59 protein-coding genes, 4 tRNA genes and 3 pseudogenes (1 of these 66 only partly in view) are annotated in these 57,671 nt (G+C 41.6%); 18 read left to right on the top strand and 48 right to left on the bottom strand.

Going from position 1 to position 57,671, the window contains the following annotated elements:
- Positions 1–19, bottom strand: the 5' end (the start) of a protein-coding gene (locus DS737_RS02220) for an NRDE family protein (protein ID WP_113996662.1). Its footprint begins 764 nt before the window's first position; only the first 19 of its 783 coding nucleotides appear in the window; it begins with the start codon at positions 17–19; its stop codon lies off the left edge, out of view.
- Positions 20–125: 106 nt separating this feature from the next.
- Between DS737_RS02220 and lgt the strand changes: the two genes are divergently transcribed.
- Positions 126–938, top strand: a complete 813-nt coding sequence (gene lgt, locus DS737_RS02215; protein WP_004640964.1) for a prolipoprotein diacylglyceryl transferase — start codon at positions 126–128, stop codon at positions 936–938.
- 35 nt (positions 939–973) lie between these two features.
- Here lgt and wrbA read toward each other — a convergent pair whose 3' ends face one another.
- Positions 974–1,564, bottom strand: coding sequence for an NAD(P)H:quinone oxidoreductase (wrbA, locus tag DS737_RS02210; RefSeq protein ID WP_113996661.1), 591 nt, complete (start codon positions 1,562–1,564; stop codon positions 974–976).
- Between the two features lie 115 nt (positions 1,565–1,679).
- On the opposite strand from wrbA, the gene DS737_RS02205 reads away from it, so the two are divergent.
- Positions 1,680–2,930 (top strand): YihY family inner membrane protein, encoded by a 1,251-nt coding sequence (locus DS737_RS02205; protein WP_004640968.1) that lies wholly within the window; start codon positions 1,680–1,682, stop codon positions 2,928–2,930.
- Between the two features lie 27 nt (positions 2,931–2,957).
- Here the strand turns inward: DS737_RS02205 and DS737_RS02200 are convergent, their stop codons facing one another.
- Positions 2,958–3,866 (bottom strand): DMT family transporter, encoded by a 909-nt coding sequence (locus DS737_RS02200; protein WP_113996660.1) that lies wholly within the window; start codon positions 3,864–3,866, stop codon positions 2,958–2,960.
- Positions 3,867–3,973: 107 nt separating this feature from the next.
- On the opposite strand from DS737_RS02200, the gene DS737_RS02195 reads away from it, so the two are divergent.
- Entirely contained in the window at positions 3,974–4,780 is an 807-nt protein-coding gene (locus DS737_RS02195) for an AraC family transcriptional regulator (protein WP_113996659.1), read from the top strand.
- Here DS737_RS02195 and DS737_RS02190 read toward each other — a convergent pair.
- The 5 genes and pseudogenes from DS737_RS02190 to DS737_RS02170 all read right to left on the bottom strand — a co-directional run bounded on the left by DS737_RS02190 (position 4,775) and on the right by DS737_RS02170 (position 7,954).
- Positions 4,775–5,671 (bottom strand): polysaccharide deacetylase family protein, encoded by an 897-nt coding sequence (locus DS737_RS02190; RefSeq protein WP_113996658.1) that lies wholly within the window; start codon positions 5,669–5,671, stop codon positions 4,775–4,777. The genes DS737_RS02195 and DS737_RS02190 overlap by 6 nt on opposite strands.
- A 70-nt stretch (positions 5,672–5,741) precedes the next feature.
- Positions 5,742–5,990: pseudogene (locus DS737_RS02185) on the bottom strand (fumarylacetoacetate hydrolase family protein); the annotation flags it as partial.
- 54 nt (positions 5,991–6,044) lie between these two features.
- Positions 6,045–6,974: an IS5-like element ISAba10 family transposase gene (locus DS737_RS02180; protein WP_005274609.1), complete on the bottom strand. Its 930-nt coding sequence runs from the start codon at positions 6,972–6,974 to the stop codon at positions 6,045–6,047.
- A gap of 36 nt (positions 6,975–7,010) precedes the next feature.
- A pseudogene (locus DS737_RS02175) lies at positions 7,011–7,415 on the bottom strand (fumarylacetoacetate hydrolase family protein); the annotation flags it as partial.
- Positions 7,416–7,456: 41 nt separating this feature from the next.
- Positions 7,457–7,954, bottom strand: coding sequence for a YcxB family protein (locus tag DS737_RS02170; protein ID WP_113996657.1), 498 nt, complete (start codon positions 7,952–7,954; stop codon positions 7,457–7,459).
- 155 nt (positions 7,955–8,109) lie between these two features.
- Between DS737_RS02170 and DS737_RS02165 the strand changes: the two genes are divergently transcribed.
- Positions 8,110–9,405, top strand: coding sequence for an SRPBCC family protein (locus DS737_RS02165; protein ID WP_113996656.1), 1,296 nt, complete (start codon positions 8,110–8,112; stop codon positions 9,403–9,405).
- Positions 9,406–9,454: 49 nt separating this feature from the next.
- Here DS737_RS02165 and DS737_RS02160 read toward each other — a convergent pair.
- Positions 9,455–9,531, bottom strand: a tRNA-Arg gene (locus DS737_RS02160).
- Positions 9,532–10,045: 514 nt separating this feature from the next.
- On the opposite strand from DS737_RS02160, the gene DS737_RS02155 reads away from it, so the two are divergent.
- From DS737_RS02155 to DS737_RS02115, 7 genes are all read left to right on the top strand, one after another.
- The gene (locus DS737_RS02155; RefSeq protein ID WP_113996655.1) at positions 10,046–15,529 is read left to right on the top strand and encodes a beta strand repeat-containing protein; all 5,484 of its coding nucleotides are present in this window, start codon (positions 10,046–10,048) and stop codon (positions 15,527–15,529) included.
- Positions 15,530–16,144: 615 nt separating this feature from the next.
- Positions 16,145–20,443 carry a hypothetical protein gene (locus DS737_RS02145; protein WP_162784518.1) on the top strand — a complete coding sequence of 1,433 codons (4,299 nt, stop codon included), beginning with the start codon at positions 16,145–16,147 and terminating at the stop codon, positions 20,441–20,443.
- Positions 20,444–20,973: 530 nt separating this feature from the next.
- Entirely contained in the window at positions 20,974–22,083 is a 1,110-nt protein-coding gene (locus DS737_RS02140; protein ID WP_004640990.1) for a porin, read from the top strand.
- Positions 22,084–22,600: 517 nt separating this feature from the next.
- Positions 22,601–23,596 (top strand): tripartite tricarboxylate transporter substrate binding protein, encoded by a 996-nt coding sequence (locus DS737_RS02130; RefSeq protein WP_005086808.1) that lies wholly within the window; start codon positions 22,601–22,603, stop codon positions 23,594–23,596.
- Between the two features lie 96 nt (positions 23,597–23,692).
- On the top strand, positions 23,693–24,136 hold the full coding sequence (locus DS737_RS02125) for a tripartite tricarboxylate transporter TctB family protein (protein ID WP_017395342.1): 444 nt from the start codon (positions 23,693–23,695) through the stop codon (positions 24,134–24,136).
- A 14-nt stretch (positions 24,137–24,150) separates the two neighbouring features.
- Entirely contained in the window at positions 24,151–25,647 is a 1,497-nt protein-coding gene (locus DS737_RS02120) for a tripartite tricarboxylate transporter permease (RefSeq protein WP_005086812.1), read from the top strand.
- A 65-nt stretch (positions 25,648–25,712) separates the two neighbouring features.
- Positions 25,713–26,777 carry an AbrB family transcriptional regulator gene (locus DS737_RS02115; RefSeq protein ID WP_017395341.1) on the top strand — a complete coding sequence of 355 codons (1,065 nt, stop codon included), beginning with the start codon at positions 25,713–25,715 and terminating at the stop codon, positions 26,775–26,777.
- Between the two features lie 19 nt (positions 26,778–26,796).
- On the opposite strand, the gene DS737_RS02110 is transcribed toward DS737_RS02115, so the two are convergent.
- From DS737_RS02110 to DS737_RS02100, 3 genes are all read right to left on the bottom strand, one after another.
- Positions 26,797–26,873, bottom strand: a tRNA-Arg gene (locus DS737_RS02110).
- Between the two features lie 47 nt (positions 26,874–26,920).
- A tRNA-Arg gene (locus DS737_RS02105) sits at positions 26,921–26,997 on the bottom strand.
- An 11-nt stretch (positions 26,998–27,008) separates the two neighbouring features.
- Positions 27,009–27,098: transfer RNA gene (locus DS737_RS02100), tRNA-Ser, on the bottom strand.
- 258 nt (positions 27,099–27,356) lie between these two features.
- On the opposite strand from DS737_RS02100, the gene rnr reads away from it, so the two are divergent.
- The 6 genes from rnr to DS737_RS02070 all read left to right on the top strand — a co-directional run bounded on the left by rnr (position 27,357) and on the right by DS737_RS02070 (position 34,222).
- A complete protein-coding gene (gene rnr, locus DS737_RS02095; RefSeq protein WP_113996652.1) occupies positions 27,357–29,795 on the top strand; it encodes a ribonuclease R in 2,439 nt (812 codons plus the stop codon).
- A gap of 87 nt (positions 29,796–29,882) precedes the next feature.
- Positions 29,883–30,548: a hypothetical protein gene (locus tag DS737_RS02090; RefSeq protein WP_228206837.1), complete on the top strand. Its 666-nt coding sequence runs from the start codon at positions 29,883–29,885 to the stop codon at positions 30,546–30,548.
- Positions 30,545–32,584, top strand: a complete 2,040-nt coding sequence (locus DS737_RS02085; RefSeq protein ID WP_113996651.1) for a M3 family metallopeptidase — start codon at positions 30,545–30,547, stop codon at positions 32,582–32,584. Before DS737_RS02090 ends, DS737_RS02085 begins: the two co-directional genes overlap by 4 nt.
- A 38-nt stretch (positions 32,585–32,622) precedes the next feature.
- Positions 32,623–32,829: a YheV family putative metal-binding protein gene (locus DS737_RS02080; RefSeq protein WP_005086820.1), complete on the top strand. Its 207-nt coding sequence runs from the start codon at positions 32,623–32,625 to the stop codon at positions 32,827–32,829.
- Positions 32,830–32,841: 12 nt separating this feature from the next.
- A complete protein-coding gene (locus tag DS737_RS02075) occupies positions 32,842–33,291 on the top strand; it encodes a hypothetical protein (protein ID WP_004641011.1) in 450 nt (149 codons plus the stop codon).
- A gap of 61 nt (positions 33,292–33,352) precedes the next feature.
- The gene (locus DS737_RS02070; protein WP_113996650.1) at positions 33,353–34,222 is read left to right on the top strand and encodes a DMT family transporter; all 870 of its coding nucleotides are present in this window, start codon (positions 33,353–33,355) and stop codon (positions 34,220–34,222) included.
- Positions 34,223–34,329: 107 nt separating this feature from the next.
- On the opposite strand, the gene DS737_RS02065 is transcribed toward DS737_RS02070, so the two are convergent.
- From DS737_RS02065 to DS737_RS02040, 6 genes are all read right to left on the bottom strand, one after another.
- Positions 34,330–36,540, bottom strand: coding sequence for a TRAP transporter large permease subunit (locus DS737_RS02065; protein ID WP_004641016.1), 2,211 nt, complete (start codon positions 36,538–36,540; stop codon positions 34,330–34,332).
- 177 nt (positions 36,541–36,717) lie between these two features.
- Entirely contained in the window at positions 36,718–37,299 is a 582-nt protein-coding gene (rrtA, locus tag DS737_RS02060; RefSeq protein ID WP_004641018.1) for a rhombosortase, read from the bottom strand.
- Between the two features lie 127 nt (positions 37,300–37,426).
- Positions 37,427–38,470, bottom strand: coding sequence for a hypothetical protein (locus DS737_RS02055; protein WP_113996649.1), 1,044 nt, complete (start codon positions 38,468–38,470; stop codon positions 37,427–37,429).
- Between the two features lie 359 nt (positions 38,471–38,829).
- Complete coding sequence (locus DS737_RS02050) at positions 38,830–39,036, bottom strand: hypothetical protein (protein ID WP_026056364.1); 207 nt, start codon at positions 39,034–39,036, stop codon at positions 38,830–38,832.
- 210 nt (positions 39,037–39,246) lie between these two features.
- The gene (locus DS737_RS02045; protein WP_113996648.1) at positions 39,247–39,642 is read right to left on the bottom strand and encodes a hypothetical protein; all 396 of its coding nucleotides are present in this window, start codon (positions 39,640–39,642) and stop codon (positions 39,247–39,249) included.
- Positions 39,629–39,886, bottom strand: a complete 258-nt coding sequence (locus tag DS737_RS02040) for an FAD assembly factor SdhE (RefSeq protein WP_004641025.1) — start codon at positions 39,884–39,886, stop codon at positions 39,629–39,631. The genes DS737_RS02045 and DS737_RS02040 overlap by 14 nt, the downstream gene beginning before the upstream one ends.
- A gap of 186 nt (positions 39,887–40,072) precedes the next feature.
- On the opposite strand from DS737_RS02040, the gene DS737_RS02035 reads away from it, so the two are divergent.
- A complete protein-coding gene (locus DS737_RS02035) occupies positions 40,073–41,245 on the top strand; it encodes an acyl-CoA dehydrogenase family protein (RefSeq protein ID WP_005086825.1) in 1,173 nt (390 codons plus the stop codon).
- Between the two features lie 50 nt (positions 41,246–41,295).
- On the opposite strand, the gene DS737_RS02030 is transcribed toward DS737_RS02035, so the two are convergent.
- The 30 genes and pseudogenes from DS737_RS02030 to rplC form a co-directional block, all read right to left on the bottom strand.
- Positions 41,296–41,793: a DUF2059 domain-containing protein gene (locus DS737_RS02030; protein ID WP_113996647.1), complete on the bottom strand. Its 498-nt coding sequence runs from the start codon at positions 41,791–41,793 to the stop codon at positions 41,296–41,298.
- Positions 41,794–41,915: 122 nt separating this feature from the next.
- Positions 41,916–43,406, bottom strand: a complete 1,491-nt coding sequence (locus DS737_RS02025; protein WP_017395332.1) for a flavin-containing monooxygenase — start codon at positions 43,404–43,406, stop codon at positions 41,916–41,918.
- Between the two features lie 377 nt (positions 43,407–43,783).
- Complete coding sequence (locus tag DS737_RS02020) at positions 43,784–44,281, bottom strand: GNAT family N-acetyltransferase (protein ID WP_017395331.1); 498 nt, start codon at positions 44,279–44,281, stop codon at positions 43,784–43,786.
- Between the two features lie 164 nt (positions 44,282–44,445).
- Positions 44,446–44,811, bottom strand: coding sequence for a 50S ribosomal protein L17 (rplQ, locus tag DS737_RS02015; RefSeq protein ID WP_004641032.1), 366 nt, complete (start codon positions 44,809–44,811; stop codon positions 44,446–44,448).
- A gap of 18 nt (positions 44,812–44,829) precedes the next feature.
- The gene (locus DS737_RS02010; RefSeq protein ID WP_004641033.1) at positions 44,830–45,837 is read right to left on the bottom strand and encodes a DNA-directed RNA polymerase subunit alpha; all 1,008 of its coding nucleotides are present in this window, start codon (positions 45,835–45,837) and stop codon (positions 44,830–44,832) included.
- Positions 45,838–45,855: 18 nt separating this feature from the next.
- On the bottom strand, positions 45,856–46,482 hold the full coding sequence (rpsD, locus tag DS737_RS02005; RefSeq protein ID WP_004641035.1) for a 30S ribosomal protein S4: 627 nt from the start codon (positions 46,480–46,482) through the stop codon (positions 45,856–45,858).
- Between the two features lie 12 nt (positions 46,483–46,494).
- A complete protein-coding gene (gene rpsK / locus DS737_RS02000) occupies positions 46,495–46,881 on the bottom strand; it encodes a 30S ribosomal protein S11 (protein ID WP_004641037.1) in 387 nt (128 codons plus the stop codon).
- A 19-nt stretch (positions 46,882–46,900) separates the two neighbouring features.
- The gene (rpsM, locus tag DS737_RS01995) at positions 46,901–47,257 is read right to left on the bottom strand and encodes a 30S ribosomal protein S13 (RefSeq protein ID WP_004641038.1); all 357 of its coding nucleotides are present in this window, start codon (positions 47,255–47,257) and stop codon (positions 46,901–46,903) included.
- A 107-nt stretch (positions 47,258–47,364) separates the two neighbouring features.
- On the bottom strand, positions 47,365–47,481 hold the full coding sequence (rpmJ, locus tag DS737_RS01990; protein WP_000867907.1) for a 50S ribosomal protein L36: 117 nt from the start codon (positions 47,479–47,481) through the stop codon (positions 47,365–47,367).
- A gap of 21 nt (positions 47,482–47,502) precedes the next feature.
- Complete coding sequence (secY, locus tag DS737_RS01985; RefSeq protein WP_171055818.1) at positions 47,503–48,822, bottom strand: preprotein translocase subunit SecY; 1,320 nt, start codon at positions 48,820–48,822, stop codon at positions 47,503–47,505.
- A gap of 45 nt (positions 48,823–48,867) precedes the next feature.
- Positions 48,868–49,308, bottom strand: coding sequence for a 50S ribosomal protein L15 (rplO, locus tag DS737_RS01980; protein ID WP_004641042.1), 441 nt, complete (start codon positions 49,306–49,308; stop codon positions 48,868–48,870).
- 4 nt (positions 49,309–49,312) lie between these two features.
- Positions 49,313–49,489, bottom strand: a complete 177-nt coding sequence (rpmD, locus tag DS737_RS01975) for a 50S ribosomal protein L30 (protein WP_000849088.1) — start codon at positions 49,487–49,489, stop codon at positions 49,313–49,315.
- A gap of 6 nt (positions 49,490–49,495) precedes the next feature.
- On the bottom strand, positions 49,496–49,993 hold the full coding sequence (gene rpsE / locus DS737_RS01970) for a 30S ribosomal protein S5 (protein ID WP_001141025.1): 498 nt from the start codon (positions 49,991–49,993) through the stop codon (positions 49,496–49,498).
- A gap of 2 nt (positions 49,994–49,995) precedes the next feature.
- The gene (gene rplR, locus DS737_RS01965) at positions 49,996–50,346 is read right to left on the bottom strand and encodes a 50S ribosomal protein L18 (RefSeq protein WP_004641044.1); all 351 of its coding nucleotides are present in this window, start codon (positions 50,344–50,346) and stop codon (positions 49,996–49,998) included.
- Between the two features lie 14 nt (positions 50,347–50,360).
- The gene (gene rplF, locus DS737_RS01960) at positions 50,361–50,894 is read right to left on the bottom strand and encodes a 50S ribosomal protein L6 (RefSeq protein WP_004641046.1); all 534 of its coding nucleotides are present in this window, start codon (positions 50,892–50,894) and stop codon (positions 50,361–50,363) included.
- A 13-nt stretch (positions 50,895–50,907) separates the two neighbouring features.
- Positions 50,908–51,303 carry a 30S ribosomal protein S8 gene (gene rpsH / locus DS737_RS01955; protein WP_004641048.1) on the bottom strand — a complete coding sequence of 132 codons (396 nt, stop codon included), beginning with the start codon at positions 51,301–51,303 and terminating at the stop codon, positions 50,908–50,910.
- A gap of 11 nt (positions 51,304–51,314) precedes the next feature.
- Positions 51,315–51,620, bottom strand: coding sequence for a 30S ribosomal protein S14 (gene rpsN, locus DS737_RS01950; protein WP_004641050.1), 306 nt, complete (start codon positions 51,618–51,620; stop codon positions 51,315–51,317).
- A gap of 9 nt (positions 51,621–51,629) precedes the next feature.
- Positions 51,630–52,166 carry a 50S ribosomal protein L5 gene (gene rplE / locus DS737_RS01945; protein ID WP_004641052.1) on the bottom strand — a complete coding sequence of 179 codons (537 nt, stop codon included), beginning with the start codon at positions 52,164–52,166 and terminating at the stop codon, positions 51,630–51,632.
- Positions 52,167–52,181: 15 nt separating this feature from the next.
- Positions 52,182–52,499: a 50S ribosomal protein L24 gene (gene rplX / locus DS737_RS01940; protein WP_004641054.1), complete on the bottom strand. Its 318-nt coding sequence runs from the start codon at positions 52,497–52,499 to the stop codon at positions 52,182–52,184.
- A gap of 9 nt (positions 52,500–52,508) precedes the next feature.
- The gene (gene rplN, locus DS737_RS01935; protein ID WP_004657680.1) at positions 52,509–52,877 is read right to left on the bottom strand and encodes a 50S ribosomal protein L14; all 369 of its coding nucleotides are present in this window, start codon (positions 52,875–52,877) and stop codon (positions 52,509–52,511) included.
- Between the two features lie 92 nt (positions 52,878–52,969).
- Positions 52,970–53,227: a 30S ribosomal protein S17 gene (rpsQ, locus tag DS737_RS01930; protein WP_004641057.1), complete on the bottom strand. Its 258-nt coding sequence runs from the start codon at positions 53,225–53,227 to the stop codon at positions 52,970–52,972.
- On the bottom strand, positions 53,224–53,421 hold the full coding sequence (gene rpmC / locus DS737_RS01925) for a 50S ribosomal protein L29 (RefSeq protein ID WP_000849927.1): 198 nt from the start codon (positions 53,419–53,421) through the stop codon (positions 53,224–53,226). The genes rpsQ and rpmC overlap by 4 nt, the downstream gene beginning before the upstream one ends.
- Complete coding sequence (gene rplP, locus DS737_RS01920; protein WP_004641059.1) at positions 53,421–53,834, bottom strand: 50S ribosomal protein L16; 414 nt, start codon at positions 53,832–53,834, stop codon at positions 53,421–53,423. The genes rpmC and rplP overlap by 1 nt, the downstream gene beginning before the upstream one ends.
- Positions 53,774–54,590: pseudogene (gene rpsC, locus DS737_RS01915) on the bottom strand (30S ribosomal protein S3). Before rpsC ends, rplP begins: the two are co-directional and overlap by 61 nt.
- Position 54,591: 1 nt before the next feature.
- The gene (gene rplV, locus DS737_RS01910) at positions 54,592–54,921 is read right to left on the bottom strand and encodes a 50S ribosomal protein L22 (RefSeq protein ID WP_005086837.1); all 330 of its coding nucleotides are present in this window, start codon (positions 54,919–54,921) and stop codon (positions 54,592–54,594) included.
- Positions 54,922–54,932: 11 nt separating this feature from the next.
- Positions 54,933–55,208 (bottom strand): 30S ribosomal protein S19, encoded by a 276-nt coding sequence (gene rpsS / locus DS737_RS01905; protein WP_004641066.1) that lies wholly within the window; start codon positions 55,206–55,208, stop codon positions 54,933–54,935.
- Between the two features lie 13 nt (positions 55,209–55,221).
- A complete protein-coding gene (rplB, locus tag DS737_RS01900; protein ID WP_004641068.1) occupies positions 55,222–56,046 on the bottom strand; it encodes a 50S ribosomal protein L2 in 825 nt (274 codons plus the stop codon).
- Positions 56,047–56,057: 11 nt separating this feature from the next.
- Positions 56,058–56,378 carry a 50S ribosomal protein L23 gene (gene rplW, locus DS737_RS01895; RefSeq protein WP_004641070.1) on the bottom strand — a complete coding sequence of 107 codons (321 nt, stop codon included), beginning with the start codon at positions 56,376–56,378 and terminating at the stop codon, positions 56,058–56,060.
- The gene (gene rplD / locus DS737_RS01890) at positions 56,375–56,977 is read right to left on the bottom strand and encodes a 50S ribosomal protein L4 (protein ID WP_004641072.1); all 603 of its coding nucleotides are present in this window, start codon (positions 56,975–56,977) and stop codon (positions 56,375–56,377) included. Before rplD ends, rplW begins: the two co-directional genes overlap by 4 nt.
- A gap of 11 nt (positions 56,978–56,988) precedes the next feature.
- Positions 56,989–57,627 (bottom strand): 50S ribosomal protein L3, encoded by a 639-nt coding sequence (gene rplC / locus DS737_RS01885; protein ID WP_005086841.1) that lies wholly within the window; start codon positions 57,625–57,627, stop codon positions 56,989–56,991.
- Positions 57,628–57,671: the final 44 nt, after the last annotated feature.

Genomic DNA, 57,671 nt, shown 5'->3' with positions numbered 1-57,671 from the left:
CAAAAGCGACAATACACATTGATTTTGTTCTCACATCTTTACACATTGAATGTACAACATTTTTCACATCATTCCGCTACAATCTGTTCAAAACTTAATTTCAAATTCTAAATTGAGGAACAGCAATGCTGACCTATCCAAATATAGACCCAGTTGCACTGAGCTTGGGACCAGTACAAGTGCATTGGTATGGACTCATGTATTTATTGGCGTTTTTATGTGCATGGGGACTTGCCTCTTATCGCGCTAAGCAGCGTGATGGCTGGACAGGAGACATGGTTTCAGATCTCGTTTTTTACGGTGCGCTAGGTGTTGTACTTGGTGGTCGTGTGGGGTACGTCCTGTTTTACGAATTTGGAAAATTCTTAGAAAACCCACTATGGCTATTCCAAGTTTGGACAGGCGGCATGAGTTTTCATGGTGGTTTTCTTGGTGTAATGATTGCCATGTTATTTTGGTGCAAGAAATACCAAAAAACATGGTTTCAAACACTGGATTTTATCGCACCTTGTGTACCGACAGGTTTAATGTTTGGTCGTATTGGTAATTTCATTGGTGGTGAACTGTATGGTCGTCAAGTTCAAGACCCAAGTTATCCATTTGGTATGATTTTCCCAACAGACCCTTTGGGGCTGGTACGCCATCCATCACAAATCTATCAAGCATTGTGTGAAGGTTTATTACTCTTCATCATTTTATGGTGGTTTAGCTCTAAACCTCGACCACGTATGGCCGTTTCAGCAGTATTCTTAGTTGGATATGGCGTAGCACGTTTCTTTATGGAATTCTTCCGTCAACCCGATGCAGATCAAGGATTCATCTTATTTGGTTGGATGACCAAAGGACAAATTCTAAGCTTCCCAATGATTATTATTGGTCTTTGGATGATTTGGTATGCTTATCGTAAAAATATCTATGATTGGCAATTGAAAAAATAAACAAAACAATGGGAGCTTTGGCTCCCATTATTCATTCAAATGAGCTTTTTAACCAGTTCACCTAAGCGTTTACCTTGAGCTTCACACAAGGTTTTTTCATCCTGACTCAGACTTTGATCATGACGTGGCCCACTGACATGGCTGGCACCATACGGCGTACCCCCCGTTTTGGTATTCGATAATGCAGGAATAGAGTTAGGAAGACCTAAAATCATCATACCATGGTGAAATAGCGGTGGTAACATCGTCAATAATGTACTTTCTTGTCCACCGTGCATTGAACCCGAAGAGGTAAAAACACAAGCAGGTTTATTATGCAAAGCACCATTGAGCCATAAACTGGTAGTCTGGTCCCAGAAATATTTCATCTCACTGGCCATATTGCCAAATCGAGTGGGTGAACCCAAAGCTAAACCAGAACAATGAGCCAGATCATCTAAGCTACAATATATATCGCCATCTGCCGGTATACTCGATTGTGCCTCTGTTACAACAGTTGCAAGATTCGGTACTGTTCGAATCCGAGCATTCACCCCTGCTGACTCGATTCCATCCGCAATTAAATGAGCCATTTGTCGAGTAGAACCATATTTGCTGTAATAAAGTACAAGAACGTAAGGTTGCATCACTTTTCATAATTTTGCTAAGTTAAGAACACTATACGACATTTTTACCTTTTTTAGCTGTTGTTGATCTTGTGCACTCACCAAGATCTTGATGAAAAATAACTAGGATATCTCCATGATCTTAAACCGTTATCTAAAAAAACTGAATTTTTTAGAAAAAACATGGTTTCAATTTATTGTCTTTGTATTGCGCCGTTTTGAGGCTGATCGCTGTCGAGAACAAGCAGGATCCTTGACCTATACCACATTATTTGCGGTCGTCCCAATGCTGACTGTGTTTTTGGTGATTATTTCTTCCATCAAAGCATTAGAACCAGCACGACAACAACTACAGCAATTGATTTATAGCAATTTTTTACCTAAAAGCACCATTGCCTTCGATAAAGCCTTAAGTGCCTTTACTGATAAATCGAGCAACCTAACTATTATTGGTATCTTGTTTCTATTTGTCACAACGGTATTAATGCTGTCATCGATTGAGAATGTTTTTAATCGTATTTGGCGTGTCAAAGAAACGCGTACGGGCTTGGTCGGTTTTATGCGCTATTGGACCATTATTTCTTTAGGTCCGATTTTATTAGGGAGCGCATTCGTACTCTCCTCTACAGTTGCCTCAATGAATATCTTAAGCAATAACTTCGCAGGTTATCAGCTAAACGGTGCTTTTCTTTTATGGTTAATTTCATTTTTATTAACCATTATTGGTTTTTTCATTTTGTATTGGACCATACCGAATCGCAATGTCCCGATTTACTCAGCTATGATCGCAGCATGTTTTAGTGCGACAGTGTTTGAAGTCTTAAAACGTCTCTTTGGCTGGATTATGAGTAACTTCACCAGCTATGAAATTGTGTATGGTGCTTTTGCTGCTGTCCCTATTTTTCTGCTTTGGATTTTCTTGTCGTGGAATATTATTTTACTCGGTGTGGAAATCAGCTATGCACTAACCGCATTTCATTCAGGTAAGGAACAAAAGCGTCATCCAATCATGATGTTATTAGATATCTTAGAGCTGTTTTATAAGAAGCAACAAGTTGGAAATAGTGTAAGTGAGCATGAGCTACTTGATATCGTAGGTCGTGGTGAGCTGGGGCGTTTACCTTCATATATTCTGCAATTAGAAGCACAAAATCTGATTAAACGTACAGACAATGATGAGTATGTCTTGGTTCGTAATTTAGCACAGGTTGATTTTTGGAGTTTCTTCACCGCACTCCCATATCCACTACCACTACGAGATGATGTTGCCAATGTTCATGCAGATGATGAATGGATGGAAAAAATCGGACCCGCCTTGATTGAAAGCAATGATTATTTAGCAGCTAAACTTTCTATTCCGTTATCCACTATTTTTGAACAGAAGTAGCAAGAAGACCTCGTATTGAGGTCTTTTTTATTTCCTTAACCAACCTTGTAAACTCACCACCACAATCCCTGCTAACACCAGAATTGAACCGAGAATGAAGTTTGGTTCAATTCTCTCATCGAGCAACCATACTCCGAAAATGATCCCAAACAATGGGGTTAAAAAAGAGAATACGCCTAAGCGCGAAGCTAAATAATTTCTAAGCAACCAAAACCAAGCTAGAAAACTCGCAAAAGACACCACGAGGGTATGGAATGCCAAACTACCAATTACCAATGGGGTAAAGTGAATACTTGCCTGCCCCAAAAATACAGCCAAGCCAAACAATAAAATAAAGCTACCTGCCAATTGATAGAATAAAGTCTGTGTCACCGCAGCTTGTGCCAATGAGGATAAGCGTACGGTAATTGTGGTTGCTGCCCAAGCAATACCAGCAGCCAATGCCAACAAATCTCCCCAAAGCATTTGTTGCTCAATCGCAGAAGCTGTCCCTGATTGCCCTCGGATAAATGTCACCACTATGCCAATAAAAGCCAGAGCAATACCACTCCATTGCAACCAACTTAAACGCTCAGAAGGTAACTTCCAATGCAAACCCAACGCCACGAAAATTGGTGCGGTATATAGCAATACCACTGCATGTGAAGCAGAAGTCCATTGCAATGCTTGCGCCAACAAAAAGAATTCTAAAGAGAATAAAAAGGCAACCAAAGCACCCGCTTGAAGATTTTGGCGATTGAATAATTCAGCGGCTTTATCTAAATACAATAAAGGCAATAACAAAATTGCTGCTAAGCCCGAACGCAGTGCAATCTGCATAAGAGGAGAAATATCAGGAGCTGCCATTTTTAGAATGACTTGTTGTAATCCCCAAATCATGCAGAGTCCGATCATAAGACCAGATGCTCGTGCATCTAATGTTTTACGCTCATCCATTGCCAGCTCCCAATTTTATAATTAGAAAGCCAATATAAAGCTGTCTTATTTTGATGATATAGTGAGATTTAGACAATGCATGCATATTTTCAGGCAATTCTCATATTATGAAAAAGTCAGCACATCGCATCCAAGATTTTCAGGAGCTACCCGCCTGTGATGATATTCCAGCATCATTGTGGCTACGTATTCGCGATGCACCCGCTGAAACCTTTTATCCTAAACATGCGCATGCATGGGGAGAGTTTATTTATACTTTTGATGGGGTGCTGGAGGTCAGTATTGACCAGATTCATTATCTTACACCCCCACCTTATGGGATTTGGCTACCTCCTCATTTACAACATAGTGGGATCAACCGTCATGAGGTCACGCATTGCATTTTGTATGTACACGAAAACTTGTGCCAAAATATGCCTCAACAAGCGGGTATCTTACTGACTGCACCATTGGTTCCAGCGTTGCTTGAGCACATTCGTAAACACCCATTTTCAGAACAGGACCCAGAATATTTACGCTTACTACAAGTATTATTAGATTCACTCACACATGCTGAACTGGTCGGAAGTTATTTACCCACCACACAACATCCTGCCTTATCAAAAATATTAAGCCACTTACATGCATATCCAGCGGATAATAGTACCCTGCAGCAGCTTGCGGAAATGATAAATATGACCGAACGAACCTTAGCGCGTTATAGCCAAAAGGAGCTTGGCATGTCGCTGCACGAATGGCGGCAACGTCTCAAAGTGATGAAAGCAATGTCGATGCTCAATCAAGGTAAAACCATTGAAAATATTGCATTGGATTTGGGTTATGCGAGTTCTTCCGCCTTTATTTATATGTTTAAACGTTGGATGCACTTTACCCCAGATCAATTTCGAAAATTATATCAAGGCAGTTCCTTATAATAAGCCAAACCGTTTTAAATTTTCCTGCTCATAAGGTGCATCTTCAGCTGGATAACGTAAGTCCGCATGTCCTTGCTGTTTGGCCAAGGACCAAATAATGCTTTCTCCAGCAGGTAAAACCGTTGGCGATAGCTGGTACATTGGATCAGTATAGGCCTTGTCACTATCAATCAACTGCCACCCCTGTTGTTGAAATGCCAGAACCACGTCATCCAAAAAAGCCGCATTAATTGCATTTACATGTAATAACAGTACATGTTTTGGTGAATAACCAATTGTATCTATTGCAAGCTGATCATAATAATTGGCTCGATCTAGCAAATGATAAATGTATGCTTGCTTTAATTTCTCAAGCTGATCACTCTGATGATGCTTTTGATAAGACAAGTATTTTTGGTTATAAAACCAATCACTGGCATCAATACTCACTGCACCCGACTGATAGTCATGCTGTTTAAGATACCCAACAACCGCATCTCTTTTTTCTTGGGTATTGCCTTCTTTCAAAAAAGGATAACGATATCTTGCAACCCAGCCCTGTAACGGTTGAAATACTTGTTCTGCTCGTCGAATTCCATCAATGTATTGTTGGCTACTGATGCTGTCTTTATTTAAGTTAAGATGAAGCTCACTATGGTTACCAATTTGATGACCTTGTTTCCCCCATTCAGCAACCAACTGTACACCTGCATAATCACCAATCTTGATTACACTCGGGTAAATAATACTTTTGATTCGATGTTGATGAAGTTGCTCTAAAATATGCTGATTAATTGTTAAGGCTTGAACATTTAAATCAGGATTTACCCCATCATCGAAACTCAAGGCCAACTGCTTCGCATGAACGAAACTGGTGATCAAAAACAGTGTCAGGTATAGCCCTATTTTCATTCTATTTTTCTCATTTCTTTTCCCATAAAAAAACGCTGATACCTAGATATCAGCGCCATATCACTCATTCTTATGCTTTAACAAAGGTATCCCAATCATATTCCCCAGACTGAGTAATTAATTTCATCGTAAGTTGATCATTTGGATTTAAAGCACCTACTCCAGCTGGCGTACCAGTCATAATCACATCACCTGCTTGTAAACTAAATGACTGATTAATTTCGACCAATAGCGCTCCGATATCAAACAACATATCCCGACTAAAACCATGCTGACGCTGTTCGCCATTGATCATTAAAACCAATTCTAATTCTTGTAAATGGCTTTGTTGCACAAATAGACGAAAGATAGAGTTGTTCTAATCTTCAGATATTTATGCAACAGCCACCGTTTTAGCTGTACCAAGTTGAGTAAATTTATTCAAAATATCGACTCTTATTTGCAAGTCAACCACCTGACGATTAAAGCATCGACTAGATACACCTTGTCCAAGTCGTTTCAAGGCAAACATTTTAGCCTCTATTCGGGATCGTCGATGATAACCAATATCTCGTTTCCACTGCTTTTGACCCTTGTCCCAACAGCCTTGTACTGCATGATTCCTTGCTTTACCAATTTCATTTTCTGCCCATAAAGCAGCATTGGAACGAGGAGGGATAATTACATTTGCTTGCCGTTTTAAAATCGCATCATAACAATTCACTGTGTCATAAGCACCATCAGCCGTGACAGATGCAATGGGTTCATCAATTTGATCTAAAAGAGGTTGGAGGATTTCAGCATCACCATATTGGCAGGTCGTGACTTCAACCGCTTGTATTTCTCCACTGTTTGCATCTGTCGCAAGATGTAATTTCAGCCATTGACGATGTTGGTTTACGCCATGTTTTTTACGCACCCATTCCCCATCACCTGTAACTTTGATCCCTGTGCTATCAACTAAAATATGCAAGTCTTCCTGTGGATTTTTTGCTGATTTATGTAGAAGTGGCTGGAGCTTATCTGCTCGCCGACTCAATGTTGAGAAGTCTGGAACATTCCAGTCGAGGTGAGCCATTTGAAAAAGGCTTTGAATGAAACCTTGTGTTTGGCGTAAAGCCAGTTGGAACAGGTTTCGTATCGTGAGGGCAAATTGAATTGCTATATCAGTGTAGGTAGGTTGACGTCCTTTTTTTCCAGTAGGTGTTGCAGACCATTGCATTTGGGGATCAAACCAAATGGTGAAAGCACCCCGTTGACGTAAAGCCTGATTGTACTCAGACCAGTTCGTTGTTTTGTATCGGCTTTTTGATTCTGTATTCATCTAACATGTATGGGGATGAAATTTATTTATGCAACAAAGCCCTTGTAAATCACCGATTTCATCTGCTTCAACCCAATCTGCCAATATACAAGCACCATCGAACGCTTTTGCTCGCTCCCAAGGCTGTCCTTTGTTTTTCAATTCACTTTGCAAATCACGCAAAGTTAAATCCAAACCTAACGTAATCGCACCAATTGCTTCTAATGCTTTGTTCTTATCGGTTTCTTGCGATAAAGGATGTGCAATTTGCAAACAAATTTCACATTCATAGTGACACTCGCCTAAGGCCTGATTCCAAGCGACACCTTGTGCTAACGTAGCAAGGCTACTTGGTGGTTTCATAAATAAAATCGGACGATCTGGGACAGCATTCCCCAACTCTTTCGCGTGCTCTGCATAATTTCTACCCACACAAACAATTTTTGAAGGCTGTGTATTCATGAAAACTCCTTGTTGTTTTGAACCGTTATTTATTTTTACAACTATTTTTTAAAGCTATTTTCAAATTTATTTTGATCTGCTAGATTAGTAAAAACACGTTTGGGTACGATCACGACTGTTTGGTTTTTAAGTTCCAGCATATAAGTCAATTTGCCAATTACGAAAGATTGAACTTCACTATATTGTGCTTTTTGTTTCTTCCCTGCAGCATATAACTCAAAGTAGTCTTGATATAGGTCAATACCTTGTTCACTTTTCCCAAATTGATAGCGCACAAATTGACGTTTAAACAACAGCGGCAATAACCAAAAGCGCATGATCGCTTGCATGATCAAGAAGAAAACACCGAGTGCCACATAGTAACGACCAACTCCGGTGAACCCCAAATAAATTCCCCAAAGGATAATTGCGATGCTAATTGCGGGGGTTAGAAAACGAGTAATCGGTTTTTTGCCAAAAGTGACTAAAGCAAAGCCATCTTGAGATTCTTCCAGATTAAGATAAAAACGTGCGGATATGGTTGGACGCTGTTCAGACATATAACACTTCAATTCGGGTGATCATAGACAGGCATAGATATTACACCAGTTTTTCATCATTCAGACTCGTTTTACATAATAGGGCTATTTCCTTAGCAGAAAAAAGTTATAAATTGTTGTAGTTGGAATCACCAAAAGAAAATCAAAGGAATGTGATGTCTCGTTTTATCACTCTATTTACAATTTTTCTATATTGTTCAATACAGTATAGCTTCGCACAGCTTGTTACATGGTCAGATAATATTCCGAGTGCTATACAACCATTTCAAAATCAACCAAAAACTCTGGCAAGTTATACGCAAAATGATATTTTTATCTACGGACACCCAGCCGTAAAAACCTCAGTTCCGACCCTAAAGAATAATCCTCAGCCAACCGCAAACTTTACGACAGCTGCGATGATTGTTCCTGTGAATGCACAACAGGTTGAAAAAACACTGACCGACTTTAATCAATATGTTGATCTTTTCCCCACACTGAAATCTGCGAAAACATTAGCTCAATCTGGCAATATCACACAGATGAAATATCGTGTTTCGATACCAACCCCTATCCCTGTTTTAAACTTTAATGAAAATATCATCATGCAACACCAATTGACTGAAAATAGTATTTCAACCCTGGTGATTGATGCCCCTATACCCTATGGTGTGGGTAAATTTGAATGGTTTGCTTTGGATGAAAATCGAACATTAATCACACTAACCCAATGGGGTGACCTAAATCAGCCTCAAGGTTTTTTAGTTAAAAAAATTCTAGCTGCGATTCCCGAAGTGAAGCTTGGCATTCCCAGCAGCGGCGGAGCTTTTATCTTAGAATCATTAAGAACACGTTTTAACACACTCACACCTATCGCGCTTCCTGCAGGTCAAACACCCTCTCCACAACTCACACCTGCCCAATTAGTTAAAATTGCACAACTGAGTCAAGCTGCTCAACAACCTGTAAGTTTTCTACATTCCCCAACTACGATCGCTTATACACATGGTCGGGAGTCAATGCGCTTTACGACAACCTACCAGTTCTACAAGCAATCGCCTCAACAACTACAAAAATGGCTTGCCCCAGTGACTTATAAAGAGTTATTTCCACGTCAAATTAAAAAAGTGAGCACTACACCTATTCAAAACCAAAGTCAGGATGCCGATATTCAGGTCAATGTTGGTTTAGGTGTAATTAACATTCCATTTGCTTTTAAATTGCAGTTTAACTACCCACAGACCACCGAAAATAACTTTCATGCCAATGGCGGAGATTTACGCTATATCAAAGGGCGAATGCAGATAAATACAGTGAATCAAGGATCTTTATTTAAAATGACGACCGCTATGAAAATTGATGAAAAAGCACCATTTTTATTAAGAGCGATGCGCAGCCTTCCTTATCACGATACGTTACCTGCCGTTGGTGGGAATACCGTGTTTGTACAAAAAATACGAACCAAACTCTAAAAGCAATAGGCACAAAAAAACCGCATTTAAGCGGTTTCTTTTTTCAAATTGGTGCGCTCAGAGAGATTCGAACTCCCGACCCCTTAGTTCGTAGCCAAGTGCTCTATCCAGCTGAGCTATGAGCGCATATTTGATGTTGGGCATTATACGTATTTTTTCTCAATTGATAAGCTCTTTTTCACTCGATCATGATCAACTGGCTATAGATTGCTCTTTTCATACATAACCACCGCTTCAAAAATAATAGAAACCTTAACCTGCACCATCATAACCTTATAATTAAATTAAATATTATTTAGAATAGTTTTTTAACAAGCGATCTAATTTCACTCTTATTATTAAGTTTAAATTGACTAACCACTCATTCATTAACGATCTTTAATTCATATTATATATTTTTTATAAATAATATGAGTTGCTTAACAGAATATATGTAGAAATTCTAATAAAAAATAGCTTTTCAAAAGCCAGCTTATTGATTTATATTCAATTTATTGCCGTTAAAAATATGATACATATAACAATATTGACACAGCAATGCAAACCAATAAATACTATTACATGGATTATGAGACAGGAGTCACATAATTATTAAGGTAAATAAAACAAAACTTCAATAATTATATATAGGTATACCGACATGTTATTTAAAAATATTTTATCACCCATTACAAATATACTCTCGCTGGGGAGTAGCAACAGCCAAGGTTCATCTTCTTCTGTCAACACAGTCTCGACAATAAAACAAGTTCATGTCGAGGAAAGTACCACAACAAACAACAGTAATAGTGGCACTCAAGTTGATGATGGTCTATTCAATGGCATTGCAGCAGGTAATGGCGATCAGAACTATGGTATCGGTGTGGGTAACGGTGATGGCCTGAACTTCACTTATCCATTTACAACAGCATTTCACTCACTTGGTAATTCTTATTCTTGGCTTGGTGAAGCCTCACCTGTCACCTCAGTCAATACTTCAACCACCTCTTCTTCAGTTCATATTGAAGATAACGACACCACAGATAATAGTAGTTTAGGCATCTCTGCGGGCAATGGCAGTAACGGTGGTTTCTTAAATGGTATTGGTTCAGGCAATGGCGAACACAACTACGGCATCGGTAATGGCAACGGAGATGACGTCAATGTCACCACGCCTGTCACTGTGCCATTTGAAGCTTTAGGCAACTCTTTCGCTGCTATTGGTGGCGGAGATGTTAACTCAATCAATACGACCCCAACTAGCTCAACCACAGTAATTGAAGATAACGATACCACCAACAATAGTAACAGTGGTGTTGGTGCTGCGGGTAACGGAAATGGCGGCGGCCTACTCAACGGTGTGGCGGCGGGTAATGGCGAGCATAATTATGGGATTGGTAATGGTAACGGTGATGATGTAAATGTCACTGTGCCTTGGACAACGCCTGTTCAAGCTGTGGGTAACTCAATCGCAGGGATTGGCGGCGGTGACGTGAATTCAATCAATACAGCTCCAACCACTTCATCCACTCATATTCAAGACAATGACACCACCAACAACAATAACAATGGAACTGGTACTGCAGGTAATGGTAATGGCGGCGGCTGGTTAAATGGGATTGGTGCGGGTAACGGTGAACAAAACTATGGGATCGGTAATGGTAACGGCGATGATGCTGATATCACCATGCCAGTCACTGCTCCATTTCAAGCTTTGGGTAACTCAGTCGCAGGCATCGGTGGTGGTGACGTAAATTCAGTCAATACTGCACCAACCACAACCTCCAATGTCATTGAAGACAACGATACCACCAACAACAGTAACAATGGCGTTGGCGCAGCAGGTAATGGTAATGCTGGTGGATTGTTAAATGGCGTATCAGCTGGAAATGGCGAACATAACTATGGGATCGGTAATGGTAACGGCGATGATGCCAGTGTGGTTGCACCATGGACAACACCATTCCAAGTGCTAGGCAACTCATTTGCAGGAATTGGCGGCGGTGAAGTCAACTCTGTCAATACAGCACCAACCACAACTTCAAATATCGTTCAAGACAATGACACCACCAATAATAGCAACAATGGTATTGGTGCAGATGGTAGTACAGGCAATGGTATTGGTGGTTGGGGCAATGGACCAGCCTCAGGTAATGGTGAACAAAACTACGGCATTGGGAATGGTAATGGTGACGATGTGGGTATAACCACACCTGTTACGACACCATTTAATGTTCTCGGCAACTCATTTGGTGGTACTGGCGGCGGCGGTGTTTCATCGACAAATACAGCACCAACCAACACGCTCAATCATGTCCAAGACAACGATACCACCAATAATAGCAATAATGGCACAGGTGTAGATGGTGCAACTGGCAATGGTATTGGTGGATTGCTGAATGGTGTCAGTGCAGGTAATGGTGACAAAAACTACGGTATTGGTAACGGCAATGGTACAGATGCTGATTGGACTTCGCCGATCGTTACGCCTGTCAATGTAATGGGAAATAATGTTTCTTGGTTCGGCAGTTCAGATCCAGATCAACCCACTAACACCTCAACCAATATTGCATCGACCAACACCACCAATATTGTTGAAGACAATGATACGGTCAACAATAGCAATAGCGGCACAGGTAATGCAGGTAATGGTATTGGTGGCTGGGGTAATGGCCCAGCATCAGGCAATGGTGAGCAAAATTACGGTATCGGTAACGGAAATGGCGATGATGTAGGTATTGTGATGCCAATCACTACCCCGCTCAATGGTCTAGGCAACGACTTCTCATTCTTTGGCAACTCCCATAATGCTTCAACCAATGATGCCTCAACAACCACTTCAAATTTTGTCTTTGATAATGACAGCACAGACAACAGCAATAGTGGTACTGGCAGTGCTGGCAACGGTATCGGTGGTGGCTTATTGAATGGTGTCAGTGCGGGTAATGGCGAACATAACTATGGTATTGGCAATGGAAATGGTGATGATGCGAGTGTGGTTGCACCGATCACGATGCCAATCAACGGTCTAGGCAACTCCTTTGCAGTCTTTGGTGACTCGACCAATAACTCAGTCAATAATGGCTCAACCACCACGGTCAATTATATCGAAGACAACGACAGTATTGACAATAGCAACAGTGGTGCAGGTGTAGGTGGCGCTGCTGGCAATGGTATTGGCGGTGGCTTACTCAATGGCGTAGGCTCAGGTAATGGCGAACAAAACTATGGTATCGGCAATGGAAATGGTGACGATGCGAGTGTAGTTATGCCGATTACAAGCCCAGTGAACGCTTTAGGCAACTCCTTCTCTATCTTCGGGAACTCAACTTCTAACTCTGTCAATGACTCATCTACAACAGCAATTAACCATTTTGAAGACAACGACAGCACCAACAATAGTAATAGTAGTACTGGCCTAGTCGGTGATGGTAGTGCAGGTAACGGTATTGGTGGCTGGGGCAATGGCGCCGCAGCTGGGAATGGTGACAAAAACTATGGCATTGGGAATGGAATTGCCAATGATGCTGCTGTGGTCGCACCGATTACCACTCCAATCAGTGCCAACGGTAACGCCTTTTCAATCTTTGGTGATGCAACCTCTAATTCCGTCAACAACTCATCAACCACAACCTCAAATTATTTCCAAGACAATGACAGTATCGACAACAGCTACAGTGGCAGTGGTGTCGGTGGTTCATCTGGCAATGGCCTAGGTGGCTTGCTCAATGGTATTGGTGCAGGTAATGGTGAACACAACTATGGTATTGGGAATGGTATTGCTGATGATGCTGCTGTCGTTATGCCAATCACTACCCCAATCAGTGCCAATGGTAATGCTTTCTCAATCTTTGGCAATGCAACCTCCAACTCAACCAATGACTCATCAACCACAACCAGTAACTTTTTCCAAGACAACGACACAACCAACAATAGCAATAATGGTGGGAATGGATCAGGCAATGGTACCGGTGGTGGCATAGGCAACGGTATTGCCGCTGGAAATGGCGAACATAACTACGGTATCGGTAATGGTATTGCTGATGATGCAAGTATTGTCGCACCAATCACAGTACCTATTAGTGCTAACGGTAATGCCTTCTCAATTTTCGGCAATGCAACCTCCAACTCAACCAACAACTCATCAACTACAACCAACAACTACGTTCAAGACAACGACACAACTGACAACAGTAATGGCGGCGGTAATGGTACAGGTGGCGGCTCGGGTGGCGGTAATGGTACAGGTGGCGGCTCGGGTGGCGGTTTCCTAGGTTTAGGTGGCTTGCTCAATGGTGTTGGTTCAGGTAATGGCGAACATAACTACGGTATCGGTAACGGAAATGGCGACGATGCCAGCATTGTCATGCCAGTAGCAATTCCAATTAACTTCTCAGGCAATGCAATCTCCGTCTTTGGCACTGCAACATCGAACTCAAACAACAACTCATCCACCACAACCAACAACCATGTTGAAGATAACGACACAACCAACAATAGCAATGGTGCGGGAAATGGCTTCGGCACAGGTGCTGGCCTATTAGGTGGCTTGCTCAATGGTATTGGTGCGGGCAATGGTGAACATAACTATGGTATCGGTAATGGCAACGGAGATGATGCAAGTATCGTTGCACCAATCACGATTCCGATTAACTTCTCAGGTAATGCAATCTCCGTATTAGATCTGAATAGCCTCAGTGAAGGAGACATACTTAGCCCAGTCTCAAATATCGTTGGCATAATTGCTGGTGATGGCAATGGTGGTACTGGCATTGTCGGCACGATCACAGGAATTGCTGGTGGTATTATTGGTGATCCAAATGTCGGTGGCGGCTTGCTTAACCCAATCACAAATGTCATTGGCGGTATCACAGGTATTATTGGCGGTGGTGATGGCGGAAGCCCGCTTGATCTAATCACTGGCATCATTGGTGGTATCGGTGGCATTGGCGGTGATGGTAGTCCTCTTGACCTCATCACTGGCATCATTGGTGGTATCGGTGGCATTGGCGGTGATGGTAGCCCACTTGATCTGATCACTGGCATCATTGGCGGTATCGGTGGCATTGGCGGTGATGGTAGCCCACTTGATCTGATCACTGGCATCATTGGCGGTATCGGTGGCATTGGCGGCGATGGTAGTCCGCTTGACCTCATCACTGGCATTATTGGCGGTATCGGTGGCATTGGCGGCGATGGTAGTCCGCTTGACCTCATCACTGGCATTATTGGCGGTATCGGTGGCATTGGCGGTGACGGTAGTCCGCTTGACCTCATCACTGGCATCATTGGCGGTATCGGTGGTATTGGCGGTGATGGTAGTCCTCTTGACCTCATCACAGGCATCATTGGTGGTATCGGCGGTGGTGATGGCGGTAGCCCTCTGGATATCTTGACAGGCATCATTGGTGGCATCGGTGGTGGTGATCTTGGTAACAATCCAATCACTGGTGTAATTCAAACAGGTATCGATATCCTTCAAGGCGTTGAGAGTCTAAAAACTGATCTCATCAATACAGGTATCAATACCGTGGCTGATGCAATCATTGGCGTATTCCCTCAAGCTGAACATCCTGTTAGCGATCTTGCAAATCTCGGCACTCTCACTTTCGAAACTTCTCGTGATACCGTCAACGGTACACTTGAAGCGATTTCTGATCTAGCTGGTGCTGACTTTGGTGGGGCTCTAGGCAATGCAACGGGTGTAATTGGTACCCTTATCAACAATGGTTCAACTGCTGCCGATATCATTCAACATATCGTGGGTGATGATCTTCTTGGCGGAGGCATCCTCGGAAGCATCGGTGGTGGAATTGGCGGTGATGGCGGTTTATTAAGCCCAATCACTGCCATCATTGGTGGTATCGGTGGTGGTGACGGCGGCGTATTAGCGCCTATCACAGGTATTCTCAGTGGAGATATAGTCGGCAATCTTGGTGGCCTATTATCGATTAACCTGGGGGATAACTGTGGTTGTACTAGCTCGAATGGTGGCGTAGATAATATTCTAAACTCTGTTCTAGGTGCTGCGTCTTCATCTCAAATCTTCTCGATGAGTGGATCAACAACCAACTTCACAGACAATCTATCGATTCCAAGCTTGAACTTAAACGAACAACTATTTGGAAATAGTAGTCTTTTCTAATCCTCCCCAAATCAAAAAACCGCTGACAATAGTTGGCGGTTTTTTATATGACGAGTCCTTGTGCCTCTATCCTTGTTTACACAACGTTTCCGTAAACGATTCTAAATTAATAAGTATTATTAACAGCTCCTAAAAAGAGCATGAAATAGCAGATCAGATAATACGAATGAGAATATAGATAATTAAATCTTAATTCATTGAAATGTATTAATAATTTTAAAAAAAAGGTTTGGCAGAAATATTTACTTTCAAACAAATAACAAATTTCATAAACTCCAAACCAGACACTTTTATCATCATCTAAAATAAATCATCATATACAATTCAATTCATTGATTTCTAAACTTAAAAATATAAATCACATCAGCATAATCAACGATTAAAGCAAAGGCTTAGCGAGAAATGCAAAAGAAAAATCTACCAATAAACAATAAAATTCAATAGCCTACTTAATATTAATTCATATTTAACAATTAACTGCAAAGCATCACATAGATTGACAAAATAATTGAAAAGAATAACATTAAAAATGATTAATGCGACACAAATCACAATATACGCAATCACTAAATAATCGAATCACAACAACACAACTTTAAAAATATAGGTAAAATTATGCTATTCAAAAGTCTTCTTTCACCCATAAAAAGTATTACCTCAAGCCTAATTGACAGTAATACCTCATCAGCTAGTACTTCTGCCCTAGCGCCTCTTTCACTTTCAACAATTACAAATATTATTTCCCCAACTACAGTTACAAATACAATTAGCAGTATTACTAATGATATCGATAACAATCCTTTAAACACCGTAACAAGCATTGTGGGTGGTAGTAGTGGTGGCTTATTGAGTCCCATCACTGGCATTATTGGTGGTATCAGCGGCGGTGGTGATGGCGGTTTATTAAGTCCAATCACAGGTATTATTGGCGGTATCAGCGGCGGTGGTGACGGCGGTTTATTAAGTCCAATCACTGGTATTATTGGTGGTATCAGCGGCGGTGGTGGCGGCGGTTTATTAAGTCCAATCACTGGTATTATTGGTGGCATCAGCGGCGGTGGTGATGGCGGTTTATTAAGTCCAATCACAGGTATTATTGGTGGTATCGGTGGTGGTGATCTTGGTAATAATCCTGTTACTGGCGTGATTCAAACCGGTATTGATATCCTTCAAGGTGCCGAAAGCCTAAAAACAACAATTATAAATACAGGGATTAATACAGCCGCAGATACAATTCTTGGTGTATTCCCTCAAGCTGAACATCCTGTCAGCGATCTTGCAAATCTTGGCACTCTCACTTTCGAAACTTCTCGTGATACCGTCAACGGTACACTTGAAGCGATTTCTGATCTAGCTGGTGCTAACTTTGGTGGAGCTCTAAGTAATGCTACAGGTGTAGTCGGTACGCTTATCAACAATGGTTCAACTGCCGCAGGCATTATCCAGCATGTCATCGGTGAAGATATTCTCGGTGGCGGCATCATTGATGGCATCGGTGGTGGCGGCGGTTTATTAAGTCCAATCACTGGCATTATTGGTGGCATCGGTGGCGGTGGTGACGGCGGTTTATTAAGTCCAATCACTGGCATTATTGGTGGCATCGGTGGCGGTGGTGACGGCGGTTTATTAAGCCCAATCACTGGCATTATTGGTGGCATCGGTGGTGGTGACGGCGGTTTATTAAGCCCAATCACTGGCATTATTGGTGGCATCGGTGGTGGTGACGGCGGTTTATTAAGTCCAATCACTGGCATTATTGGTGGCATCGGTGGCGGTGGTGACGGCGGTTTATTAAGCCCAATCACTGGCATTATTGGTGGCATCGGTGGTGGTGACGGCGGCTTATTAAGCCCAATCACTGGAATTATTGGTGGTATCGGTGGTGGTGATCTTGGTAACAACCCTGTTACTGGAGTGATTCAAACTGGTATCGATATCCTTCAAGGCGTGGAAAGCCTAAAAACCGACCTTATCAATACAGGTATCAATACTGTCGCAGATACAATTCTTGGTGTATTCCCTCAAGCTGAACATCCTGTCAGCGATCTTGCAAATCTTGGCACTCTCACTTTCGAAACTTCTCGTGATACCGTCAACGGTACACTTGAAGCGATTTCTGATCTAGCTGGTGCTAACTTTGGTGGAGCTCTAAGTAATGCTACAGGTGTAGTCGGTACGCTTATCAACAATGGTTCAACTGCCGCAGGCATTATCCAGCATGTCATCGGTGAAGACTTTATCGGTGGAGGTATCCTTGATGGCATCGGTGGCGGCGGTGGCTTATTAAGCCCAATCACTGGCATCATTGGTGGCATCGGTGGCGGTGGTGACGGCGGTTTATTAAGTCCAATCACTGGCATTATTGGTGGCATCGGTGGTGGTGACGGCGGTTTATTAAGCCCAATCACTGGCATTATTGGTGGCATCGGTGGTGGTGACGGCGGTTTATTAAGTCCAATCACTGGCATTATTGATGGCATCGGTGGCGGTGGTGACGGTGGTTTATTAAGCCCAATCACTGGCATTATTGGTGGCATCGGTGGTGGTGACGGCGGTTTATTAAGTCCAATCACTGGCATTATTGGTGGCATCGGTGGCGGTGGTGACGGCGGTTTATTAAGCCCAATCACTGGCATTATTGGTGGCATCGGTGGTGGTGACGGCGGTTTACTAAGCCCAATCACTGGCATTATTGGTGGCATCGGTGGTGGTGACGGCGGTTTACTAAGCCCAATCACAGGTATTATTGGTGGCATCGGTGGTGGTGACGGCGGTTTACTAAGCCCAATCACTGGCATTATTGGTGGTATTGGTGGCGGTGACGGCGGTTTACTAAGCCCAATCACTGGCATTATTGGTGGCATTGGCGGTGACGGTAGTCCGCTTGACCTGATCACTGGCATCATTGGCGGTATCGGTGGTATTGGCGGCGATGGTAGTCCACTTGACCTCATCACTGGCATCATTGGTGGTATCGGTGGCATTGGCGGTGACGGTAGTCCGCTTGACCTGATCACTGGCATCATTGGTGGTATCGGTGGCGGTGACGGTAGTCCTCTTGACCTGATCACTGGCATCATTGGCGGTATCGGTGGCGGTGACGGTAGTCCTCTTGACCTGATCACTGGCATCATTGGCGGTATCGGTGGCATTGGCGGTGACGGTAGTCCGCTTGACCTGATCACTGGCATCATTGGCGGTATCGGTGGCATTGGCGGTGACGGTAGTCCGCTTGATCTGATCACTGGCATCATTGGCGGTATCGGTGGCATTGGCGGCGATGGTAGTCCTCTTGACCTGATCACTGGCATCATTGGCGGTATCGGTGGCATTGGCGGCGATGGTAGTCCTCTTGACCTCATCACTGGCATCATTGGCGGTATCGGTGGCATTGGCGGTGACGGTAGTCCGCTTGACCTAATCACTGGCATCATTGGCGGTATCGGTGGTATTGGCGGTGATGGTAGTCCTCTTGATCTGATCACTGGCATCATTGGTGGTATCGGCGGCGGTGATGGCGGTAGCCCTCTGGATATCTTGACAGGCATCATTGGTGGTATCGGTGGTGGTGATCTTGGTAACAATCCAATCACTGGTGTAATTCAAACAGGTATCGATATCCTTCAAGGCGTTGAGAGTCTAAAAACTGATCTCATCAATACAGGTATCAATACCGTGGCTGATGCAATCATTGGCGTATTCCCTCAAGCTGAACATCCTGTTAGCGATCTTGCAAATCTTGGCACTCTCACTTTCGAAACTTCTCGTGATACCGTCAACGGTACACTTGAAGCGATTTCTGATCTAGCTGGTGCTAACTTTGGTGGGGCCCTAGGCAATGCAACGGGTGTAATTGGCACGCTTATCAACAATGGTTCAACTGCTGCAGGCATTATCCAGCATGTCATCGGTGAAGATATTCTCGGTGGCGGCATCATTGGTGGTATTGGTGGCGGTGACGGCGGTTTACTAAGCCCAATCACTGGCATTATTGGTGGTATCGGTGGCATTGGCGGTGACGGTAGTCCGCTTGATCTGATCACTGGCATCATTGGCGGTATCGGTGGCATTGGCGGTGACGGTAGTCCGCTTGACCTCATCACTGGCATCATTGGCGGTATCGGTGGCATTGGCGGTGATGGTAGCCCGCTTGATCTGATCACTGGCATCATTGGCGGTATCGGCGGTGGTGATGGCGGTAGCCCTCTGGATATCTTGACAGGCATCATTGGTGGCATCGGTGGTGGTGATCTTGGTAACAATCCAATCACTGGTGTAATTCAAACAGGTATCGATATCCTTCAAGGCGTTGAGAGTCTAAAAACTGATCTCATCAATACAGGTATCAATACCGTGGCTGATGCAATCATTGGCGTATTCCCTCAAGCTGAACATCCTGTCAGCGATCTTGCAAATCTCGGCACTCTCACTTTCGAAACTTCTCGTGATACCGTCAACGGTACACTTGAAGCGATTTCTGATCTAGCTGGTGCTGACTTTGGTGGGGCTCTAGGCAATGCAACAGGTGTAATTGGTACCCTTATCAACAATGGTTCAACTGCTGCCGATATCATTCAACATATCGTGGGTGATGATCTTCTTGGCGGAGGCATCCTCGGAAGCATCGGTGGTGGAATTGGCGGTGATGGCGGTTTATTAAGTCCAATCACAGGTATCCTTGGTGGTGATATTCTTGGCAACCTTGGTGGCCTATTATCAATCAATGTTGGCGATAACTGTGGTTGCACCAGCTCAAATGGCGGTGTAGATAGTATTTTAGACTCTGTTCTAGGTGCTGCGTCTTCATCTCAAATCTTGTCGGCGAGTGGATCAACAACCAACTTCACAGACAATCTATCGATTCCAAGCTTGAACTTATCTGAACAATTATTTGAAAGCACAAATCTGTTCTAATTAATCCTCTCGCAGGATAAAAAACCGCTGACAATCGTCAGCGGTTTTTTTGAAGCTGAATAATCTATTTTAAATACAATCCCTTCCCTTACTCACACTTACATCTCTTTAATAATAAAACTTTATATCTAATCACAATTTAATTAAGACCAAAGTCTAATTGCATACACTTCAAAAACAATATAATCAACAAGATGCATAATCAAATTAAATACCCTAAACACACCCATAATCAAATTAAATGCCCTAAACAATTTAAATACCATAAAATCAGCATTGAATAAGTTCACAGGCCATGCCTCGTGCATTAATCTATTCTTTAGCGAAGGATTGCTTAAACACTTAAAGTACGAAACCTACGTTTAAGTGTTTAATTATGAAAATACAGCTTAAGGCTTATGCTTAATTAGTTTATATCTCTATTTTTAAGACATATATTTCACTCAGATGCATGGCCTATTTTATATTTTGTTTATTTAAATGAAATGACGGTTGCTTATTCATAATTTTAAATTGTTAGGATGACATAAATGAAAGTTAATTTTTTAATTGCCAGCATATTAACGGTTATTACCAGTTCAGCAATCGCTGCTCCAAAGATTTATGGTGAGATTGACGCAAGTCTCGACTATTTACCTGAAAACAATGCAGCCAAATCTGATCGCGATGTATGGAAGGTCAACAGCAACAGCTCATTTCTCGGCATTAAAGGTGAAGAAAAACTAACAGAGCGCCTAAGCGCTATTTACCAAATCGAATGGTCATTTAATGCTGACGGCGATGGCACCGATTGGTCACAACGAGATCGCTTTGTAGGATTAAAAGATCAAAAATTAGGGACTCTAAAGATCGGTAAAAACAACTCACCATTAAAAAAATTATCGACTGCAGTTGATAGCTTTAATAACTATGTTCGCAATACTGCAGACATTACCAGCATCATGCCTGGTGAAAACCGCATTAATAACTCCGTTGTATATGATTCACCTAAATTCTCGATCGGAGAACAAGGAAATCTTGAATTTAGTGCACTGTTGGCAACAGGCGAAGCACAAGGTATCCGGAACAATCAGGGTGGCGTAACTGTTGATGGTGGTGGCTTAGGTGATGCTTGGTCAACTTCGCTTACGTATTCAGATCCAATATTTCTTGCCGCAATTGCTTATGACAAAGCCATTCCAAGCAATCTCCTTGGTCAAGGCTTTCTTAACGCATCAGACACTCATATCGATATCGACAAAGTTTTTGCTGCCGCCAATACACTACGATTAACTGCACGCATTAAACCAATCGAAACACTTTCACTCAAAGCATTAATTCAAAAATCTGAAATAGAGGAAGCAAAAGGCAATCCAGCAAGCGCAGCTAACATTGACGATTCGGTTGGCTGGTTAATTGGCGCAGAGTATCGAATACCAAACCATGATAAATGGAACATAAAGGCGCAATACAGCCAAAATACAACAAGCTTTAAGAACAATGACGCAGACTATGATGCACAGCAAATCATGGCAGGTGTCGATTATGCATTCAACAAACAAGTTAGAGCTTATGGTTACACAGGTTATGCAACATTTAAACAAGCGGATGCGAAAGACAAACAACCTGTCGTCGGAACGGGGCTTGAGTTTAAGTTTTAAACATATCGAATCCCGATAAAATATCTTAAGCCAGAATGATTAATATTCTGGCTTTTTTACAAGCCATATTTAGAATAAAAAATCTTAAATAAACAATTAAACCCCAGAGCAAAATTTCAAAAAACAAAATAAAAAGCAATTCAAACACCCCAGTAAGATAAATTAAAACACCTAATTCGTGCTTTAAAAGTTAAATTTAAAATAACAACCCTTAATAAAATATTTTTTTATTTTATATAGTTAAACTCAAACATTTTTAAAATAAATTGCATGTAATTTGATATTTCTAAAATGAATCATCACAAGATATAAGTTGATGCTATGCTTTTTCTGTTTAATTTTATGATGAACACCCTGATTTAAAGTTATTAAAATGTGATAAAGAGCACCCCAGATTCCAAAAGAATAATGCTCAATTTTACGCATGTAACTTTATTTAATTATGGCAAAGAAGCCAATATAAATATGCACTATTATTGTGCGTATAAATATAATCGTTTATGGAGAAACATTTAAGATGTTAAGAGGAATTATATTAACCAGCACTTTAGTGACCTTAGGATTCGGTTTAACAGCATGTGGAAAAAATAAAGGTGAAGTTGGAGAACCCAAACGCCCAGAATGTATCGCCCCAGCAAAACCTGGCGGTGGTTTCGATCTCACATGTAAACTGGCACAAAATGCTTTCAAAGAAACCAAACTCTTAAATTCTCCTATGCGTGTAACCTATATGCCCGGTGGTGTAGGCGCTGTAGCATACAATAAAATCGTTGCTAACGACCCTGCGAATGACAATGCGATTGTTGCATTCTCTACCGGCTCATTACTCAACCTTGCCCAAGGAAAATTTGGTCAATATACGGAAAAAGATGTTCGCTGGTTAGCGATTGTCGGGACAGATTATGGCGTGGTTGCGGTCAATGCAGAATCTCCATATAAAAATCTTAACGACTTAGTTGCTGCACTCAAGAAAAATCCGAAATCCGTGAGCTTCGGCGCAGGTGGTAGTGTGGGCGGTCAGGACTGGATGCAAACTGCGATGCTTGCAAAAGCTGCAGGTGTAAATCCTAAAGACATGACATACATTGCCCTAGAAGGCGGCGGTGAGGCGGTAACATCTGTTCTGGGTAATCACATCCAAGTGGTCAGCGCTGGAATTGCTGAAGTCATCCCTCATATTAAATCAGGAAAAGTACGTGCTCTAGCCGTGTTTGCTCCTGAACGTCTACCAAATGAATTAGCAAACATTCCGACTGCAAAAGAACAAGGTTATGACATTCAATGGCCAGTTGTACGTGGATATTACGTTGGTCCAAAAGTCAGTGACGAAGCTTATCAATGGTGGAAAACTTCATTTGAAAAAATGATGCAAGATCCAAAATTTGAGCAATCACGTCAACAGTTTGAGCTACTCCCGCTCTCCATGACAGGTGAAGAATTAGATCAGTTTGTAATCCAACAAACCAATCAATTAAGAGCGTTATCTAAAGAGTTCGACCTCGTTACAAAATAGCACTTAAAACCCAGAAAACATTTCAATCGCTGATCTTTCATAGAATGAAACTCAGGGTTGAAGTGTTCCTGAATTTTAATGAAAAAGGAATGATCTATGTCCGCAGAAAGGATTTTTTCAGGGACCTTAGGACTCGTCAGTCTTGGCCTACTCTACTTGGCTTGGGGCTATGTCGCACCCATTGCATATGACCCGTTAGGACCACGTCCTTATCCTGTACTCCTGTTATTACTTTTAATTTCATGTTGTTTATATCTTACCTTTAGACCTCAAAAACTCGCTGAATTTATTGATCTGGGATACACCCCATCCGTCTTAAAAAAAATCGGTTTGTTGATGCTGTTTATGCTGATTTATGCCGTTACTTTTGAGTTCTTAGGTTTCCCTATTGCAACAGCCATCATGTTTTTCCTTGTCGGTACCCTCTTCGGAGGAAGTTTAAAAGCATCACTAATCACAGGCATTGTTTTTGGCTGCCTCTTATATGGGTTATTTGACTACATATTAGATGTACCACTGCCATTAGGATTTTTTAGTTAATCAAGGAAGAATTAATGGACGTTTTTGAATATTTAATGTACGGCTTTCAAGTCGCATTAACCCCACAAAACCTATTCATTGCACTGATTGGTGCATTCATTGGTACGATTGTCGGCTTATTGCCTGGTCTCGGTCCAATTAACGGTGTTGCATTACTCCTTCCTTTTGCTTATGCCTTAGGACTCCCCCCTGAGAGTGCATTAATCTTACTGGCAGCCGTTTATCTCGGATGTGAATATGGTGGACGAATTTCCGCCATTCTAATCAATGTCCCTGGAGATGCAGCAGCAATTATGTCCACCATGGACGGTTACCCACTTGCTAAACAAGGAAAAGCAGGGATTGCGCTGTCACTCTCGGCGATGAGCTCATTTATTGGCAGTTTAATTGCAATTATCGGGATCGTATTATTTGCTCCCCTTTTAGCAAAATGGGCAATTGTTTTCGGACCAGCTGAATATTTCGTTTTAATGGTATTTGCTCTGACCTGTTTAAGTGGCCTCGTGGGTGATCAACCGATTAAAACAGCCGTAGCAGCCTTGATCGGATTACTGTTTGCTACCGTTGGTGTCGATGCAGTGACAGGTGTCTATCGCTTTACATTTGACTCAGTAAACCTCAGTGATGGCGTTCAGTTCACTACCATCGTGATCGGTTTTTTCAGTATCAGTGAAATTCTGATTATGTTAGAAAAAACAGCGATTGGACAGAAAGCACTTGGACAAGGTAAACGCAGTCTTTTCAACCTAAAAGAATTTTTGTTCACCCTAAAAACCACGATTCGTAGTTCGCTACTGGGCTTCATTGTCGGCATTTTACCGGGCGCAGGCGCAACAATTGCCAGTGCAATGTCTTATACCAGCGAACGAAAACTTGCGGGAAAAGATGGAAAATTTGGTGACGGCGATTTACGTGGTATTGCAGCACCTGAAGCAGCCAATAATGCTTCGGCATGTGGTTCATTTATTCCAATGTTAACTCTAGGTGTACCTGGTTCAGGTACCACAGCTGTGATGTTAGGTGCATTAACGCTTTACAATATTACGCCTGGTCCACAGTTATTCACTGAACAACCAACGATTGTTTGGGGACTAATTGCATCATTATTCATTGCCAGTATTTTATTATTGATCATGAATATTTCATTGGTACGTTTCTTTGCCAAGTTGTTGAGCGTTCCAAACTTTATTCTTCTTCCTGCAATCGCAGCAGTCAGCTTCGTTGGTGTGTATGCAATACATAGCACAGTATTCGACTTGGTTCTGATGGTTGGATTGGGTATTTTTGGTTATATTTTACGTAAACTCAACTTCCCATTATCCGCCCTGATCTTAGGCTTTGTTTTGGGTGAACTAATGGAATCAAGCTTACGTCGCGCACTGTCTATTTCTCAAGGTGAATTGTCAATCTTGTTCGATGGCTACATCACCAAAGTATTATGGATTTTAGCAGGTATCATGATCGTACTTCCTTTGATCCGCTGGTTACGTAACCGTCACAGAGCGATTTAAATGATGTTGACCGATAGAGAATAAAATCTATCGGTCATTTACCTTTTATTTATGCGATTTGATTTATGCGATTGTATCTAAAGTATGCTTTGAGTCTAAGCCTTGCATTTTTAGGTGCACTTGTTGCACAGTGGCTACACTTACCTATTCCATGGCTGCTCGGGCCATTATTCATCACCGCTCTCCTTAAAATAAATCACGCCCCCATCGAATGTCATAATTCTGCACGTAGTATTGGATTATCCATCATTGGACTCACGCTCGGTTTATATTTCACACCAGAGATGATTCACCTAATCGCATCACATTGGCTGGTATTACTGATCGGCCTGTTGTTTGCATTATTACTCGGTGCAATCGGTGCCTTTATATTGCAACGCTGGGCAAAAGTCGACTTTAAAACCGCATGGTTTGCTTCTGCAATTGGTGGGGCAAATGAGATGTCTCATCTCGCAGAACACTATCAGGCACGCGTTGATCAAGTTGCATCAGCTCATACATTACGCGTATTAATGGTGGTGGTGATTGTGCCTTTCTTTTACCAATTTATGGGCTGGCATGGTTTTGATACGGATCAAATCGCAAAACATCTCGAAGTGAACTGGTTTGGTTTTTTCAGCTTGGTCTTGATCTCTTATATTGCCAGTCGTATTTTTATTCAGTTTAAACTCCCTAATCCATGGACCTTTGGTGCATTATTGGTTGCTATCTTCTTTACAGCACAAGATATTCATCTATCCGCAATTCCGACACCGATTATTCATCTAGGACAAGTTTTACTCGGTTGGTCATTAGGTAATAAATTTAAACCTGGATTTTTTAAAACCGCCCCGCGTTATTTAAGCATTGTGGCACTTTGTAATCTAGGCGCATTATTCTTAACTGGGCTGCTAGCTTATACACTGATGCAATGGACGGATCTTCCTATCGCCACCCTTGGTTTAGGACTTGCGCCCGGTGGTGTCGCTGAAATGACGATCACAGCCAAGGTTCTGCAACTCGGTGTTCCAATCGTGACTGCATTTCATGTGGTTCGTATGGTAGGTGTCTTGGGAACAGTCGGATATTTATATCTTTTCTTCGATAAAATACTACAAAAGAAAATTCAGACACAAAAAAACCGCAATTAAGCGGTTTATTTCATTAAGTTGGTGCGCTCAGAGAGATTCGAACTCCCGACCCCTTAGTTCGTAGCCAAGTGCTCTATCCAGCTGAGCTATGAGCGCATTACTTATGTGCCTATGCAGGCGTGTGTTACTTTTAAATCTTTACTTGGTGCGCTCAGAGAGATTCGAACTCCCGACCCCTTAGTTCGTAGCCAAGTGCTCTATCCAGCTGAGCTATGAGCGCCTTAAGTAAAGTGGCGGTGAGAGAGGGATTCGAACCCTCGATACAGTTACCCGTATGCATCCTTAGCAGGGATGTGGTTTCAGCCACTCACCCATCTCACCGTAACACGAGCGCAATAATACAAACTAAATCCCCATTACACAAGGGAAGAACCCTATTTTTTCTGTTTTTTTAAATCAATCAAATATTTTTTAAACAATTTTGGTATTTTTTCAGCATTTTTTTGCTTTTCACTTGTTAATATAGGCATCTCTTTTATACAGATCCATGACATAAACACAATCTTGCAATCTTTGACGTGCAGTCTAAGTTTGAATGTCTTATGCTAAAGTGATCTGCCAGATGTGAAATGAAACGATATGACTACAAATTGGGTTGATCCCGAAGCAAAAGCAGAAGCTGAACGTTACGATAATCCTATTCCGAGCCGAACTCTTATTCTTACTACATTAGAACAATTAAAAACTGCGCAATCTCACGCAGAACTCGTTGAGCATTTTAATATTCAAGACCAAAAAAGTATTGATGCCTTGAACCATCGTTTAAGTGCGATGGTTCGCGATGGTCAACTGATGAAGGATGGTTTTAAATATCAGCCCGCAACAGATGCGCCTAGCTACGAAGCAACGGTTTATATCAATAGTAAAGGTTTAGGTACTGCAAATATCGCAGGACAAGATGATGTCCTCTTACCTGAACGTGAGTTGCGTCTCGTATTTAATGGTGACCGCGTTAAAGTACGTCAGACTTCAGTTGATCGCAAAGGTAAAGCTTGGGGCTTCATTACTGAAGTGGTACAGCGCCGCGTGAAACAAATCATTGGTAAAGTTGCTGAACATCAAGGTGAATACTTTATTCAACCAAGTAATCCAAATCAGCATCAACCGATTACACTAGAAAAAGAACTGATTGAACATGCCAATGCCAAAGTGGGTGATATGTTACGTGTTGCGATTGATGATTATCCGACTCGTGAAGAACTTGCAACTGGTCACGTGGTTCAATCCATGGCAGACAAAGCGGATACTGAAATTATTATCCCGCAAACAATTTTAGAATTTGGTTTGCCTTATGAATTTCCAGAAGCAGTGATTAAAGAAGCTGAAAGCTTTAAAGAACCTTCTGCACAAGACATAAAAAATCGCGTTGATTTACGAGATCTGCCACTCGTCACTATTGATGGTGAAGATGCACGCGACTTTGATGATGCTGTGTATGCGGAGAAGCGCCCAGGAGGCGGTTACCGTGTTGTGGTGGCAATCGCAGATGTAAGCCATTATGTTCGTTTAGAGTCGCCATTAAACGAAGAAGCGGAAGATCGTGGCACATCGGTTTATTTCCCGCACTTCGTCCTGCCAATGTTACCAGAAGCCTTGTCGAATGGATTGTGTTCTCTAAATCCGCATGTAGACCGTTTATGTATGGTTTGTGATTTAAAACTATCACGTGCAGGTAAAGTGACAGGTTATGAGTTCTATCCTGCGGTGATGCATTCCAAAGCACGTTTGACCTACACCCAAGTTGGTCAATATTTTGAAGGTGCAACAGATGCGATTCCTGAAGACAAGACCATTCATAAATCACTAAACACACTATTCCAACTCTATCAAACGCTTAAAGGCCTCCGAGCTGAACGTCATGCAATGGAATTTGAAACCATTGAAACCTACATGACCTTTGACGAGTTAGGTGGAATCAAGGAAATCTTGCCACGCACACGTAACGATGCACATAAACTCATTGAAGAATGTATGTTATTGGCTAACGTTGCGGCTGCAGAGTATTGCTTAGAACACGATATTCCGATGCTTTATCGTGTACATGAAGCACCGGAGTTTTCACGTATTCAAAAAGTTCGTGATTTTGTGAAGTTGCTTGGTTTACCGTTCCCTGAACAGCCAACACAAGCGGATTATCAACGTGTTATTGAAGCAACTAAAGATCGTTTAGATGCACCAAGTATTCATGCCGTTTTGTTACGCTCGATGATGCAAGCTTATTATGGTGCGAAGAACTCAGGACACTACGGTCTTGCTTATGAGGCGTATACGCACTTCACTTCACCAATTCGTCGTTATCCAGACTTATTATTACACCGTGCGATCAAGGCTTATTTACAACAAAAACCTTATCCATTGTCAGGTGCGGCGCTCGATGATGCAGGCGAGCATTTCTCACAAACAGAACGTCGTGCTGACGAAGCTTCACGCAGTGTAACCACATGGCTGAAATGTCACTACATGCAACAACATCTAGGCGATGAATTCGTTGGGGTGATCAGTGCCGTGACTGAGTTTGGTCTATTTGTTACCCTTAAAGATCTCTATGTCGATGGCATGATTCATGTGAGTCAATTAGGTGAAGACTTCTTCCTCTATGATCAAGCCAGCCAAAGTTTAATCGGACAGAACCGTGGACAATCGTTTAGCCTCGGTGATGAAGTCAAGATTCAAGTGGCAGGCGTGAATCTGGAAGAACGTAAAATCGATTTCCAATTGGTACAACAACTCACCCATTTAGGTCGCGTCATTCGCCAAAAAGCACCTCGTACTGCGAATCCTTCTAGCTCGAATCGTGCTTCAACAACTGAAGAAGTTTTTGGCAAAACACCATCATCGACGAAAGCTAAAGTCGGCGAAGACGATGAAAAACCTGTACGCAAGAAAAAAGATAAGAACAAACCAAGTTCTTATAGCAAAAAGCCAGCTAAAAAGGCTTCGACTAAGCCTGAAGGTAAAGAAAAAGCCAAAAAGAAAGTGAAAAAGAAAAAGTCGAATGCGAAAGCAAAGGCTGAGTAATTGATAAAAGATAAGGGAGCTTTGGCTCTCTTATTTTTTGTTATATAATGCATAAATAAACAATTTCAAAATACAAATAAAATCCTAATGCCTCATTACCAAATCACAAAATATTATTATCATTACTATGTACTTGCTTGTTTATTCTTTTTAAGTATTAGTACGGCTATTTATATATTTAAAGGGAACTTTTCACCTACATTAACAGTAAAGTTTGTCGCCTTGGTAATTGCTAGCTTTTTCTATGTATTGCTCATGCTTTACTTTCTCAATTTGAAAATGAATCAGGAGTGGGTGATTCCACGACAATGGCGACGCGTACAAATGCAGCCTAAACTTCACGTGTTAGTTATTTTTCCTTTATTTATTCTTCCTATATTCTGGTTCAACTTAGCAGGCACTTTCCCAATGATATGGACATATATGCTTGGACAGCCTCAAATCGTAGAAGCATCAGCGACTGCCGTAAAAAAACACTCCAGAAATACAGATTTTTATTCTTTCCAAACAATTTATGCAGGAATTCCTATTTTCAGAATTACTTTGAAAGAATATGAAGCGTATAAAAATCATCAACTCAAATTAAAGCTAACTACTCGTCAAAGTCGTTTCGGTACATATATACTATCAATTGATGAAATTCAGATCCCCCCCAAAACCTATCGAATAAATAATAAATCAACCTTGATTTCTCCAGCTTTAAGCCTTACATCTATAGCTATGTTTAAAGATGATATGGCAAAAATACAATGACACTACAGCAAGCGACACTCCCCACTCCCCAGTTTGATCAAATCCAACTTGCCGACTTAAAACAACAGATTGAAAGCACCATTCAAAATGGTCAAAATTTCTTAAATCAACTCAATGAAGCTCCTCAAGACACCGAAGCACAACTTGCAATATTGGCAGAAGTTGATCAGCTTGAAAATAACATGAGTGAGTTTTGGGGCATTTTGTCACACCTCAATGCGGTCATGAACAATGCCGAAACCCGTGAAGTCTATCAATCACTTTTACCGAGTTTAAGCGAATACTACACTCAGCTTGGACAGCACACAGCGTTGTATCAAACCTATCAACAGATACATGACAGCGCTGCGTTCCAAAGTCTGAGCGAAGCTCAACAAAGTGCCATTAAACTCGCGTTACGTGATTTCAAACTTTCAGGCGTTGCACTTGAAGGCGAAGCCAAAAAACGTTATGCGGAAATCTCAGCACGTTTATCACAACTGTCTTCAGATTTCTCTAACCATGTACTCGATGCAACGCAAGCTTATTTCAAACCATTAACAGAAGAACAACTCAAAGGCTTACCACAAAGCAGTATTGAGCTATTAAAGCAATACGGACAACAGCGTGAGCTTGATCAAGCCGTTGCCACACTCGACTTCCCTGCTTATTTTGCGATTATGACCTATGCTGACGATCGCGAACTTAGAGAGGAGATGTATAAAGCCTACGTGACTCGTGCTTCAGAGCAGTCTGACAAGACTGAATTTGATAATACCCCTGTGATGGAAGAAATTCTGAGCTTACGTCAAGAGATGGCACAACTACTTGGCTTTAACAATTTTGCTGAATACTCCTTGGCCAGCAAAATGGCACCTAACGTCGAAACCGTCGATAAATTCCTAGTGGATTTGGCAGAACATGCACGCACACCTGCTCTTGCCGAAATCGCTGAACTCAAAGCAATTGCACAACAGGATGGTATCGAAGAACTCAAACCGTGGGATGCCACCTATTATTCTGAAAAGCTGAAACAACAGCAATTCAACTTGTCTCAAGAAGCACTTAAACCCTATTTCCCAGCTCCCAAAGTGGTGACTGGTTTATTCCAAATCGTTCAACGTCTTTATGGTATCCAGATCGTTGAACGTCAGGCACCTGTTTGGCAAAACGATGTGCGTTATTTTGAAATTGAAGATCAAGGCCAAGTAGTTGGTGGTTTCTACTTCGATTTATATGCCCGCAATGGCAAACGTGGTGGCGCATGGATGAGCGGCTTCCGTTCCCGCGTACAAACCACAAATGGTCTGCAAAAACCAATTTGCTATATGGTGTGTAACTTTACACCACCGATTGGCGATCAGCCTGCCCTGCTGACGCATGATGAAGTGATTACCCTATTCCATGAATTTGGTCATGGCTTACATCACATGCTCACCGAAGTGGATAATATCTCGGTTGCAGGCACACACGGCGTTGCATGGGATGCAGTGGAGTTACCAAGCCAGTTCATGGAGTTTTGGGCATGGGACAATGAAAGTTTAGATGTACTTAGCGAGCATATTGAAACCAAGCAAACCTTGCCGCAAGAATTGTTAACTGCATTGTTGAATGCGCGTTTCTTCCAATCAGGTATGCAGACTTTGCGTCAGATTGAATTTGCTTTGTTTGACCTAACTATTCACCGTCAAACACCTGCTTTGAATAGTCAGCAAATCCAAGCCACATTGGATGATATTCGCAATAAATTTTCAGTTGTTCCTGCTGTTGCTTATAACCGTTTCCAACACAGTTTTAGTCATATTTTTGCAGGTGGCTATGCTGCAGGTTATTACTCATATAAATGGGCAGAAGTTTTAGCCAGTGATGCCTTTGACCGATTCGAAAATGAAGGTATTTTTAACACAGAGACTGGAAAAGAATTTCGAAAGTTTATTCTAGCAGTTGGCGGAAAAGATACAGCACTTGATGCGTTTCGCAATTTCAGAAAAAGAGAACCAAAAATAGATGCATTATTGCGTCATCAAGGTTGGACGAAGACAGATAAAACCGCTTAAACTACGTCATTATTGTTCACAGGATGGTATTAACTGACATGAAAAGACAATTCATCGCGGGCGCTAAATGCCCAAAATGTGGGGCTTTGGATCGTGTCGTTAAAATCATTACTGTGGATGACGAGTGGATTGAATGTATCGAATGTGCTTATAGCGAAAAACGTCCGACCCATGTGGAAGAGTCGCAACCCGCTGAGCCAGATGAAATTGGGGTGATACAGTTCAAACCTCGTCATTTTGACTAGAAGGTTAAAAAAATGACGTCACCAGCCCAAACAAGCAACTCCAAATTATTATGGATGATCATTGGTGGGATTAGCCTCGTTGTGCTGATATTTTTTACTGCACAGTGGCTGTTATCTAACCATACAGCAGAAACTGAAACAGCTGTAAGCCAACCCAATCCTGTAACGACTTCATTAGAAAATGTCGAAGCCGCTAGCGCTGCGATGATGAGTCATGTAAATGAGGAAAGTGACCCAGCTCCGATTCAACTGGTTGAAGAATCAATACTCAAAGCAGCTGTGCCAAACAATGAAAGCCTAGCAAAAGAAGAAATTGCTAAATTAGATGATATTCAACACCAGCTTAAAGATCAGAAACAAGAGTTACAAGCCCAACACCACGATGCTGATACTTTAATAAAACTCAAAGAAGAACAAATCAAACTATTAGAAGCACAACTGCTCCAAACACAAGCATCGTAAAACAGCTTTTAAGCTATTCAATTTGCTAGAATGTGATCATCCCTTCTAGCATTTTTATTTTATGCCTATCGTCAGTCAACGTCACCCCGTCGTTCTTGCAATCGCATGCCTGACGTTTTCAGCTTTTTTATTCTCACTTATGGGCATATGCATCCGTTTTGCATCACATACCATCGATAACTACACCATTGTCTTTTTCAGAAACTTAGTTGGATTGATACTGTTCTTACCTTTCATTTATAGACAAGGCACCGATTTTGTCAAAACAGAAAAAATCTGGATGCATACTTGGCGAAGTATTATTGGATTAGCTGCAATGTACGGTTTCTTTTATGCAATTGCTCATCTTGAATTATCCAATGCGATGGTCTTTACCTACTCTTCCCCAATCTTTATTCCTTTTATTGCATGGCTCTTTCTTAAAGAACGTATCAGCACGCTAATGCTTTGCGCGGCAGCACTCGGTTTTATTGGGGTATTTTTTGTGGCAAAGCCTGATCAAGGGCTATTGAACTGGTTATCAATCATTGGAATCACCTCTAGTTTATGTGCAGCGATGGCATTTGTGACTGTCCGCGCGCTTACCCAGACCGAGCCCCCAGAGCGCATCGTATTTTATTTTTGCTTTATCGGTGCTCTACTCTCAGGCATCCCGATGTTTTGGGTTTGGCGCCCCTATCAACTTGAAGAATTATTCTTTCTGATTGCGGCTGGTGTACTCGCCAATGTTAGTCAACTATTTATGTCACATGCGTATCGTCTAGCGCCAGCAGGTCAGATCGCTCCAATCAACTATGTCGCGATTATCTTTGCAGGTATCTGGGGCTTTTTACTTTGGCACGAATTACCTGATACCTACAGTCTAATTGGTTTTGGCTTTATTTTGATTGCGATCTTTTTATGTAGTCCAATCATGCAAAAAGCCAAATAATCTCCTCTTATACAATTGATGACAACAACATAAAACCGATTTTTCTATCCCACTCAGATTTACACATGCCATAAAAAAGCACCCGAAGGTGCTTTTTTATTCACTGCTTATTGGTACCAACCAAACAACTTAAAGTAATAAGGAATATACGCAACAATCAGGATTGCTGGGACCATTACCAATAATGGCAATATCCAACGTTCGAAACGATAGTAGAAGGACAAATGCTTCACTTCTTCGTCGGCTGCTCGTACTTCATCATCACCAATTGCTTGTCGTGCCAATAAGTGATTCAAGGCAACAGGTGGTGTGACATAACCTAGCTCGAAGCCAATCAATGCAATCATCCAGAAGTGAACAGGATCTATACCATATTGATAAGCCACTGGTGCAACCGTTGCGGAAATCAAAATTACCGCACCAAATGGATCCATGATCATCCCTACGAGAACCATGAACACAACCACTAAACTGATCACAATAAACATACTACTGATGTCACGCGGGAATGCTTCCATCACTTCAATATGTTCTAAGAAACCACCTACACTGACAGACAATGCCATAAGGATAATCAAGGCACCAATATGACCGACTGTTTCAGTTGTTGAGAGATGTAAAGCTTTTCCAAATGGAACTTTACGCTCTGGGTTGCGAGGATCATCTGCAGGATTCACTTTCGGTGTAGGTTGTGAACCATCTGGTGGCGCAGTATACGTGTTTAACGTACTGTCCCAATGCCCAACTGGCGCTAGTGGCGCAGGTTCTTTACGCAACTTATCAAACAATACCATCAACAATAGAATTACTGGCATCATCACTGGTGCTGTAAATTCATTTAGATCCGTTGACAATGCATGCTTGTAGAATAACCAAATCAGAATAAAGATTACGATATATGGTGCTACAGGAACAAACGCACGCAATGATTTAGGCAAAGCAATTTTCGGCGGTGAAATGCGGAATTTTTGCTCTGCAAAGAACAAAGAAATGATTAAGAACAAGGTTGAAGTCAATAAGAAGACATACATACCATGTGTATAAAGTAAATCAGTTGTCACTTCTTTATTTAAAGATGCTACGACAACGATTAATAAACATGGACGTAATACCACACCCAATGAACCAGAGAGTGCTGTTGCTGCCAATGCAAACTGACGACGACCACCAGCATTCCACACTTCTTTATAAATAATCGCACCGGCTGCAATAACGAAGATACCAGATGCCCCTGTATAGGCGGTTGGTAATGCAGCTGCAATCAAAATTAACCATGTTAAGGTTTCTGGCGCTAAGTTCCACGGACGTAAAATATTTAAGAATAAATCAACAATACGTGTCTGCTTAAGCAACATACCTGCCCAAATAAACAAGGCAAGATTTAAGAAGATATTTGAAAACTCAACCAACTGACCAAGATAGATCCCTTGCCCCATTGGATAATCCATGAAGAAGGTAAATGCCACCCCTGTAATAATCGCCATATAAGCATATAACGGGATACTCAAGAAGGCTAAACCAACATTACCTCCTTCACGAGTTGGCGGTGGTGATTTAATCAAATGGAATAGACTGATTAAGGTCAATGATCCAAATAAAATCATCCATAACCAATAAATCACATTCATGCCAGAGGCAAAAGGTACACCAGAATTAAGTACCGAGTTGTATTGGCTAATCACAGAGGAAGTAAGTAAACCATTACCTAATACCATTGCCGTATTATAAATACGGAAATCGATTCTAGTGGCTGGACTACGTAAACCAATATGATGTGATTTAATCGTGGCACTAATAGCAGCAAAGACCACCATAATGACTAACAATAATGCACGATTTTCAGAGCCAAATTTAAAGATGCCGAAAAAGGACGTCTCTATCGTACGATAGGTACGAACACTCGGATTCGCTTCAATATGCGCCATTGCTTTATCATAGAAGACATATTTTTCTTCACACTGTTGTTGTGCAGCCAGTAGTGAAGAACGAACATCAGATTCTGAAGCAACACCAAACATGCTTGCAAACTCATCCGCAGCATTGATCTTCATTTGCTCTTGAACTTGTGCATCGATATTTGGGTTACGATCACAGGTTGGCTTACTCGGTTCAGCCCGTAGAAACGAATATTGCATCCCAATATTCGGATCGCCGTACAGACGTTCACCCATACGTAATAACTGCCCATGGATCATCTCACCCGTACCAATCACGAGTGTTACTAAGAGTAAGATGAGAATAACAAAGGCTGATATCCACTCTGTCCAGATATAACTCAGTAGACCTAATCCAGACTTTTTCTCTTGATCATTTTGCATGTCTATTCCAATTTATTGTTATCAACATCCATCCAAAGATGTTGAATCATGCGATGTCTATGGTTGATAGATAAATGAATTTACCCTCTTAACACCAATCCCTTTTAAACCGCCTAAATTTGCAGCAATCTTTCGCTAAAAAAAATGGCTACAATTATTTTTTTATGGACTTTATTATCAATGTGTCTGTTCTTTATCTTTCCCAACTAAAAGTAAATAACCTGATCCACACAACACACCTCCAATTGCACCAATCAAATGTGCTTCGGTTAAAACAGGGCTACCAATTAACTGTGCTGTTCCTGATTGTCCAAAAGTATTTTCCCAAATCAATTTTGCAGCGATCAGAACTAACACCAACACCGCAAACTTGCGCTCATTTTGATATTGCAGATAAACAATACTGACCGCAGTATAGAGACCATGTAAAACACCAGATAATCCAGCATAGGCATCGATATAAGGTAAATAATAATAAAAAACCAGACTAATAAATGGAGGGAGAAGCAATAATAAAGCAACCAGATGCCAATTACGCACATGTGGAAAAATGAAAGGTAAACATGCAAAAGCCAACATATTCAACAAGAAATGCATCCAACCAACATGCACCCAGTGTGCAGTCCACAACCGCCAAAACTCGGTTAATAAACTGGATTTCCAATAAATGAAATGATCAGCAAATACTTGCAAACATGCTGCCACTGACACACAGACAGCGATCAAAATGACTTTCCGTATCCATATTTGATCTTTCATTTATGCACCTCTCTGGAGAAAACGGACCTTTTACGATTTACAAATCATAGATAACTTGTTTAATCCATATTGTAAAAGGTCGTTTAATTCAGGTTACTTCATCATATTGCGTCTGTAGAACAGATGCTTACTCACCACCATCAAATAAATCATCTAGCTCAGATGAACTTTCTTTGGTTTCATCCCAGAATGAAGACAAACCTTCATCACTCGCTCTTACGCCCGTATTTTCAGTCCAATAACGATCCGCAATACCTTTCACCATGGCACCCGCCATTTGGTCAATCAATTTGAACTGAGGATTTGCGGGTTTATCTTCACCGGTTGCAGCAGCATAAGAGCGCAGAGCATCACGCATTTTTACATCATCGCCACTTGCCTGCGCTGCCACAGCATATAACGCATGGGCTAAACGAACGCCTTTCTTTTCACCGATTTGCATAGACTGTTTCATGGTTGCATAAGGTTCAGGCTTGCCATCACCAGCACCAGGTAAGAGTGTCCAGATCACAGCACGGGTTGCCATTGGCGCACCCCAATACTTTTCATTGTCTAAACATGCCATACCACGTTCAACGATACCTGCAATATCTTTAGGCACGTGAACCGCACCACCAGAGTTAATATCATTGGTCATTGCTTGCAAACCACTGACCATCCCTAGTAGGTAAACGGTTTGATCTAGATCATTTCGCATCGTCGGACACGAATCACCTAATTTATATTTATATTTGCTTTCCCAACGATTTGCGAATAATTGATAACCTGCATATTGACGCTCTGCTGCTAGTGCAGCCCAGCGCTTTTGCTCAATACGGGCATCCTGTGCTTCAGAAACTTGTCCTGATTTTGCAGCACGTAAATAACGCAATTCAGCTTCTAATGCTTTATTTTCTGCACACATCCCCGCCGCAGAATACATCAGAACAGCCATACGCGTCGGATCAGCCCCCATATCTTTGGTGGACATAATTGCTGGAGTTAAAGCATTACCCGTATTACACACCATATCTGCATCATCCATTGCGAGAATTGGTGGTACGATATGCCGTTCACTAAAACCTAATGCAACATTGGCCCCTGTTTTAATGACGTAAGAACATCCCGTTAACATTGATGTTGTGAATAATGCGACCGCCACACCTTGTCCAATTTTTTGGAATTTAGACATGCTTCCTGTCCTCTAATTAATTTGTTTTTCCTTTTAGTTGTACCTTATCAGATGCCATACCCGAGTTAAAGAGTAATTGCTCTAATTTTGATAGGGTTATTTTGACACACTTCACAGAACAAAGAATTGACAGATATTTGGGAATACAGAAATTTCAGGCAAAAAAAAGTAGCATTGCGACGGTTCAGCACATGCTACTTATTAACTGGTAAAATCGTGAAACTCTTTATATTTTAGTTTTGTTGAAAATAATCCTTGAGTAACGTTCCAGCTCTTCCTACAACAATCGCCATAACGATTGCAATTACTAGAAACATCCACATTGAAATCTCCATAGAGACCTCCTACACTTCACGTATCTACTTTTGATAGATACTCGATTGATGTTCATCATCAGTATTCATGGGAGAATGATATATTGATGACACTTTCAATCTCTTTCTCTTGTTCACTTCAACCTTAGATCGACGTGATTCAAGAAGTTCCCTGAGTAAAGTTCCTGCTCTTCCTACTACAATTGCAAAAACGATTGCAATCACCAGAAACGACCATGTTGGAATTTCCATCATTTTGGACCTCCACCATACTTTACGTTGGTGTTTGTACTTTAACGAAAATAAATCAGACTTGATCGCCAGATTGTCTGACAATCATCATTTTCACGTTTTTTTAGAGTATTTAATCTAACAATTCTGATTATTTCACAAACATAATAGTTTAAGCTTTTGAATTATAATTATTTATTAATAATATACACCCATACAATTGTCTAACAATTATGCAAGTTTGACCCATTTTTTGAGCTTTTTCCACTGTAAAATCGACAATTGATCCCACCAAATCACACAAGGTCGACATTGAGAGTCATAAAAATAGATGACGATATAACATTGATGATCGATCATTTTTCGAATTTTCCTTTGCTCGATCCCCTGCATCTCATCACTAAAACACAAGGAGCAAAGCTGATCATCTAAATATTCAAAGTGCTTAAGCTGAGGTTGTTTGAGTAATAATACCCAAGCAATTAGCATCAAAGGAAAGCTAACAAGCCATAAAAACCAAGGAAGTAAGTAATACAATAAGCTGATCAATACGATAAAAATAAAAAGTTGAAACGCAAATGCAAAACGACTGCGTTTCAACACAAAAACACGATCAGCCGTGGACATACTGTTTTAATTTTGAAATAAACGCTTTTAACTCTGGACGAGGAGGTTCACCGACCTCCATGAACCAATCCAGTAAATCAGGATCTTCTTGATCTACCAACTCTGCAAACAATGCTTTCTCAGCCGCATCTGCTGTGAGATAACAATTTTTGACATAAGGATCAAAATACACATCGATTTCTTTCAAACCACGACGCGCACGATAAATCACTTTACGTTCTTCTAGTGTCAATTCTTCAGACATTCTTTGTTCCACTATGCAACAATTTGCCCCATAGTGTACTCGAACCCACTAAAGTTCGCAGCGATTTTTATGAAGTGACCAAATACATCAATTAAATTGAGCATTGATCACATTGTCCAATATTTTCGATTTCTTGTATCGTGATGATGAGTCTGTAACTTCAACAATTTAGGGAAAAAATAACAAATGCAATCAGGTGCAATTCGTCCAATTCCAAATATGTTAGCGCGAAAATTATTTACTTCAGACCATGAAGCATTTCGCGAAACTGTGCGCAAATTCTATGAAAAAGAAGTTGTTCCAAATATTGAAAAATATGAAAAACAACAACATGTTGACCGTGATCTATGGAATAAAGCTGGTGAGTTAGGTTTACTTTGCACCACTATGCCAGAAGAATACGGGGGTTCAGGTGTAGATCGTTTATACAGTATGATTCTCATTGAAGAACAAGCTTATGCGATGGATTCTAGTACTGGATTTTCGTTGCATTCAGATATTGTTGCCAATTATATCAACAACTTCGGCAACGATGAGCAAAAGCAAAAATGGTTACCTAAAATGGCGACCGGTGAAACCGTAACAGCAATCGCCATGACAGAACCGGGCACAGGTTCAGACCTACAAGCAGTTCGTACAACAGCTGTACTTGAGGGTGATGAATATGTCATCAATGGCTCTAAAATCTTTATTACCAATGGCTATCTTTGTGATATGGCCATTGTGGTATGTAAGACGGGTAATACAGAAAAAGGATCAGCGAATTTATCATTAATTATTGTAGAAGCAGATCGTGCTGGTTTTAGCAAAGGCAAGCCTTTGAATAAAATTGGGATGAAAGGTCAAGATACCTGTGAACTGTTCTTTGACAATGTACGTGTACCGAAAGAAAACCTTCTTGGTATGGAAGGCATGGGCTTTATGATGCTAATGAAAGAGCTCGCATGGGAACGTATGCTCGTTGCAATCATTTGCCAAGCAGGTGCTGAAGCTGCATTTGCTCATACAGTACAGTACACCAAAGACCGTAAAGCGTTTGGTAAACCGATTGGAACATTCCAAAATACACGATTTAAATTGGCAGAATTACGCACAGAAATCGATTTTTGCCGTACGTATTTAGACCGTTGTATGGAGTTACAGCTTGAAGAAAGTTTAGGTGTAGATGCAGCAGCAGCAGCTAAATATAAAATTTCAGATATGTTCTCAAAAGTTGTAGATGAGTGCTTACAATTACATGGTGGCTATGGCTATATGCTTGAATACCCAATTGCACGCGCCTATATCGACAATCGTGCAAACCGCATTTATGCAGGGACCAATGAAATTATGAAAGAATTAATTTCACGCACCCTTTAATTGCTAGATTTAAAAATCAGGGATAGTACTGAATGTACTATCCCTTTTATTTACTTTGACTGCGACGATTCCGATGGTTGAGATGGTGGATTCATCCGAACCATCAACTGCTTAACCTTCGGATGATCAATATGTTGTTGCATCGTTTCATTTAATGCAATGCGCGCATGTTGTGTCGTGAAATGTGCAACCTCGCTTCCAACTTCACTGGCTTTATTTGCCCATGCTTTACCTTCAGGCAATTGATAAAAATTTAATGCCGCTTGTAACTCTTTCTGGTTAAAAGTCTCAACATAGCGTTGCACAATAAACTGTTTACGTTGCTCACTATTTAGATTCTTAGCCAAATCCGTATAAAAACTCTCTGGTAGATCTTTAGGTAAACGCATCCGAATCTGCTCTAGGATCATTTTGTCCGTGCTTAGTAAACCTTGCTCAGTACCGTCAATAGAAACCAATTGTTGAGCTAATTTTTCTTTTTGCTTCAGATCATCCGCAAACGTGGCATTACTAAACAGTAATATCCCCAAAAACCATAATTTTTTCATTGAATTGTCCTAAATATATAAATTTTATAATCAACACGTATACGCGATATTTTAACAACAATCATTATTTAAAACAAAAGAACCCTGTGTAGACACAGGGTTCTTGCTTAGCTTAAAATAAATTAAGAAACTAATTTTGGTTTACGATCTACTTTTTCATCACGCTTACGGAATTGTAAGACACCATCGTTAAATTTTGCATCTTTCAATTCTTTACGATCAGCAAGATAGTTGTTAGAAATCTTCCATGGTGCTTGCTTGCCTTGTTTTGGCATAATATCCGCTGCACGGGCGATATAACCTGAAGATAGTTTACCCATAATCGTATCTTGCTCAAACTGAGCAGGGTCAGCATGTGCGATCACTTCATCAAAGCCGTTTTTGTCCATATGATTAAGCAAACGACAAATATAGTCAGCAGCAATATCAACTTTCAATGTCCAAGATGCATTGATATAACCAATAATCATTGCCATATTCGGTACATCACTCACCATCACACCTTGGTACAACATATGATGTGAGGTATTCATCGGCTTACCATCAATAGAGCCTTTTACGCCACCTAAGATTTGAATTTCCAAGCCAGTCGCTGAAATTACAATATCAGCTTCCAAATGTTTTCCAGATTTCAACTGGATACCATTTGCAGTGAACTTCTCAATCTGATCAGTTTCAATACTTGCTTGACCTTGGCGCAATGCTTTGAATAAATCACCATCAGGCACAACACACAAACGTTGATCCCAAGGATTATAGCTTGGCGTAAAGTGTTTCATATCCACTTTGCCTTTGAGCTGCAACTCAATGCCTTTTAATAATAGGCGACGCACAGTTTTTGGATGCTTTTGAGCTAAGGCGTAGATCGCACGCTGCATTCCAATGTTACGAGCACGGGTAAATTTATATGCTGTTTCTTCTGACATAAATCTACGTGTTTTTTCATAGATGAAGTCAATTGAAGGAACTGTTGCGATGTACGTTGGAGAACGCTGTAACATAGTTACATGACCTGCTCCACCTTTCACCATTGAAGGAACAAGAGTAATCGCTGTTGCACCACTACCTACAATCACCACTTTCTTACCTGTATAATCTAGGTTTTCAGGCCAGTGTTGTGGGTGAATAAATTGCCCTTTAAATTTATCTTGCTCTGGGAATTGTGGTGCATAACCTTGATCATAGTTATAGTAACCCGTACATCCCATTACAAAATTTGCTGACCAAGTTTGTTTTTTGTTGTTGCTATCTTCAATTTCAACAAGCCACTTTTTCTTAGCAGAATCATAGTTTGCAGAAAGGACGCGATGACCGAAATGAATTTTTTCTTTTAACTTAAACTCATCAATAACTTCAGAAAGATAGCCTTTAATCTCTGGGCCACTTGCAAGGACTTTGTCTTTCGCCCAAGGCTTAAAGTTAAAACCAAAAGTAGACATATCTGAGTCAGAACGAATACCAGGATAACGGAATAAATCCCAAGTCCCACCAAAGCTGTCACGACGCTCTAAAATTTCAAATTGGCGTTGTGGACAGTTTTTAGAAAGGTGTACAGCGAGCCCAATCCCAGAGATACCTGCACCAATAATTAGAACATCAACTTGCTTTTCCATTTTTTTTATACCCTGTATAAACCATGTCTTTATTAAAGCACAAATTTGACAATACACAATGTCAAGTTTAGTCATTCATCGGTTTTTTTATATCAGTTCGGGACATTTTGAGAAAAAACGAAGCTAAAAAATCTTGAGATTTCTACTAGGAATTTCCAGATCAGACTTCAGCAGCATAGGAAATTTATGTGTAGTTTAGAGATTATCAAAAAGTAATCTTGTTGGCATAACACTTAAGAAAATCAAAATAGCATAAGAAAATTTACTAAATGTACTCAAACAAATTGTGCTTTAAAAAGTTTGGGATGAACTATTGTTTAATGGTTGATCTTTTATCAACTTTAACAATACCGTGCTTTAGAGCTTTGAAAAATGCCTTAGAACAGAAAAAGCTTCATCAGAAGCTCATCCGTATATCCTGTATCATTTTTCAAAGCTTTCAATTCCACCCCATAGGTTTGAAAACCATTTTTTTGATAAAGATGAATCGCTGACTGATTATCATCAGCGACACTCAGTAAAATCTGTTCTACTTGCTCTTTACCATAAGCAATAATAGTACGAAGCAACTTTGTTGCGATACCCTGTCTTTGAAATTCAGGTTCAATAAATACACTGGATAGAGAAGCCTTATGAGACAGCTTCATTCCGCCCTCTCGTGTTAAAGTCGCTAAACCTATAATTTTATCTTTATGGTAAACCCCAAAGACTATTGAACTTGATAAGCAACTTTCAAAAAAACTGTATGGTTTTAAAACTTCTATCTCATAAGTTGAACCAAACATTTGTGGGGCTTTTGCTAAAGCTGAAAGTCTAATCGTTCTAAAATCATTCAGTTCATCTATACCTAGAATTCTAATCGTAATATTTAACATATTTATCTATTTGAAATTTTAATAATGTCATAACCTAATTTAGCATATAAACCATTTACCCAAATTTAAGTTAGAAAGAAAATTATTAACTAATAAGCAATAAAAAAGGTCGGTTATTACACCGACCTTTTTTGGAACAACTGAGCTGCTCTTGTATAGAAGTATTATTTTACTTCACGATCTACAAGTTCAACGTAAGCCATCGGTGCAGCATCACCTGCACGGAAGCCCGCTTTAAGAACACGTAGATAACCGCCGTTACGTTCTTTGTAACGAGGGCCAAGAACGGTAAATAATTTACCAACAGTTGCTGCAGAACGAGTACGAGCAAACGCTAAACGACGGTTTGCTACTGTATCGTTTTTTGCCAAAGTGATTAAAGGCTCAGCAACACGACGAAGTTCTTTCGCCTTAGGCAAAGTTGTTTTAATTAACTCATGCTCAACTAAAGCATTTGTTAAGTTTTGGAACAACGCCTTACGGTGGCTGCTTGTACGGCCTAATTTCACACCACTATTACGATGACGCATGGTGATAGTCCTACTTAATTAACGGCTACGATAGGCAAAACGGTCATCCATACGGAGACTAGCTGGTGGCCAGTTCTCTAAACGCATGCCGAGTTGTAAACCTTTCGATGCCAAAACATCTTTGATCTCAGTTAACGATTTTTTACCCAAGTTAGGAGTTTTTAACAACTCAACTTCAGTACGTTGAACAAGATCACCAATGTAGTAAATATTTTCTGCCTTCAAACAGTTAGCAGAACGAACAGTTAGCTCGAGATCATCTACTGGACGAAGCAAAATTGGGTCAACTTCTTCGCGAGGTTCTTGAGCAACAGGAGTTTGATCTTTCTGAAGATCAACAAAAATTGCAATTTGTTGTTGCAAGATTGTTGCCGCTTTGCGGATAGCTTCTTCTGGATCAACAGTTCCATTTGTTTCAAGATCGATCACTAGCTTATCAAGATCGGTACGTTGTTCTACACGCGCATTTTCAACGGTATAAGAAACACGTTTAATCGGGCTATAAGAAGCATCTAACTGTAAACGACCCACTGGGCGAGTTTCGCCTTCTGGGAAACGAGAGTCAGATGTTTCATAACCACGACCTTGAGCAACTTTAAGGCGCATTTTCAATGAACCACTAGCACTCAAAGTACCAATTAAATGATCAGGGTTAACCACTTCAACATTATGAGGTAAACGAAGGTCAGCTGCTGTTACGTCACCTGCACCTTGTTTCTCTAATGTTAAATATGCTTCATTTTGATCGAACAGCTTAATAGACAATCCTTTTAGGTTCAGCAAGAGCTCGACGATGTCCTGCTGCAAGCCTTCTAAAGTACTGTACTCGTGCTCGACGCCTTCTATCTCAACTTCAACCACAGCAGCGCCAGGCAAAGAAGACAATAGAATGCGACGTAAAGCATTACCTAGAGTATGACCAAAGCCACGCTCTAAAGGTTCCAGAATCACTTTTGCCGAGGTCCCGCTCACCGCTTCGACCTTGATCGCTTGCGGAGTTAGAAACTCGTTTGCAGTACGCGTCATTTATTGCTACCTCAAGGATTATTTAGAATACAATTCTACAATCAAGCTTTCGTTGATTTCAGCAGGTAAATCAGAACGATCAGGTGCAGCTTTGAACGTACCTTCTAGCTTAGAATGGTCAACTTCCATCCAAGCAGGGATACCACGTTGAGCAGCCAATTCAATTGCATTTTTAATACGCAATTGTTGTTTAGCGCCTTCGTGAACCGCAATTACATCGCCCGCTTTTACTTGAATAGACGCAATGTTGACACGACGACCATTTAAAGTAATAGAACGGTGAGAAACTAACTGACGAGCTTCTGAACGTGTAGAACCAAAACCCATGCGATAAACTACGTTATCAAGACGGCTTTCAAGCAATTTCAACAAGTTTTCACCTGTTGCGCCTTTCACACGAGCTGCTTCTTTATAGTAGTTACTAAATTGACGCTCTAACACACCGTACATACGACGGACTTTTTGTTTTTCACGTAATTGTAGTGAATACTCAGATTGCTTACCACCACGAGCCTGACCATGTTGACCAGGTGCTTTATTGTGTTTTTTGGTTTTTACATCAAACGGTTTAACGCCTGATTTAAGTTGCAGGTCTGTCCCTTCGCGACGAGAGAGTTTGCATTTTGGACCAATATAACGAGCCATGAATGTTTCTCCTTACACGCGACGTTTTTTAGGTGGACGGCAACCGTTGTGAGGAATTGGAGTCACATCGGTAATGCTGTTAATCTTATAACCCACTGCGCCTAATGCACGAACCGCAGACTCACGACCTGGACCAGGACCTTTTACAAGGACGTCTAGGTTTTTCAAACCGTAATCTAAAGCTGCTTTACCAGCAACTTCAGCAGCTACCTGAGCAGCGAACGGAGTTGATTTACGTGAACCACGGAAGCCTTGTCCACCTGAGGTGGCCCAAGCCAATGCATTACCTTGACGATCGGTAATCGTAACAATGGTGTTATTAAAAGACGCGTGAATGTGTGCAACACCTTCAGAGACGGTACGAGAGACCTTCTTGCGTGTGCGAGTATCTTTAGCCATCTTTTAGCTTCCAGAAATCTTACTTTTTAATCGGTTTGCGCGGACCTTTACGGGTACGTGCGTTAGTTTTGGTGCGTTGTCCGCGAACAGGCAAGCTGCGACGATGACGAAGACCGCGGTAGCAGCCTAAATCCATTAAACGTTTAATGTTCATGGAAATTTCGCGACGTAAATCACCTTCGGTCGGAACCTTAGCAACTTCTGCACGAATCGCATCAAGCTGAGCATCATCTAATTCACGAATTTTCGTAGTTCCAGCAATACCTACAGCAGCTAAGATATTCTTAGCAGTGTGGCGGCCGATACCAAAAATATACGTGAGAGAGATAACAGCGTGCTTGTTATCCGGAATGTTTACACCGGCAATACGAGCCATTCAATTTTCTCCAAAAAGGCAGTCAAGATAATCAACCGCCCCACAAAAATCTTGAGGGGCGGATAATAACCTAATTAGCCTACTGAAATCAACAGGTCTTAATTAAATTAACCTTGACGCTGCTTATGACGAGGTTCTGCGCTACAAATTACGCGAATAACCCCATTACGACGGATAACTTTACAGCTACCACAAATTTTCTTTACAGAAGCTTGTACTTTCATGATGAAAACCTCTAAGTGCGCTTATCCCTGCGGATGAGCAGTCGTTTTTCTCATTAACGTTTGATTATCATATTGATGCGAGGTCAAGTGCGCCTGAAGTTGCGCCATAAAGTCCATCACAACTACAACTACAATCAGTAAAGATGTCCCACCCAAATGGAATGGAATACCAAACGAACTTTGTAGCACCATAGGCATTAAACACACTACGGTAATGTAGATAGCACCAATAAATGTCAAACGGTTAAGAATATGATCTAAATAACGAGCCGTTTGCTCACCTGGGCGGATACCAGGCACATATGCTCCGCTACGTTTCAAATTCTCTGAAACTTCTTTCGGGCTAAAAACAAGCGCCGTATAAAAATAACAGAAGAAGATAATTAACGCACCAAAGAGCATTAAATATAACGGCTGTCCAGGTGATAACACCAATGCCAGATCTTGCAGGCTACGTTTAACAAATCCTGCATTTGGATCAGCACTTCCTAACCATTGCCCCAAGCTCGCTGGAAATAATAACAGTGAGCTAGCGAAAATCGCTGGAATAACACCTGCCATATTAATTTTTAATGGCAAATGTGTTTGCTGTGCAGTAAATACACGACGGCCCTGTTGTTTTTGAGCATAATTTACTGGAATACGACGTTGTGCTTTTTCAATAAACACAATCGCGGCTAAGACAGCTAACGATAATAAACCGAATACTGCTAAACCAATTAAGCTACCTTGACCATTTTGTACAGACGTGAACGACTGAATTACAAGATTTGGCAAGCCAGCTACAATACCAGCAAAAATAATCATTGAGATACCGTTACCAACACCACGTTCGGTAATCTGTTCACCCAACCACATCAAAAACATTGTTCCTGCAACAAGCGAAGTCACTGCTGGAACATAGAATGCCAAGCCTGAAGTCAAAGTAATACCCTGACTAATCAGACCAGCACACATCCCTATACCCTGCACGAGTGCAAGAAATAGAGTGCCGTAACGCGTATATTGATTCAGTTTACGTTTGCCTTGCTCGCCTTCTTTTTTCAAAGCTTCTAACGAAGGAACCACAGTTGACATCAACTGCACGATAATCGATGCGGAGATGTATGGCATGATCCCTAACGCTAGAATTGACATGCGTTCTAATGCACCACCAGAAAACATATTAAATAAGCCCAAGAAGGTACCTTCATTGGCCTTAAAAAAGCTTGCTAGTGCCACACTATCAATGCCCGGCAACGGAATATGCGCTCCTAGTCGAAAGACCAATAACGCGCCAATTAAAAACATTAATCGACGAATAATTTCACGGTATTTCACATGAAACGGTTGGCCTTTCATCATGTTTACATGACCAGAAGAACTAGGAGTCATAGACACTCGAGATTACTCCTCGACTTTACCGCCAGCAGCTTCAACAGCAGCTTTAGCACCTTTAGTCAACGCTACACCTTGTACAGTGAACGCGCGAGTGATTTCACCTGAAAGCACGATGCGAGCACGAACTTGGTCACGACGAACAACATTCGCAGCCTTCAAAGTTTCTAGTGAAACAACATCACCTTCAACTTTGTTTAGCTCAGACAAACGTACTTCAGCAGTTTTCAAAGCGATTTGGCTAGTGAAACCGAATTTTGGTAAACGACGATATAACGCAGTTTGACCGCCTTCAAAGCCTGGACGAGTACCACCACTTTTACGTGAATTTTGACCTTTGACACCACGGCCACCAGTCTTACCAACGCCAGAACCGATACCACGGCCTAAACGACGGTTTTCACGCTTTGCACCTTCAGCAGGTGCAAGCTCATTTAAACGCAGAGTCATGGCATTATTCCTCTACACTAACCATATAGTAAACTTTGTTGATCATGCCGCGGTTAGAAGGCGTATCTTGCACTTCTACAGTATGACCAATACGACGCAGACCTAAACCTTGTAAGCAAAGCTTGTGATTTTTCAAGCGATGTGAAGAAGACTTAGTCTGGGTAACTTTAATCGTTTTCATGATTGATTACCCTTGAATTTCTTCTACTGACTTACCACGTTTCGCAGCGACTTTCTCAGGAGAAGTCATATCACGCAAACCTTTAAAAGTCGCGTTTACTACGTTAGCAGCGTTAGTAGAACCATAACATTTAGCAAGTACGTTATGTACACCTGCAGCTTCAAGAACAGCACGCATCGCGCCACCAGCAATTACGCCAGTACCTTCTGAAGCAGGTTGCATGTATACACGGCTTGCGCCATGACGAGCATTCACAGGGTGTTGTAAAGTAGTCCCCGCAAGGTCTACAGTAATCATGTTGCGACGAGCAGCTTCAAGTGCTTTAGAAATAGCAGCTGGAACTTCACGTGCTTTACCACGACCAAAACCTACACGACCATTACCATCGCCCACAACAGTTAGTGCTGTGAAAGAGAAGATACGACCACCCTTTACTACCTTGGCTACACGATCAACGGCAACCAGCTTTTCAACGAGACCTTCGTTTTGTTCAACTTTCGCCATGATTAGAACTCCAAGCCGCCTTCACGAGCAGCATCAGCCAAGGCTTTGATACGACCATGATATTTAAAACCAGAACGGTCAAATGCAACTTTAGTAACGCCAGCTGCTTTAGCACGTTCTGCGATCAAAGCACCAACTTTCGTAGCCGCTTCAACATTACCAGTAGTACCACTACGTAAAGATGCATCTAAAGTTGAAGCTTGCGCTAAAACTTTGCCACCATCCGCTGAAATAACTTGCGCATAGATGTGACGCGGAGTGCGGTTTACACACAAACGAGTCGCACCCAATGCACGAATGTGCAAGCGTGTGCTTTTCGCACGACGCAAACGGGTTTGTTTCTTTTCGTTCATAAGAACCTCGCGCCTTATTTCTTCTTAGCTTCTTTACGAAGAATAACTTCATCCGAATAACGAACACCTTTACCTTTATATGGTTCAGGAGCACGGTATGCACGGATTTCCGCTGCCACTTGACCTAACAACTGCTTGTTTGCTGATTTCAAAATGATTTCAGTTGCAGTTGGAGTTTCCGCTGTTACACCTTCCGGTAAAGCGTAGTCAATCGGGTGTGAGTAACCAAGGTTAAGGTTTACAACAGTACCCTTAACCGCAGCTTTATAACCAACACCAACAAGCTGTAACTTACGTTCGAAGCCTTCGCTAACACCTTTTACAAGGTTGTTCAATACAGCGCGAGCAGTACCAGCCTGCATCCAAGCGTCTTTCGACTCTTTAGCCGGAGCAAGTTGAAGTTTACCTTCTTCCTGTTTTAGCTCGACCAGCGCATGCAGGTTGAAAGACAATGTACCTTTGCTGCCTTTCACTTCGACCTGCCGGCCGTTCTGAGTAACTGTTACACCATTCGGTACAGTTACTGGGGCTTTAGCCACACGAGACATGAGGAATCACCTATTAAGAAACAAAAGCAATAACTTCACCACCGATGCCCGCAGCACGTGCAGCGCGATCAGTCATGATGCCTTTGCTTGTAGAAACAATTGCAATACCTAAACCTTGCTTAACGCTAGGAATTTTATCTTTACCGCGGTATTGGCGAAGACCTGGACGGCTTACACGCTTAACGGTTTCGATAACTGGTTTGCCTTCGAAATATTTTAACGTAATAGTCAAAGTAGATTTGATCTCTTCTTGAGCCACTTCTACATTTGAAATATAACCTTCTTGTTGAAGTACATTTGCAATTGCAACTTTCAACTTAGAAGACGGCATAGAAACAGTTTGTTTCTTCGCCATTTGTGCGTTACGAACACGTGTTAACATGTCGGCAACGGTATCTTGCATACTCATTTAGTCGCTCCTTACCAGCTTGCCTTAACAACGCCCGGCACATCACCTTGCATTACTGTATCGCGTAATTTGTTACGGCTTAAACCGAACTTACGGAAGTAACCATGAGGACGACCAGTTAAACCACAACGGTTACGAAGACGTACTGGAGATGCGTTACGTGGCAATGCCTGTAACTTTAATGTCGCTTCGAAACGTTCTTCGTCACTCGCATTTACATTTGCAATCGTTGCTTTTAATTCAGCACGTTTTGCAGCGTATTTAGCAACTGTCTTTTCGCGTTTCAATTCGCGATTAATCATACCTTTCTTAGCCATATCGACCTCTTATTTGAACGGGAAGCCGAATGCACGCATAAGCGCACGGCCTTCGTCATCGCTACGAGCAGTGGTCGTAATCGTGATATCTAAACCACGGATACGATCAATTTTGTCAAAATCGATTTCAGGGAAAACGATTTGCTCTTTTAAACCCATAGAGTAGTTGCCGCGACCATCAAATGATTTCGCAGAGAAACCACGGAAGTCACGAATACGAGGGATTGCGATAGAGATCAAACGATCCAAGAATTCGTACATTTGGTCGCCGCGTAAAGTAACTTTACAACCGATCGGCCAACCGTCACGGATTTTGAAACCAGCGATTGATTTACGCGCAAGAGTCACAACTGGTTTTTGACCAGCAATGAGTTGCATATCAGCAACAGCACCATCTAATAATTTCTTATCAGTTGCAGCTGCGCCTACACCCATGTTAAGAGTGATTTTCGTGATGCGAGGAATATCCATCACGTTCTTAACGCCAAGTTCTTCTTGTAACTTCGCTTTAAGTTCGTCGTTGTAACGTGCTTTAAGTCTGGCCATTGCCTTTTCAACCTATTACTTCGCTACCGCCACTGATTCACCATTTGATTTGTAAACGCGAGTTTTCGCGCCATCAATCACTTGGTAACCAATACGGTCAGCCTTTTGGGTTGTAGCATTAAAAATTGCCACGTTTGAAATATGAAGCGTTGCCTCTTGAGTAACGATACCGCCTTCAGCGCCAGTTACACGGTTTGGCTTTTGATGCTTCTTCACTAAGTTAAGACCTTCGACCTTAACTCGATCTTCAGAAACAGACAAAACAACACCTTGTTTGCCTTTTTCTTTACCTGCGATCACAATTACTTGATCGCCTTTTTTAATCTTAGCCATGATTGCCTCTTATAGAACTTCAGGAGCCAATGAAATGATTTTCATGAACTGTTCAGTACGAAGTTCACGAGTCACTGGTCCGAAGATACGAGTAGCAATCGGAGCTTTGTTGTTATTCAAAATAACAGCTGCGTTATCGTCGAAACGAATAACTGAACCATCTGGACGACGGATGCCGAATTTTGTACGAACAACTACAGCATTCATCACGTCACCTTTTTTAACACGTGCGCGTGGGATTGCTTCTTTTACAGTAACTTTAATAATGTCGCCAACTGAAGCATAACGACGGTGTGAACCACCAAGTACTTTAATACATTGTACGCGGCGTGCACCACTGTTGTCTGCTACGTCGAGCATACTTTCGGTTTGAATCATTGCCCTACTCCAAAACCGAGCATCACCGGTCACAATTTCGAAAGGCTCAAAGAGTACTCGAAATTGTCCGATGATGCAACAAGAACGTCTAATTACTCAGCAGCTGCTTCAACGACTTCCACTAAAGTCCAAGCTTTAGTTTTAGAAATTGGGCGGCTTTCTTTGATGGTTACCAAGTCGCCAGTTTTAGCAACATTGTTCTCATCATGAGCGTGTAGTTTAGTTGAACGGCGGATTGATTTGCCATACAACGGGTGTTGAACACGGCGTTCAATAAGTACAACAATAGACTTGTCCATTTTGTCACTTACGACTTTGCCGGTTAACGTGCGGACTGTTTTTTCACTCATTGTCCGTTCCCCTGTTTTTCGGTAAGGAGTGTCTTGATACGAGCAATTGTCTTACGAGCAATTTGCACTTCATGCGATTTGCCTAATTGACCAGTTGCTTTCGCCATACGAAGACGGAATTGGTTAAGCTGTTGCTCATCAAGCAAAGCTTTCAACTCTTCTACCGATTTTTCACGTAGATCTTTAGTTTTCATTACATTACCGTCCGAGTCACGATAGTGGTTTTAAACGGAAGTTTAGCAGCAGCTAAAGCAAAAGCTTCACGCGCTAACTCATCGTTAACACCTTCAATTTCGTACAGGATCTTACCTGGTTGGATCTGACAAACCCAATATTCCACGCTACCTTTACCTTTACCCATACGAACTTCTAATGGTTTTTCGGTAATTGGCTTGTCCGGGAATACGCGGATGAAGATTTTACCACCACGCTTAATACGACGGCTGATGGTACGACGGCAAGCTTCAATCTGACGCGCAGTCATACGACCACGTTCAGTTGCTTTAATTGCAATCGAACCAAATGATACTGTACTACCACGATGCGCTAGACCAGTGTTACGGCCTTTGTGCACTTTACGGAATTTGGTACGTTTAGGTTGCAACATGGATTATTCTCCCTTGTCAGCAGCACGGTCACCGCGACGACCACGACGCTCTTGACCTTCACCACGTCCACGACCACGTTTAGCTGGACGCTCTTCAGCAGGAGCAGGGTTCATGACTTGTTTCATGCCACCTAAAATCTCGCCACGGAAAATCCAAACTTTAACACCGATCGTACCGTAAGTTGTTTCTGCACGCATAGTTGCATAGTCGATGTCAGCACGAAGTGTATGCAAAGGTACACGACCTTCACGATACCATTCAGTACGAGCAATCTCTGCACCACCTAAACGGCCAGAAACTTCAACTTTGATACCTTTCGCGCCAGCACGCATTGTGTTTTGTACCGCACGCTTCATAGCACGACGGAACATAACACGCTTTTCTAATTGTGAAGCAATTGCTTCAGCAACTAAACGAGCATCTAGGTCTGGGCGATCGATTTCGTTGATGCTAACTTGCGCTGGAACACCCATAATGTTGGTGAGTTCGCGCTGTAATTTTTCAATGTCTTCGCCTTTCTTACCGATTACGATACCTGGACGTGCAGTGCTAATTGTTACTTTAGCAGCACCAGTAGGACGTTCAATAAGAATATTGCTGATCATCGCATTCTTAAGTTTTTTAGTTAAAAACTCACGAACTTGAAGATCTTTAAGCAAGTATTCAGCGTATTGTTTCGGACTCGCATACCAGTTAGCGTTATGGCGTTTCACAACACCCAGGCGGATACCGATTGGATGAACCTTCTGACCCATATCAAACCCCTACCTTAACGGTGATGTGACAAGTACGCTTAGTAATACGATCTGCACGGCCTTTAGCACGTGGCATAATACGTTTAAGGCTCATGCCTTCATCAACGTAAATCGTAGTTACTTTAAGATCGTCAACATCTAAGCTGTTATTGTGTTCAGCATTCGCGATTGCAGATTCAAGTGCTTTTTTAACGAGCACAGCTGCTTTCTTGTTGCTGAAGTTTAAAATGTCTAGCGCGCGTGCAACCGATTTACCACGAATCAAATCAGCAACTAAACGTGCCTTCTGTGCCGAGATAGCGGCACCGCGTAATTTAGCAGTTACTTCCATCATAGCACCTATTAACGTTTAGACTTCTTATCAACACCGTGACCACGATAGGTACGAGTTGGCGCGAATTCACCTAGTTTATGACCAACCATGTGTTCAGTAACAATTACTGGAACGTGGTTACGACCATTGTGAACAGAAATTGTTAAACCAACAAAGTCTGGAAGGATCATTGAACGACGAGACCAAGTCTTGATCGGCTTACGGTTGTTTGCTGCAATAGCCGCTTCAACCTTAGCGAACAAGTGCGCGTCGACGAATGGACCTTTTTTTAATGAACGAGGCATTAGTCAGATTCCTTTACTTGACGCGACGGTCGCGAATAATCATCTTAGTCGTACGCTTATTGGTACGTGTCTTGTACCCTTTAGCTTTTTGACCCCATGGACTTACAGGTTGAATACCTTTACTACGTCCTTCACCACCACCGTGTGGATGGTCAACTGGGTTCATCGCCATACCACGAACGGTAGGACGAACACCGCGCCAGCGCGAAGCACCAGCTTTACCCAATGAACGAAGGTTGCTTTCTTGGTTAGAAACTTCACCAATTACAGCACGACATTCAACATGGACTTTACGCATTTCACCAGAACGTAAACGAACGATAGCGTAAGAACCATCACGACCTAACAACTGAACTGAAGTACCAGCAGAACGCGCTAATTGAGCACCTTTACCGATTTTGAGTTCAAGGTTATGAAGTGTAGAACCAATAGGCATGTTACGAAGTGGTAAGCAGTTACCTGGACGAATTGGAGCATCGTTACCAGATTGAACTTTATCACCCGCACGTAAACCTTTAGGAGCAATGATATAACGACGTTCACCGTCAGCATATTTCAATAAAGCAATATGAGCTGTACGGTTAGGATCGTACTCAATGCGCTCTACAGTCGCTGGAATACCATCTTTATTACGTTTAAAGTCAACAATACGATAGTGTTGTTTATGACCACCACCTACATGACGTGTAGTGATGTGACCATTGTTATTACGACCACCAGTACGTTTTTTAGCTTCTACCAACGGTGCATAAGGTGCGCCTTTGTGAAGATGGCTATGAACCACTTTCTCTACAAAGCGACGTCCTGGAGACGTTGGCTTACATTTTTGAATTGGCATAATTTTCGTCCTTATTCCGCTGCGTTTTCAGCGGTATCGCCCAAGTCAGCCATTTCTACATCTTGGCCAGCTTTCAGGGTGACGTATGCTTTTTTCACATCAGAACGACGTCCTAATGTTTTACCAAAGCGTTTTGTTTTACCTTTAGTGATCGTTGTATTAATTTTTACAACTTCAACACCGAAGAGCTGTTCAACTGCTTTTTTGATTTCAAGTTTGTTTGCATTTAATGCAACTTTGAACACTTGAACACCAGCAGTATCACCTAAAACTTGTGCTTTTTCTGAGAATACTGGTCCTAATAGGACTTGATAGATACGTTCGTTGTTCATCCGAGTTCTACCTCAATTTTCTTAGCAGCAGCTACAGACATTACAACTTTATCAAATGCGATCAAGCTAACAGGATCAATAGCAGTAGCATCAACCACATCAACGTGTGGAAGGTTGCGAGCTGCGAGATACAAGTTCTCATCTACAGCATCTGTAATGATCAATGCGCGAGTTGCATTCAAGTCGGTAAGTTTTGCAAGCAATTCTTTAGTTTTTGGAGCCGCAACAGCAAACTCTTCAACTAATACAAGGCGATCTTGGCGAACAAGTTCAGCTAAGATACATTGCATTGCACCGCGATACATCTTACGGTTTACTTTTTGAGACCAATCTTGTGGACGAGCAGCAAAAGTTTTACCACCACCAACCCAGATCGGGCTACGAATAGAACCCGCACGAGCGCGACCAGTACCTTTTTGACGGAATGGTTTTTTACCACCGCCAGAAACATCTGCACGTGATTTGTGAGCACGAGTACCTTGACGACCACCAGCTAAATAAGCTGTAACAACTTGGTGTACAAGAGCTTCGTTAAATTCACGTCCGAAAGCAACTTCAGACAATTCAACAGCAGAGCCGGAAACAGTTTTTAAATTCACAGTATTTCCCCTCAGGCCTTGATGGTAGGACGCACGATAACGTCGCCGCCAGTTGAACCAGGAATAGCACCTTTAACAACTAAAACAGAACGTTCAGCGTCAATAGATACAATTTCAAGACCTTGAACTGTTACGCGTTCATCACCTAAGTGACCAGCCATTTTCTTGCCTTTGAACACGCGACCAGGTGTTTGGTTTTGACCTGTAGAACCTAATACACGGTGAGATACAGAGTTACCATGAGTAGCATCTTGCGTACGGAAATTCCAACGCTTAACACCACCTTGGAAGCCCTTACCTTTTGATTGTCCAGTTACGTCAACAATTTGACCAACTGTGAACAAATCAACACCGATAGAACCACCAACTTCACGACCTTCAAGCTCAGCTTCAGTAACACGGAACTCTTTAACTAAACGACCAGCAGCAACACCCGCTTTAGCGAAGTGACCTTTCTGAGCGTTCGTTACGCGCGATTCGCGACGTTCACCAGTAGTTACTTGAATTGCTTGATAACCATCAGTTTCAAGTGTTTTGATTTGCGTAATGCGGTTTGGATCGACTTCGATAACTGTAACAGGTACAGATACACCAGCATCCGTAAAGACGCGAGTCATACCACATTTGCGACCGACTAAACCAATAGCCATGTGCATAAACCTCTAAAAAAGCGGCCTAATTAACTTAGAGTTAA

Source organism: Acinetobacter haemolyticus, from assembly GCF_003323815.1.
Lineage (GTDB): Bacteria > Pseudomonadota > Gammaproteobacteria > Pseudomonadales > Moraxellaceae > Acinetobacter > Acinetobacter haemolyticus.
Note: the sequence above shows the minus strand (reverse complement) of the source record. Positions and strands in the feature narration are given on the sequence as shown.

Coding starts and splice junctions, on each gene's coding strand:
- lgt (WP_004640964.1), top strand. CDS start 126: ATGCTGACCTATCCAAATATAGACCCAGTTGCACTGAGCTTGGGACCA.
- wrbA (WP_113996661.1), bottom strand. CDS start 1,564: ATGCAACCTTACGTTCTTGTACTTTATTACAGCAAATATGGTTCTACT.
- DS737_RS02205 (WP_004640968.1), top strand. CDS start 1,680: ATGATCTTAAACCGTTATCTAAAAAAACTGAATTTTTTAGAAAAAACA.
- DS737_RS02200 (WP_113996660.1), bottom strand. CDS start 3,866: ATGGATGAGCGTAAAACATTAGATGCACGAGCATCTGGTCTTATGATC.
- DS737_RS02195 (WP_113996659.1), top strand. CDS start 3,974: ATGAAAAAGTCAGCACATCGCATCCAAGATTTTCAGGAGCTACCCGCC.
- DS737_RS02190 (WP_113996658.1), bottom strand. CDS start 5,671: ATGAAAATAGGGCTATACCTGACACTGTTTTTGATCACCAGTTTCGTT.
- DS737_RS02180 (WP_005274609.1), bottom strand. CDS start 6,974: ATGAATACAGAATCAAAAAGCCGATACAAAACAACGAACTGGTCTGAG.
- DS737_RS02170 (WP_113996657.1), bottom strand. CDS start 7,954: ATGTCTGAACAGCGTCCAACCATATCCGCACGTTTTTATCTTAATCTG.
- DS737_RS02165 (WP_113996656.1), top strand. CDS start 8,110: ATGTCTCGTTTTATCACTCTATTTACAATTTTTCTATATTGTTCAATA.
- DS737_RS02155 (WP_113996655.1), top strand. CDS start 10,046: ATGTTATTTAAAAATATTTTATCACCCATTACAAATATACTCTCGCTG.
- DS737_RS02145 (WP_162784518.1), top strand. CDS start 16,145: ATGCTATTCAAAAGTCTTCTTTCACCCATAAAAAGTATTACCTCAAGC.
- DS737_RS02140 (WP_004640990.1), top strand. CDS start 20,974: ATGAAAGTTAATTTTTTAATTGCCAGCATATTAACGGTTATTACCAGT.
- DS737_RS02130 (WP_005086808.1), top strand. CDS start 22,601: ATGTTAAGAGGAATTATATTAACCAGCACTTTAGTGACCTTAGGATTC.
- DS737_RS02125 (WP_017395342.1), top strand. CDS start 23,693: ATGTCCGCAGAAAGGATTTTTTCAGGGACCTTAGGACTCGTCAGTCTT.
- DS737_RS02120 (WP_005086812.1), top strand. CDS start 24,151: ATGGACGTTTTTGAATATTTAATGTACGGCTTTCAAGTCGCATTAACC.
- DS737_RS02115 (WP_017395341.1), top strand. CDS start 25,713: ATGCGATTGTATCTAAAGTATGCTTTGAGTCTAAGCCTTGCATTTTTA.
- rnr (WP_113996652.1), top strand. CDS start 27,357: ATGACTACAAATTGGGTTGATCCCGAAGCAAAAGCAGAAGCTGAACGT.
- DS737_RS02090 (WP_228206837.1), top strand. CDS start 29,883: ATGCCTCATTACCAAATCACAAAATATTATTATCATTACTATGTACTT.
- DS737_RS02085 (WP_113996651.1), top strand. CDS start 30,545: ATGACACTACAGCAAGCGACACTCCCCACTCCCCAGTTTGATCAAATC.
- DS737_RS02080 (WP_005086820.1), top strand. CDS start 32,623: ATGAAAAGACAATTCATCGCGGGCGCTAAATGCCCAAAATGTGGGGCT.
- DS737_RS02075 (WP_004641011.1), top strand. CDS start 32,842: ATGACGTCACCAGCCCAAACAAGCAACTCCAAATTATTATGGATGATC.
- DS737_RS02070 (WP_113996650.1), top strand. CDS start 33,353: ATGCCTATCGTCAGTCAACGTCACCCCGTCGTTCTTGCAATCGCATGC.
- DS737_RS02065 (WP_004641016.1), bottom strand. CDS start 36,540: ATGCAAAATGATCAAGAGAAAAAGTCTGGATTAGGTCTACTGAGTTAT.
- rrtA (WP_004641018.1), bottom strand. CDS start 37,299: ATGAAAGATCAAATATGGATACGGAAAGTCATTTTGATCGCTGTCTGT.
- DS737_RS02055 (WP_113996649.1), bottom strand. CDS start 38,470: ATGTCTAAATTCCAAAAAATTGGACAAGGTGTGGCGGTCGCATTATTC.
- DS737_RS02050 (WP_026056364.1), bottom strand. CDS start 39,036: ATGGAAATTCCAACATGGTCGTTTCTGGTGATTGCAATCGTTTTTGCA.
- DS737_RS02045 (WP_113996648.1), bottom strand. CDS start 39,642: ATGTCCACGGCTGATCGTGTTTTTGTGTTGAAACGCAGTCGTTTTGCA.
- DS737_RS02040 (WP_004641025.1), bottom strand. CDS start 39,886: ATGTCTGAAGAATTGACACTAGAAGAACGTAAAGTGATTTATCGTGCG.
- DS737_RS02035 (WP_005086825.1), top strand. CDS start 40,073: ATGCAATCAGGTGCAATTCGTCCAATTCCAAATATGTTAGCGCGAAAA.
- DS737_RS02030 (WP_113996647.1), bottom strand. CDS start 41,793: ATGAAAAAATTATGGTTTTTGGGGATATTACTGTTTAGTAATGCCACG.
- DS737_RS02025 (WP_017395332.1), bottom strand. CDS start 43,406: ATGGAAAAGCAAGTTGATGTTCTAATTATTGGTGCAGGTATCTCTGGG.
- DS737_RS02020 (WP_017395331.1), bottom strand. CDS start 44,281: ATGTTAAATATTACGATTAGAATTCTAGGTATAGATGAACTGAATGAT.
- rplQ (WP_004641032.1), bottom strand. CDS start 44,811: ATGCGTCATCGTAATAGTGGTGTGAAATTAGGCCGTACAAGCAGCCAC.
- DS737_RS02010 (WP_004641033.1), bottom strand. CDS start 45,837: ATGACGCGTACTGCAAACGAGTTTCTAACTCCGCAAGCGATCAAGGTC.
- rpsD (WP_004641035.1), bottom strand. CDS start 46,482: ATGGCTCGTTATATTGGTCCAAAATGCAAACTCTCTCGTCGCGAAGGG.
- rpsK (WP_004641037.1), bottom strand. CDS start 46,881: ATGGCTAAAGATACTCGCACACGCAAGAAGGTCTCTCGTACCGTCTCT.
- rpsM (WP_004641038.1), bottom strand. CDS start 47,257: ATGGCTCGTATTGCCGGTGTAAACATTCCGGATAACAAGCACGCTGTT.
- rpmJ (WP_000867907.1), bottom strand. CDS start 47,481: ATGAAAGTACAAGCTTCTGTAAAGAAAATTTGTGGTAGCTGTAAAGTT.
- secY (WP_171055818.1), bottom strand. CDS start 48,822: ATGAAAGGCCAACCGTTTCATGTGAAATACCGTGAAATTATTCGTCGA.
- rplO (WP_004641042.1), bottom strand. CDS start 49,308: ATGACTCTGCGTTTAAATGAGCTTGCACCTGCTGAAGGTGCAAAGCGT.
- rpmD (WP_000849088.1), bottom strand. CDS start 49,489: ATGAAAACGATTAAAGTTACCCAGACTAAGTCTTCTTCACATCGCTTG.
- rpsE (WP_001141025.1), bottom strand. CDS start 49,993: ATGGCGAAAGTTGAACAAAACGAAGGTCTCGTTGAAAAGCTGGTTGCC.
- rplR (WP_004641044.1), bottom strand. CDS start 50,346: ATGAACGAAAAGAAACAAACCCGTTTGCGTCGTGCGAAAAGCACACGC.
- rplF (WP_004641046.1), bottom strand. CDS start 50,894: ATGTCTCGTGTGGCTAAAGCCCCAGTAACTGTACCGAATGGTGTAACA.
- rpsH (WP_004641048.1), bottom strand. CDS start 51,303: ATGAGTATGCAAGATACCGTTGCCGACATGTTAACACGTGTTCGTAAC.
- rpsN (WP_004641050.1), bottom strand. CDS start 51,620: ATGGCTAAGAAAGGTATGATTAATCGCGAATTGAAACGCGAAAAGACA.
- rplE (WP_004641052.1), bottom strand. CDS start 52,166: ATGGCCAGACTTAAAGCACGTTACAACGACGAACTTAAAGCGAAGTTA.
- rplX (WP_004641054.1), bottom strand. CDS start 52,499: ATGGCTAAGATTAAAAAAGGCGATCAAGTAATTGTGATCGCAGGTAAA.
- rplN (WP_004657680.1), bottom strand. CDS start 52,877: ATGATTCAAACCGAAAGTATGCTCGACGTAGCAGACAACAGTGGTGCA.
- rpsQ (WP_004641057.1), bottom strand. CDS start 53,227: ATGAGTGAAAAAACAGTCCGCACGTTAACCGGCAAAGTCGTAAGTGAC.
- rpmC (WP_000849927.1), bottom strand. CDS start 53,421: ATGAAAACTAAAGATCTACGTGAAAAATCGGTAGAAGAGTTGAAAGCT.
- rplP (WP_004641059.1), bottom strand. CDS start 53,834: ATGTTGCAACCTAAACGTACCAAATTCCGTAAAGTGCACAAAGGCCGT.
- rplV (WP_005086837.1), bottom strand. CDS start 54,921: ATGGAAGTAACTGCTAAATTACGCGGTGCCGCTATCTCGGCACAGAAG.
- rpsS (WP_004641066.1), bottom strand. CDS start 55,208: ATGCCTCGTTCATTAAAAAAAGGTCCATTCGTCGACGCGCACTTGTTC.
- rplB (WP_004641068.1), bottom strand. CDS start 56,046: ATGCCAATTCAAAAATGTAAGCCAACGTCTCCAGGACGTCGCTTTGTA.
- rplW (WP_004641070.1), bottom strand. CDS start 56,378: ATGAACAACGAACGTATCTATCAAGTCCTATTAGGACCAGTATTCTCA.
- rplC (WP_005086841.1), bottom strand. CDS start 57,627: ATGGCTATTGGTTTAGTCGGTCGCAAATGTGGTATGACTCGCGTCTTT.